Annotated in this window: 59 protein-coding genes, 4 pseudogenes and 1 other annotated feature (1 of these 64 cut by a window edge); of the genes and pseudogenes, 17 read left to right on the forward strand and 46 right to left on the reverse strand. The window is 39.5% G+C overall.

Annotation, left to right across the window (positions count from 1 at the left end; genetic code table 11):
* On the forward strand, positions 1-430 hold the end of the coding sequence (locus ACDZ29_RS05590; RefSeq protein ID WP_375090275.1) for a hypothetical protein. It extends 971 nt beyond the left edge of the window; 430 of the gene's 1,401 nt are visible here — the last part of the coding sequence; the start codon falls outside the window, past its left edge; the stop codon is at positions 428-430.
* Positions 431-863: 433 nt separating this feature from the next.
* Here the strand turns inward: ACDZ29_RS05590 and ACDZ29_RS05595 are convergent, their stop codons facing one another.
* Together ACDZ29_RS05595 and ACDZ29_RS05600 are read right to left on the reverse strand one after the other, a co-directional pair.
* Positions 864-1,829: a quinone oxidoreductase gene (locus ACDZ29_RS05595; RefSeq protein ID WP_375090276.1), complete on the reverse strand. Its 966-nt coding sequence runs from the start codon at positions 1,827-1,829 to the stop codon at positions 864-866.
* A 122-nt stretch (positions 1,830-1,951) separates the two neighbouring features.
* Positions 1,952-2,098: a hypothetical protein gene (locus tag ACDZ29_RS05600; protein WP_141994063.1), complete on the reverse strand. Its 147-nt coding sequence runs from the start codon at positions 2,096-2,098 to the stop codon at positions 1,952-1,954.
* 157 nt (positions 2,099-2,255) lie between these two features.
* Here ACDZ29_RS05600 and ACDZ29_RS05605 point away from each other — a divergent pair, with 157 nt between their 5' ends.
* The gene (locus ACDZ29_RS05605) at positions 2,256-2,780 is read left to right on the forward strand and encodes a GNAT family N-acetyltransferase (RefSeq protein WP_375090278.1); all 525 of its coding nucleotides are present in this window, start codon (positions 2,256-2,258) and stop codon (positions 2,778-2,780) included.
* 270 nt (positions 2,781-3,050) lie between these two features.
* On the opposite strand, the gene ACDZ29_RS05610 is transcribed toward ACDZ29_RS05605, so the two are convergent.
* On the reverse strand, positions 3,051-3,878 hold the full coding sequence (locus ACDZ29_RS05610) for an STAS domain-containing protein (protein WP_289326452.1): 828 nt from the start codon (positions 3,876-3,878) through the stop codon (positions 3,051-3,053).
* A gap of 111 nt (positions 3,879-3,989) precedes the next feature.
* Positions 3,990-4,430, reverse strand: a complete 441-nt coding sequence (locus ACDZ29_RS05615; protein ID WP_289326453.1) for an Lrp/AsnC family transcriptional regulator — start codon at positions 4,428-4,430, stop codon at positions 3,990-3,992.
* A 152-nt stretch (positions 4,431-4,582) separates the two neighbouring features.
* Here ACDZ29_RS05615 and ACDZ29_RS05620 point away from each other — a divergent pair, with 152 nt between their 5' ends.
* Complete coding sequence (locus ACDZ29_RS05620; RefSeq protein WP_375090279.1) at positions 4,583-5,167, forward strand: DJ-1/PfpI family protein; 585 nt, start codon at positions 4,583-4,585, stop codon at positions 5,165-5,167.
* Between the two features lie 638 nt (positions 5,168-5,805).
* Here the strand turns inward: ACDZ29_RS05620 and ACDZ29_RS05625 are convergent.
* Positions 5,806-5,976 (reverse strand): hypothetical protein, encoded by a 171-nt coding sequence (locus ACDZ29_RS05625; protein ID WP_289326455.1) that lies wholly within the window; start codon positions 5,974-5,976, stop codon positions 5,806-5,808.
* 335 nt (positions 5,977-6,311) lie between these two features.
* On the opposite strand from ACDZ29_RS05625, the gene ACDZ29_RS05630 reads away from it, so the two are divergent.
* On the forward strand, positions 6,312-6,743 hold the full coding sequence (locus tag ACDZ29_RS05630; RefSeq protein ID WP_289326456.1) for a DUF1641 domain-containing protein: 432 nt from the start codon (positions 6,312-6,314) through the stop codon (positions 6,741-6,743).
* A gap of 39 nt (positions 6,744-6,782) precedes the next feature.
* A complete protein-coding gene (locus tag ACDZ29_RS05635) occupies positions 6,783-7,964 on the forward strand; it encodes an NAD(P)/FAD-dependent oxidoreductase (protein WP_289314912.1) in 1,182 nt (393 codons plus the stop codon).
* 158 nt (positions 7,965-8,122) lie between these two features.
* On the opposite strand, the gene hxlB is transcribed toward ACDZ29_RS05635, so the two are convergent.
* From hxlB to ACDZ29_RS05665, 6 genes are all read right to left on the reverse strand, one after another.
* Complete coding sequence (hxlB, locus tag ACDZ29_RS05640) at positions 8,123-8,674, reverse strand: 6-phospho-3-hexuloisomerase (RefSeq protein WP_375090281.1); 552 nt, start codon at positions 8,672-8,674, stop codon at positions 8,123-8,125.
* The gene (gene hxlA, locus ACDZ29_RS05645; RefSeq protein ID WP_375090282.1) at positions 8,671-9,303 is read right to left on the reverse strand and encodes a 3-hexulose-6-phosphate synthase; all 633 of its coding nucleotides are present in this window, start codon (positions 9,301-9,303) and stop codon (positions 8,671-8,673) included. Before hxlA ends, hxlB begins: the two co-directional genes overlap by 4 nt.
* Positions 9,300-10,583, reverse strand: a complete 1,284-nt coding sequence (locus tag ACDZ29_RS05650; RefSeq protein ID WP_289326459.1) for an MFS transporter — start codon at positions 10,581-10,583, stop codon at positions 9,300-9,302. Before ACDZ29_RS05650 ends, hxlA begins: the two co-directional genes overlap by 4 nt.
* Positions 10,565-11,536, reverse strand: a complete 972-nt coding sequence (locus ACDZ29_RS05655) for a sugar kinase (RefSeq protein ID WP_375090284.1) — start codon at positions 11,534-11,536, stop codon at positions 10,565-10,567. The genes ACDZ29_RS05650 and ACDZ29_RS05655 overlap by 19 nt, the downstream gene beginning before the upstream one ends.
* Positions 11,523-12,293 carry a sugar phosphate isomerase/epimerase family protein gene (locus ACDZ29_RS05660; RefSeq protein ID WP_375090285.1) on the reverse strand — a complete coding sequence of 257 codons (771 nt, stop codon included), beginning with the start codon at positions 12,291-12,293 and terminating at the stop codon, positions 11,523-11,525. Before ACDZ29_RS05660 ends, ACDZ29_RS05655 begins: the two co-directional genes overlap by 14 nt.
* A gap of 93 nt (positions 12,294-12,386) precedes the next feature.
* Positions 12,387-13,430: a LacI family DNA-binding transcriptional regulator gene (locus ACDZ29_RS05665; RefSeq protein WP_370016399.1), complete on the reverse strand. Its 1,044-nt coding sequence runs from the start codon at positions 13,428-13,430 to the stop codon at positions 12,387-12,389.
* A gap of 345 nt (positions 13,431-13,775) precedes the next feature.
* Here ACDZ29_RS05665 and ACDZ29_RS05670 point away from each other — a divergent pair.
* Positions 13,776-13,886: pseudogene (locus ACDZ29_RS05670) on the forward strand (SET domain-containing protein-lysine N-methyltransferase); the annotation flags it as partial.
* A gap of 78 nt (positions 13,887-13,964) precedes the next feature.
* On the opposite strand, the gene argS reads toward ACDZ29_RS05670, so the two are convergent.
* From argS to ACDZ29_RS05685, 3 genes are all read right to left on the reverse strand, one after another.
* Entirely contained in the window at positions 13,965-15,644 is a 1,680-nt protein-coding gene (argS, locus tag ACDZ29_RS05675) for an arginine--tRNA ligase (protein ID WP_375090287.1), read from the reverse strand.
* A 38-nt stretch (positions 15,645-15,682) separates the two neighbouring features.
* Positions 15,683-15,901: a binding site (T-box leader), on the reverse strand.
* A gap of 89 nt (positions 15,902-15,990) precedes the next feature.
* A complete protein-coding gene (locus ACDZ29_RS05680) occupies positions 15,991-16,536 on the reverse strand; it encodes a response regulator transcription factor (RefSeq protein WP_375090288.1) in 546 nt (181 codons plus the stop codon).
* 93 nt (positions 16,537-16,629) lie between these two features.
* Entirely contained in the window at positions 16,630-17,661 is a 1,032-nt protein-coding gene (locus ACDZ29_RS05685) for a fatty acid desaturase (RefSeq protein WP_375090290.1), read from the reverse strand.
* Positions 17,662-18,029: 368 nt separating this feature from the next.
* Between ACDZ29_RS05685 and ACDZ29_RS05690 the strand changes: the two genes are divergently transcribed.
* Positions 18,030-18,446, forward strand: a complete 417-nt coding sequence (locus ACDZ29_RS05690) for a hypothetical protein (protein WP_289314901.1) — start codon at positions 18,030-18,032, stop codon at positions 18,444-18,446.
* 57 nt (positions 18,447-18,503) lie between these two features.
* Here ACDZ29_RS05690 and ACDZ29_RS05695 read toward each other — a convergent pair.
* Together ACDZ29_RS05695 and ACDZ29_RS05700 are read right to left on the reverse strand one after the other, a co-directional pair.
* A pseudogene (locus ACDZ29_RS05695) lies at positions 18,504-18,674 on the reverse strand (DinB family protein); the annotation flags it as partial.
* 409 nt (positions 18,675-19,083) lie between these two features.
* Complete coding sequence (locus ACDZ29_RS05700) at positions 19,084-19,569, reverse strand: DUF2975 domain-containing protein (RefSeq protein WP_098372987.1); 486 nt, start codon at positions 19,567-19,569, stop codon at positions 19,084-19,086.
* A gap of 448 nt (positions 19,570-20,017) precedes the next feature.
* Between ACDZ29_RS05700 and ACDZ29_RS05705 the strand changes: the two genes are divergently transcribed.
* Positions 20,018-21,508, forward strand: coding sequence for a LysM peptidoglycan-binding domain-containing protein (locus ACDZ29_RS05705; RefSeq protein WP_375090293.1), 1,491 nt, complete (start codon positions 20,018-20,020; stop codon positions 21,506-21,508).
* Between the two features lie 31 nt (positions 21,509-21,539).
* Here ACDZ29_RS05705 and ACDZ29_RS05710 read toward each other — a convergent pair whose 3' ends face one another.
* On the reverse strand, positions 21,540-22,436 hold the full coding sequence (locus ACDZ29_RS05710; protein WP_375090295.1) for a DMT family transporter: 897 nt from the start codon (positions 22,434-22,436) through the stop codon (positions 21,540-21,542).
* 54 nt (positions 22,437-22,490) lie between these two features.
* On the reverse strand, positions 22,491-23,624 hold the full coding sequence (locus ACDZ29_RS05715) for an NADH-dependent flavin oxidoreductase (RefSeq protein ID WP_375090296.1): 1,134 nt from the start codon (positions 23,622-23,624) through the stop codon (positions 22,491-22,493).
* Between the two features lie 137 nt (positions 23,625-23,761).
* Here ACDZ29_RS05715 and ACDZ29_RS05720 point away from each other — a divergent pair, with 137 nt between their 5' ends.
* Complete coding sequence (locus ACDZ29_RS05720; RefSeq protein ID WP_375090297.1) at positions 23,762-24,628, forward strand: LysR family transcriptional regulator; 867 nt, start codon at positions 23,762-23,764, stop codon at positions 24,626-24,628.
* A 65-nt stretch (positions 24,629-24,693) separates the two neighbouring features.
* On the opposite strand, the gene ACDZ29_RS05725 is transcribed toward ACDZ29_RS05720, so the two are convergent.
* From ACDZ29_RS05725 to xylA, 5 genes are all read right to left on the reverse strand, one after another.
* Entirely contained in the window at positions 24,694-24,897 is a 204-nt protein-coding gene (locus tag ACDZ29_RS05725) for a zinc ribbon domain-containing protein (RefSeq protein ID WP_098373407.1), read from the reverse strand.
* 464 nt (positions 24,898-25,361) lie between these two features.
* Positions 25,362-25,925: a hypothetical protein gene (locus ACDZ29_RS05730; protein ID WP_375090298.1), complete on the reverse strand. Its 564-nt coding sequence runs from the start codon at positions 25,923-25,925 to the stop codon at positions 25,362-25,364.
* 122 nt (positions 25,926-26,047) lie between these two features.
* Complete coding sequence (locus tag ACDZ29_RS05735) at positions 26,048-26,200, reverse strand: hypothetical protein (protein WP_375090300.1); 153 nt, start codon at positions 26,198-26,200, stop codon at positions 26,048-26,050.
* A gap of 270 nt (positions 26,201-26,470) precedes the next feature.
* Complete coding sequence (xylB, locus tag ACDZ29_RS05740) at positions 26,471-27,970, reverse strand: xylulokinase (RefSeq protein WP_375090301.1); 1,500 nt, start codon at positions 27,968-27,970, stop codon at positions 26,471-26,473.
* Positions 27,971-27,994: 24 nt separating this feature from the next.
* Positions 27,995-29,320: a xylose isomerase gene (gene xylA, locus ACDZ29_RS05745; RefSeq protein WP_370016412.1), complete on the reverse strand. Its 1,326-nt coding sequence runs from the start codon at positions 29,318-29,320 to the stop codon at positions 27,995-27,997.
* A 239-nt stretch (positions 29,321-29,559) separates the two neighbouring features.
* Here xylA and ACDZ29_RS05750 point away from each other — a divergent pair, with 239 nt between their 5' ends.
* Positions 29,560-30,177 (forward strand): YesL family protein, encoded by a 618-nt coding sequence (locus ACDZ29_RS05750; RefSeq protein ID WP_289326477.1) that lies wholly within the window; start codon positions 29,560-29,562, stop codon positions 30,175-30,177.
* A gap of 62 nt (positions 30,178-30,239) precedes the next feature.
* On the opposite strand, the gene ACDZ29_RS05755 is transcribed toward ACDZ29_RS05750, so the two are convergent.
* From ACDZ29_RS05755 to ACDZ29_RS05765, 3 genes are all read right to left on the reverse strand, one after another.
* Positions 30,240-31,061 (reverse strand): carbohydrate ABC transporter permease, encoded by an 822-nt coding sequence (locus tag ACDZ29_RS05755; RefSeq protein ID WP_370016413.1) that lies wholly within the window; start codon positions 31,059-31,061, stop codon positions 30,240-30,242.
* 14 nt (positions 31,062-31,075) lie between these two features.
* Positions 31,076-31,954 (reverse strand): carbohydrate ABC transporter permease, encoded by an 879-nt coding sequence (locus tag ACDZ29_RS05760; protein WP_375090303.1) that lies wholly within the window; start codon positions 31,952-31,954, stop codon positions 31,076-31,078.
* 115 nt (positions 31,955-32,069) lie between these two features.
* A complete protein-coding gene (locus ACDZ29_RS05765) occupies positions 32,070-33,368 on the reverse strand; it encodes an extracellular solute-binding protein (RefSeq protein ID WP_375090304.1) in 1,299 nt (432 codons plus the stop codon).
* A 120-nt stretch (positions 33,369-33,488) separates the two neighbouring features.
* Here ACDZ29_RS05765 and ACDZ29_RS05770 point away from each other — a divergent pair, with 120 nt between their 5' ends.
* Entirely contained in the window at positions 33,489-34,727 is a 1,239-nt protein-coding gene (locus ACDZ29_RS05770; RefSeq protein WP_375090306.1) for an ROK family protein, read from the forward strand.
* 238 nt (positions 34,728-34,965) lie between these two features.
* A complete protein-coding gene (locus ACDZ29_RS05775; protein ID WP_375090308.1) occupies positions 34,966-36,579 on the forward strand; it encodes a glycoside hydrolase family 43 protein in 1,614 nt (537 codons plus the stop codon).
* 358 nt (positions 36,580-36,937) lie between these two features.
* Here ACDZ29_RS05775 and ACDZ29_RS05780 read toward each other — a convergent pair whose 3' ends face one another.
* The 5 genes and pseudogenes from ACDZ29_RS05780 to ACDZ29_RS05800 form a co-directional block, all read right to left on the reverse strand.
* A complete protein-coding gene (locus ACDZ29_RS05780; protein ID WP_375090310.1) occupies positions 36,938-37,894 on the reverse strand; it encodes an ABC transporter permease in 957 nt (318 codons plus the stop codon).
* Positions 37,894-38,826 carry an ABC transporter ATP-binding protein gene (locus tag ACDZ29_RS05785; protein WP_370016418.1) on the reverse strand — a complete coding sequence of 311 codons (933 nt, stop codon included), beginning with the start codon at positions 38,824-38,826 and terminating at the stop codon, positions 37,894-37,896. Before ACDZ29_RS05785 ends, ACDZ29_RS05780 begins: the two co-directional genes overlap by 1 nt.
* A gap of 306 nt (positions 38,827-39,132) precedes the next feature.
* Positions 39,133-39,303 carry a hypothetical protein gene (locus ACDZ29_RS05790; protein WP_370016419.1) on the reverse strand — a complete coding sequence of 57 codons (171 nt, stop codon included), beginning with the start codon at positions 39,301-39,303 and terminating at the stop codon, positions 39,133-39,135.
* Positions 39,304-39,681: 378 nt separating this feature from the next.
* On the reverse strand, positions 39,682-40,200 hold the full coding sequence (locus ACDZ29_RS05795) for a GNAT family N-acetyltransferase (RefSeq protein ID WP_375090311.1): 519 nt from the start codon (positions 40,198-40,200) through the stop codon (positions 39,682-39,684).
* Between the two features lie 143 nt (positions 40,201-40,343).
* Positions 40,344-40,993: pseudogene (locus tag ACDZ29_RS05800) on the reverse strand (HAD family hydrolase).
* 303 nt (positions 40,994-41,296) lie between these two features.
* On the opposite strand from ACDZ29_RS05800, the gene ACDZ29_RS05805 reads away from it, so the two are divergent.
* Positions 41,297-42,094 (forward strand): peptidoglycan-binding protein, encoded by a 798-nt coding sequence (locus ACDZ29_RS05805; RefSeq protein WP_289326487.1) that lies wholly within the window; start codon positions 41,297-41,299, stop codon positions 42,092-42,094.
* 121 nt (positions 42,095-42,215) lie between these two features.
* Here ACDZ29_RS05805 and ACDZ29_RS05810 read toward each other — a convergent pair whose 3' ends face one another.
* From ACDZ29_RS05810 to ACDZ29_RS05820, 3 genes are all read right to left on the reverse strand, one after another.
* Complete coding sequence (locus tag ACDZ29_RS05810; RefSeq protein WP_289326488.1) at positions 42,216-42,749, reverse strand: GNAT family N-acetyltransferase; 534 nt, start codon at positions 42,747-42,749, stop codon at positions 42,216-42,218.
* Positions 42,737-43,174 (reverse strand): bleomycin resistance protein, encoded by a 438-nt coding sequence (locus tag ACDZ29_RS05815; RefSeq protein WP_375090314.1) that lies wholly within the window; start codon positions 43,172-43,174, stop codon positions 42,737-42,739. Before ACDZ29_RS05815 ends, ACDZ29_RS05810 begins: the two co-directional genes overlap by 13 nt.
* Before the next feature lie 71 nt (positions 43,175-43,245).
* Complete coding sequence (locus ACDZ29_RS05820) at positions 43,246-44,250, reverse strand: phosphotransferase enzyme family protein (protein ID WP_375090316.1); 1,005 nt, start codon at positions 44,248-44,250, stop codon at positions 43,246-43,248.
* Positions 44,251-44,933: 683 nt separating this feature from the next.
* Here ACDZ29_RS05820 and ACDZ29_RS05825 point away from each other — a divergent pair.
* Together ACDZ29_RS05825 and ACDZ29_RS05830 are read left to right on the forward strand one after the other, a co-directional pair.
* On the forward strand, positions 44,934-45,341 hold the full coding sequence (locus ACDZ29_RS05825; protein ID WP_375090318.1) for a DUF86 domain-containing protein: 408 nt from the start codon (positions 44,934-44,936) through the stop codon (positions 45,339-45,341).
* Between the two features lie 109 nt (positions 45,342-45,450).
* Positions 45,451-46,155, forward strand: coding sequence for a diphthine--ammonia ligase (locus ACDZ29_RS05830; protein ID WP_375090319.1), 705 nt, complete (start codon positions 45,451-45,453; stop codon positions 46,153-46,155).
* A 120-nt stretch (positions 46,156-46,275) separates the two neighbouring features.
* On the opposite strand, the gene ACDZ29_RS05835 is transcribed toward ACDZ29_RS05830, so the two are convergent.
* The 9 genes and pseudogenes from ACDZ29_RS05835 to ACDZ29_RS05875 form a co-directional block, all read right to left on the reverse strand.
* Complete coding sequence (locus ACDZ29_RS05835) at positions 46,276-46,509, reverse strand: hypothetical protein (protein ID WP_375090321.1); 234 nt, start codon at positions 46,507-46,509, stop codon at positions 46,276-46,278.
* Between the two features lie 65 nt (positions 46,510-46,574).
* The gene (locus ACDZ29_RS05840) at positions 46,575-46,841 is read right to left on the reverse strand and encodes a hypothetical protein (RefSeq protein ID WP_370016425.1); all 267 of its coding nucleotides are present in this window, start codon (positions 46,839-46,841) and stop codon (positions 46,575-46,577) included.
* 383 nt (positions 46,842-47,224) lie between these two features.
* A pseudogene (locus ACDZ29_RS05845) lies at positions 47,225-47,308 on the reverse strand (hypothetical protein); the annotation flags it as partial.
* A gap of 201 nt (positions 47,309-47,509) precedes the next feature.
* Positions 47,510-47,947, reverse strand: coding sequence for a GNAT family N-acetyltransferase (locus ACDZ29_RS05850; protein WP_370016427.1), 438 nt, complete (start codon positions 47,945-47,947; stop codon positions 47,510-47,512).
* Positions 47,948-48,051: 104 nt separating this feature from the next.
* A complete protein-coding gene (locus ACDZ29_RS05855; protein ID WP_370016428.1) occupies positions 48,052-48,471 on the reverse strand; it encodes a VOC family protein in 420 nt (139 codons plus the stop codon).
* A gap of 41 nt (positions 48,472-48,512) precedes the next feature.
* Entirely contained in the window at positions 48,513-49,424 is a 912-nt protein-coding gene (locus tag ACDZ29_RS05860) for a DMT family transporter (RefSeq protein ID WP_375090324.1), read from the reverse strand.
* Between the two features lie 253 nt (positions 49,425-49,677).
* Positions 49,678-50,175, reverse strand: coding sequence for an SRPBCC domain-containing protein (locus tag ACDZ29_RS05865; protein WP_375090325.1), 498 nt, complete (start codon positions 50,173-50,175; stop codon positions 49,678-49,680).
* Positions 50,176-50,195: 20 nt separating this feature from the next.
* A complete protein-coding gene (locus tag ACDZ29_RS05870) occupies positions 50,196-50,537 on the reverse strand; it encodes an ArsR/SmtB family transcription factor (protein ID WP_375090327.1) in 342 nt (113 codons plus the stop codon).
* A gap of 113 nt (positions 50,538-50,650) precedes the next feature.
* Positions 50,651-50,962, reverse strand: a complete 312-nt coding sequence (locus tag ACDZ29_RS05875; protein WP_375090328.1) for a hypothetical protein — start codon at positions 50,960-50,962, stop codon at positions 50,651-50,653.
* Between the two features lie 1,349 nt (positions 50,963-52,311).
* On the opposite strand from ACDZ29_RS05875, the gene ACDZ29_RS05880 reads away from it, so the two are divergent.
* Complete coding sequence (locus tag ACDZ29_RS05880) at positions 52,312-53,550, forward strand: IS110 family transposase (RefSeq protein ID WP_289324650.1); 1,239 nt, start codon at positions 52,312-52,314, stop codon at positions 53,548-53,550.
* Positions 53,551-53,738: 188 nt separating this feature from the next.
* On the opposite strand, the gene ACDZ29_RS05885 is transcribed toward ACDZ29_RS05880, so the two are convergent.
* Entirely contained in the window at positions 53,739-54,281 is a 543-nt protein-coding gene (locus ACDZ29_RS05885; protein ID WP_375090329.1) for a hypothetical protein, read from the reverse strand.
* A 308-nt stretch (positions 54,282-54,589) separates the two neighbouring features.
* Here ACDZ29_RS05885 and ACDZ29_RS05890 point away from each other — a divergent pair, with 308 nt between their 5' ends.
* The gene (locus ACDZ29_RS05890) at positions 54,590-55,645 is read left to right on the forward strand and encodes a potassium channel family protein (RefSeq protein WP_375090330.1); all 1,056 of its coding nucleotides are present in this window, start codon (positions 54,590-54,592) and stop codon (positions 55,643-55,645) included.
* Positions 55,646-55,801: 156 nt separating this feature from the next.
* Here ACDZ29_RS05890 and ACDZ29_RS05895 read toward each other — a convergent pair whose 3' ends face one another.
* Together ACDZ29_RS05895 and ACDZ29_RS05900 are read right to left on the reverse strand one after the other, a co-directional pair.
* Positions 55,802-56,311, reverse strand: a complete 510-nt coding sequence (locus tag ACDZ29_RS05895) for a DUF6584 family protein (protein WP_375090332.1) — start codon at positions 56,309-56,311, stop codon at positions 55,802-55,804.
* A 92-nt stretch (positions 56,312-56,403) separates the two neighbouring features.
* Positions 56,404-57,195, reverse strand: a complete 792-nt coding sequence (locus tag ACDZ29_RS05900) for an aminoglycoside phosphotransferase family protein (RefSeq protein WP_375090333.1) — start codon at positions 57,193-57,195, stop codon at positions 56,404-56,406.
* Between the last annotated feature and the right edge of the window lie 476 nt (positions 57,196-57,671).

Raw genomic sequence — 57,671 nt, forward strand, 5'->3', positions numbered from 1 at the left:
TGTTCATTTTCATAGGGACATCTCCGAGAAAGCTCTAGGCCGGGAAGTGAATGATTTGGAAATGGCTGACCATATCGAACCCATTCTCCATAAATACCATCAGGCGGAATTCATCCGCAATGTACTGAACAGCTGGTGCGAGGCATGGCTCATTTCCCGTGTGAAGACAGTGACCGAAGAACTGAGAGCAGAAGGAAAAAAGAAAAGTACGCATGATGATAAGCAGATTGCTGCCGAATATATGACACGCATTAGAAACGATACATATGGACAGTTGGACAGGCTGTTGACCTTGATCCTTAAATTCGGCAACCATGCAGTGGCCCCGTCTGCCCGGAATTCTCCCCTCACAAAGAAAAAGGAAATCCTCCAATCCTATTTCGCAATCCAAAAGGAGCGTCTGGATGTTCTCTCTATTTCCACTTGCTAACATTCACACAGAGCTTTAAGTTTCGTGTGGTTCCCCATGCCTTTTCATATAGATTGTTCAAGAGAACGAATCCGTTCTCTTTTTTTTGCGGTCTTTGGGGTATGTGGATAACGAATGTCGAATGTGAATTTCAGAATGACGATTGTGGTTTGGGGATGGCCCACTGTGGATTTCCCCTTTGAATTCGTGGGTTGCATATGAATCATGTGGATAAGAGAACTTGGTCAGCAGGTTGTTGTGACAGCAGACCCTACCCCCTGTAAGGGCAAGGGCATTTATAAATGAGTTATCCAAGGGTCTAAGAAAAAGGTCTATATAAAGGAACTGAAAAAGATTCTGATCATCAGTATGAACAAGGAGTTGAATGTGGCGGGCCCATTTAAGAAAGGAATGAAAAAAGGCCCCCATTTGAATGGATGACCCTCATACGTTTTTACGGTATTAATAATATCTTCCCCGTACTTTTCCGGCTTTCAAGAAGTCTATGTGCATCCGCCCCATTTTCCAACGAAAAAAGAGTCGGTTTATCAATGAGGATTTTCCCTGACATGATCCATTCAAACAACTCTGCGGTCCTTCTTTTCCGTTCTTCATGGGTAGTCAAGACGTTCCAGAGGTCTCCACCTATCAATGCTTTGGATGTATCCATCAACATTCTCGGATCGATTTTCTCTGGATCTCCGCCCGCCATTCCAAAGAAAACGACCGTTCCACCAGTCTTGGTCGCCTCGAAACTATCCAGCAAAGTTTGTCCTACTGATTCATAAACGACATTAACGCCTTTCCCGCCGGTCACATCCTTAATGGAATTCACCCAGTCGGATCCGTAAAGGAAAACATGATCGGCACCCGCTTGTTTGGCAACAGACGCTTTATCAATTGATGAAGTCAAGCCAATGACCTGACCGCCCTTCATCCTGATCATCTGTGTCAGTAATTGACCGACTCCGCCAGCAGCTGCATGGACCAGAATGGTTTCCCCTTCTTTTACTGGATAACTGTCATGAGTTAAATATTGCGCAGTCAATCCTTGAAGTAAAACGGAAGCGGCCGTTTCAAAGGAAATGCCCTCAGGCAGCGGTAGCAGTTTATCCGCTGGAACTGAAACCAGCTCCGCATTGGCATGGGGAACATCAGCAAATCCGACACGATCACCTGCTTTCACATGATGAACATCTTCCCCGACATATTCGATGACCCCCGCCCCTTCATAACCTAGAATAAATGGAGGATCACCCACCAAGTGATAATTCCCTTTCCTTCTATATACATCAGCAAAATTCAATCCGATTGCTTTCATTCGAACGATCACGGTTGATTTTGAATGTTCAGGTTCTGCAATTCCCCTTACAGACAGGACTTCCGGTCCGCCGAAATTATCAAAGACAAGTGCTTTCATCATCCTAACTCCCTTCAATGGTTCTTTACATTCTTAAAGATATAGGATGAACCCCTTGATGGCAAGGAACACAAATAACCGCCCTGCCCTTAAAGGCTAGAGCGGTCACTAAGTTTGACCCATCAATCGGTATTGGAACCAGGGCCGTTCTTTCGTTTATTCGCAGAATATTCCTTACCGTGTGCTTCATGTTCTGCAATGATGTCCGCTTTCGGAATATGGTTATTCTTTTTCGGTGAACCGGTACGGTTGCGATGTTTTTTTCCCATGATGCATCTCCCCTTCATAATGCTATTTATTACGTTTTCTAATGTTAGCTTGTCCGATTATCACCGAAAATACCTGCAAAATAAGCACTTCATAATAAAGGAAAAACCATCGCTGAGACCGAATAGATAGAAAACTGATATATGTGGAGGGAATAATATGTTTCCTGTATTGAACACGGAAAGGTTACGATTAAGGGAAATTCGTGAAAGTGATGCGGAAGCCCTTTTCCAATGTTTATCAAAAGATGAAGTCACCTGCTTTTATGGTCAGGATTCATTGGAAACTGTCGGGCAGGCGCAGGATATTGTGGCAACTTTTGCGAAAAACTATCTTGAAAAACGAGCGATTCGATGGGGAATTGAACGCATTGATACGCAAGAATTGATTGGTACAATCGGTTTTCATGCCCACAGTCCCAAATACAGGCGGGTGGAAATCGGTTATGAAATCCATCCTGCACATTGGCGCAAAGGATTTGCTTCAGAGGCTCTTAAAGAAATTATCGCTTACGGCTTCAACAACCTTGATTTAACACGCATCGGTGCGGTTGTCTTTCTGGAAAACCAGCCATCCAGTGATCTATTGGTTAAGCTGGGCTTCATCCAGGAAGGAATATTAAGGAGTTATATATATCAAAATGGTGTCCCTCATGATACATATGTCTATTCACTGCTGAAGTGAAACGATAACCCTCTTTGGAGGGTTCCATTGAAGAAATTTGCGACACTCATGCAGAATAACTGGCTAGTAGAGACACCACAGGCGCAAAAAGCGTCGAGGGCCGACCGCCCGCGGAAGGCGAGTGCCTGGAGTGAAATCAACGTTCACTTGCTTCGAAGCCCCATTCCATTTACTTATTCGAGTCGAAAAAAACAGCAAATAGATTTCCTTAATATACCAAATTACCCACAAGAAAAAGTCACCAAAACATGGCGACTTCCACTTCACGATTTAGGTGACTACAAGATAGTCTTTCAAGGCCTGCTGCAGCGTCCCCTTTGTCTCTGCTCTACTTTCGATTTGAACCCCTGAACGGATCATTTTGGTAACCACTTCAGGGCGTAAACCAGTCACTACAGCTTTACACCCCATCATTGCCGTTCCATCGAGGATTTTCAATAAATCATTAATGATTTCAACCTCCATTTCGATGATACCGGATAGATCCAAGATTAAGGTATGTATCCGTAGTTTACCTATCTCCAGCAATACCTTTTCCTCGATTATCCGTATACGTGAATCATCGATTGTCCCAATTAAAGGAAGGACGCAGGTGGTGGAAGTGATTGGAATGATCGGGACGGATAGATTTTCCACCAAGTTTTGCTGGGCCAGAATCAATTTGTCTTTGTAATCGGAGTAACTGACGAAAAAGGATTTAAGAAATACATCAACCTTTTCATTCACTTTTTTCTCTAATTCAAAAAAGGTTTTGGATTCACTAAACACTACTTTTGCACTTTCGTACTTATAAAGAAAGGTCCAAAGCGTTCGGCGGATGGCCTGAATCCATTCCAGCTTGAATGAAAGCGTCAAGGAGTGGGTTGCCCACGTAACTCCCTCTTGTTCGGCAAAGGCAATCATATCCACTTCATTCTGTTCCACTATATAACGGATGAGTTTATGGGCATTATTCAAAAGGTCGACATTTCCAATCAGAAGGATTTCTTCGATCTTATCCCTGACATTGACAGCTTCCGATAAAAGATATTCTTCAAATTCACTTTTATTCTGCAAAAGGAATTCCATTATTTTTTCTTCCTCATAAACAAAACTCATTCGTCTCCACTCCCTTTTTGTAACTTTCAACTGTGACTTTTGTTACTAATTACTTTCTATATTGGTGAAGTTTTTTCCTGCTAAAATATTAGAGATATGGCAGGCATATAATTAAAGCTGGGTTACATCCTCGCCTGAAAAGACATTATTCGTTGCTGAAGAAAAAATCAGATGGGTGGAAGATTTCCCGTATTTGATGGCTTCATCGACGAATTCTTCCAGTGTTTCCATGGAAAATGTACTTATTTTAATAAGATAACTGTATTGTCCGGCTAACCGGTGGCACTCCAGAACGTCTGGATGACTTAAGCTAAAATTATAAAAGTCTTTACATCGATCCGTTTCGAATAAAATGAAAGCTGTAATGCTCCTATCAAGTTTTTCAAGGGATATTTCCGTTTTATATCCTTTTATCACTCCGCTTTCCTCCAATTTATTAACACGTTCTTTAGTTGCTGGAGCTGTCAAGGAAACTTCATGTGCCAGTTCCTTCATTGACATGCGTCCATTATTCTCCAGAAGGGAAAGTATCTTTTTATCCGTTCTATCCAACTCAATCGCCCTCACTTTTCATTATTAATAAAAATCATCTAAATACATTATAAAATAAATAGAAATGTATTGAATACGTAATTAATCGTATGTAATGGGGAATTTCATTTTTATATAATTAATACAAATATAAGGTTAAGGGGGATGCTGCTATGAAAAAAGTATTGATGCTGCTTTCCAATGGATTCGAAGCAGTTGAAGCAAGTGTTTTTACAGATGTATTGGGATGGAATAAATTGGAGGGTGATGGTACCACTGATCTGGTTACGGTGGGACTTCATGAACAATTGAAATGCACATGGAATTTCATCGTGCAGCCCGAATTGACCATCAATCAAGTAAATCTTGATGACTTCGATGCTTTGGCCATTCCTGGAGGCTTTGAAGAAGCCGGTTTCTATGATGATGCATATGATCAGAGGTTTCTTGATGTTATAAAGTATTTTCACAATAAGAACAAAATCATAGCAACGATTTGTGTAGGTTCTCTCCCATTAGGAAAAAGCGGGATATTGAATGGAAGAAAAGCCACTACGTACAACCATCCAACTAGTAAAAGACAGGGTCAGCTAAAAGATTTTGGTGCGATTGTCGTTAATGAACCGATTGTCGTCACTGATAATATCATTACATCCTACAATCCTTCAACAGCATTCGATGTTGCCTTCACGCTCTTGGAAATGCTCACTTCCGAAGAGAATTGTAAACATGTGAAGGAATTGATGGGTTTCCATTAAGAATGGTTCTTATCCTAATGAATAAGAAAATCCAGCGGTTGGCTGACACTCATTCACACGGTTCTATTTGAAAAGACTGTAGGCGTAGGAGAAAGGGGGCGGAAAACGTATCTTTCGTCAAATAATTCCGAACCAATGACCAAAAGCAACACCTTCAACTCCTCGGGTATATCTAACTATTGTAACAAAGTTGATTGGAGAGGAAGGCGCGAGACTCCTGCGGGGAAAGCGCGTCTAGGGGAGTCCCCGCAGGCGCAAGCCGAGGAGGCTCCCGGACCGCCCGCGGAAAGCGAGTGCCTGGAGCGGAAATCAACGTCCAAATTGTATACAGTCTGAGGGTTCCGAAGGCCAAAAACGGAACAAGATGAATGATGAAATAAAAAAACCAGTCATATCAATAAGAAATAATTGATATAACTGGTTTTTGATTTAGGTCTGCCATCGCCTTAAAATGGACTCGGTGATTTAAAAGATTAATCTATATATAACTGTCGAATCTAATGGACTTCGCCAGCCAGCGAAGCTAAGAGTTAACTTTTAGAATATCCGAACAGCTGCATAGTGAGGATTGAGGAGTTTTTTTACAAAAATGAGCAACACTAAGTAAGCATAACTGGTTCGCTATGCTTACGAAATTATTATTTATCAGATGTTTCCGATGTGCCTTCCTCACTGTTTTTGAGGTAAACTTCAGAAATTCCATTCATGCCTTCCAATAGTTGCGCTTTCGTATATTCCATATTGCCAACCAGTTTATTATGCTTCTTATCATTATTCTCTTCTACAAGTTTAGATTCTGAATCAGTCACAATATTCACCTCCATCATTTAGGATGGCAGATAAAGAAGGAAATATGTATGACAGGCGACGACGATAGACATTTTACAAAATGGTCCATTTTAGTGAAAAATTTCAGGCCATACATAAGACCTTCCATTTGGTTAGATCCTTTAAATATGAAGGAAAAGCTTATTTTATGGATATTTTTAAAAAATCAGCTGTTTTCATGAAGCTAAAGGGATATACTAAAGGATAGCTTTTATTTAATTTTTAAAAGTATTTTTTTCGTGTTGCACTTTGTGCAATATTTTACAAGTTTTTCTAATTTTTTTAACAAAATGCTTATTGTAAAGGAGAATTGGATATGTCAGAAACGATTACCCAATCACAGACTGAACAACTTAATGACCGCCAAAAACAATTAGATGTACTGGACCAATTATTAAAGCCTGAGGTTCAGGAATCCTTGAACACTTTAGTTGAGCAGTTACCAAAGCTGACTGAGATAGTGAATATTTTAACAAAGTCTTATGATTTTGCTCAATCAGTAGCGACTGATGATGTTTTGAAAAAGGATACGGTCAGCGCCATTTCGGAGATCGCAGGACCTGTGGTCGATTCAGTGAAAGGGCTTGCGGCCACTTCCATCGAAGCTAAGGATCGCGCTGAAGTGAATAATGATGTGATCGGTCTTTTTGGTCTGTTAAGAATGATGAAAGACCCGCAAGCGCAAAAGCTTTTCCGTTTCGCCCAAGCTTTTCTTGAAGTCTCTTCAGAACGTAAAAACCAAAAATAATTTGATAAACTTTCAATCAGTAAGGACGGGGGATTAACTATGTCAAAACAAATCGTCATCTTAGGTGCAGGTTATGCTGGATTACTATCTGCCTTATCCGTACGTGAATATTACAAGAAGGATGAAGTGCAGGTTACAGTGGTGAACCAATTTCCAACGCACCAAATCATCACCGAATTGCACCGTCTTGCAGGCGGATCCATTTCTGAACAAGCTGTTTCCATTCCTTTGGAAAAGCTTTTTAAAGGAAAAGATATCGACCTTGCCATTTCCAAAGTGGAGTCTTTCTCAGTCGATAAAAAAGAAGTGAAGCTTTCCAATGGCTCCACTTTATCTTATGATGCCCTGGTTGTTGCTTTGGGAAGCCAAACAGGATTCTTCGGCATTCCGGGACTTGAGGAAAACAGCATGGTCTTGAAATCCGTAAATGATGCAAACAAGATTTACAAACATATCGAAGATCGCATCCGCGAATATGCACAAACGAATAATGAAGCGGACGCAACAATCGTGATCGGCGGCGGCGGCTTGACGGGCGTCGAGTTAATCGGTGAAATCGTGGATCATTTCCCTAAAATCGCCAAAAAGTTCGGAGTGGACTTCAAGGACTTGAAAATCAAGCTTGTGGAAGCTGGTCCAAAAATCCTACCGGTCCTGCCTGATCACTTAATCGAACGTGCCATGACAAGCTTGGAAGCACGCGGCGTTGAATTCTTGACAGGTCTGCCTGTTACGGGTGTTAAAGGAAACCAAATCGAATTGAAAGATGGACAAACGATCGTTGCCAATACGCTTGTTTGGACAGGCGGAGTCGCAGCCCTTCCTATCGTAGGCGAATCAGGCCTTGAAGTGGATCGCGGCAAAGCGGCCGTCAATGAGTATTTGCAATCCAAATCCCATAATGATGTATTCGTCGTCGGGGACAGTGCCCTTGCTTTCCCTCCAGAAGGCGGACGTCCTTACGCTCCTACTGCACAAAATGCTTGGCAAATGGGTGAGCTTGTTGGATACAACCTTTATGCAGCGTTTGAAGGCAAGAAACTTGAAGAATTTTCACCTGTAAACTCAGGTACACTTGCGAGCCTTGGCCGTAAGGATGCGGTGGCAACCGTTGGAGCCAATAACACTTCCCTAAAAGGTCTGCCGGCTACATTGATGAAAGAAGCAAGTAATATTCGCTATCTATCACACATCAAAGCCCTATTCAGCTTGGCTTATTAATTTATAATAGCCGTTGACATGCATTTACATGTCCGCGGTACATGCCCTTTATTCCCGCTCATTGGGAGTAAAGGGCATTTTTATTTCACTAGGATTAACTTTTTATTGATGGCCTACAGAAAAGGCGGGCCCCCTACTTGAAGGGGGCCCACCTTATTTCACTCTACATTACTATGTTTGGAATAAGTGAGCTCGTGGCTTATGGACTGGGTTAATGAATAGTCCAAGCATACTGCATCACATAAAACATGTACGCATTGATCAAACAATGAGCTTAACGGCTGGACGCTTTTCGTTTCATGGTCCAAGCGATTTTTCGTTGCAGCTGGAATCAACAAGACCTCATGCGAGACATTCGCTAAATCGGATTGATCATTCGTCGTGATGGAAAACACCTTGCATCCCATTTCCCTGCCTTTTGCCGCAACCGAAATCACACTTTTCGTCGAGCCGCTACCGCTAATGGCTATGATTAGATCGCCTTTTGCAATAGAAGGCGTAATCGTTTCGCCGACTGCATAAACGTTTACGCCGAGATGCATCAATCGCATCGCAAAGGCTTTAGCCATGAAGCCCGACCTTCCTTCACCTACGATAAAAATCCTGTTTTCCGACTGTAACTGCTTTAGGAGCTCATCCGTTTCCGTTCCGTCCATTTTGTGAAATACACCGTTCACTTCTTCTAAAATAACCGCAATTTCTTTTTTCAAACTTTCTTCACACCTTTCTCCCCATTCATCGTTTCCTTAAATAGACGTGCAGCTTCTGCTGGATTTTTTGCTTGTGTAATCGCCGAGCCAATTATCAAGACATCCACACCCCGCCTGATCATTACAGGCAAGGATGAAAGTGTGATCCCTCCTGCAGCCGCGCTCATGGATCCAGCGTGATTTCTCATATGGATCATGGCATGATCAGCTATCTCCTGGCTATCCTTGCTTACATGCTCACAGAAAATCGCCTGATTGTAAATCCGTAACTGTTCAAGCCGGGAATCGGATACATTCAATAAATCAATCATGATCTGCCCATTGTATTCAAGTGCCTTTTCCAGACATTTTTGGATGGTTACATCTGATGCAGCCCCCATTACCGTAGCTACATCGGCCCCGCCTTGAAAGCAAAGATCCATTTCGTAAGCCGCATTGTCCATCGTCTTCATGTCTGCAACAATCTTTTTATCGGGAAAGTGTTTTCTCATTTCTTTGATGCTATTCGTTCCGAACTCTTTGATCAGGGAAGTCCCCACTTCGATCCAATCAATCGAAGATTCCACGGTTCGTGCCATTTCAATGGCTTCCCCCATATTCATGCGATCCAACGCCAGCTGAATTTTCAAGACGAAACCACCTCCATTTGCTTGACTGATGTAACCGCTGGCTTTTTAACCATCAATGTCAGTAACGCTGAAATCAATAAAGATCCCGCCATGAAAATATAGGATGCTCCAGGCCCGCCAGTCAATCCGTTTAAATATCCGACGAAATAGGCACCTACAAATGAGCCAAGCGCCCCCATGCTGTTAATCAGGGCCATTGCTCCGCCAGCGACATTCCTTGGAAGTATTTCAGGAATGATGGCAAAGAACGGTCCATACGGGGCATACATCGCACCGCCAGCAATGACCAACAGTGCATAAGAAAGCCAGAAATTCGATGTGCCGATCATGAAGGATCCGAAGAATGCGATGGCCCCCACTAGCAGCGATGTCCAAACGAACGTTTTTCGATTCAATGTTTTATCCGAATAATAGGATAGTGTCAACATTGAAATGACCGCTAATAAGTAAGGTCCGGATGAAAGCCAGCCCGTTGCTACTATATCCATATTGGACGCCTGTTTAATAATGGACGGCAGCCACATGACGAACCCATAAACCCCAATGCTCCACATGAAGTATTGGACGCTGAGCACGATGACCTGCTTCGACTTAAAAGCTTCCTTATAATTTTTAACGGGTTTTAATGCGGCCTGTTCTTTCTGGAGGACCATTTCCATATCTTTCTTTTCTTGATCGGTAAGCCACTTGGCATCTTTTGGACGATCATTGACGACCTTATACCAGATGAACGCCCACAGGACAGCCGGAAGTCCTTCAATGATGAACAGCCATCTCCAGTCGAATGCTTTCAATAGGTAGCCTGAAAGGATCGACATCCACAATACAGTAACAGGATTCCCCAGGATCAAAAAGGTGTTGGCCCTGGAACGTTCTTCTTTTAAGAACCAGTGGCTAAGGAAAACGAGCATCGCAGGCATAACAGCGCTTTCAACGACACCCAGAAGGAAGCGAATCGGATAGAGCCATTCCACACTTGTCGCCATACCCGTCAATGTGGCCAGTCCTCCCCAAAGAATCAAGCTCCAGAAAATCAGAATTTTGGCACTTTTCTTTTCCGCGTAATGCGCGCCTGGAATTTGAAAGAAGAAATAACCAAGGAAAAACAACGCGGCCAGAAAGGAAGATACCCCGGCTGTGATATTGAGGTCTTCCCCCATCCCTCCCGCTACACCAAACCCATAATTGGCACGGTCGAGATAGGCGAGGCTGTATGTGATGAACACTAAGGGGATCAATCTCATCCACCTTTTTCGCGAAGCTACCTGTAATTGAGACATGATTGAACCACTCCTTTTTTCATAAAGTGTTCTAGCTCTGCCATATTAGGAAGCCCTTCGTGATCTCCAGAAGACATCACGGCTTTGGCCCCTATCGCATTTCCCCGTACAACTGCTTCTTGATACGTTGCCCCTTCCAATAAAGCGCTTATTACCCCGACTGCAAACCCGTCTCCTGCCCCTACGGTATCTACGACCTTCGTTACAGCAAAACCCGGTACCTCTTTCCTTTCATTCTGGGTCGCAAAGTAGGCGCCTTCTTCCCCAAGTTTAATCACCACAAACTTCACACCGAGTTCGAGATAGTAACTGGCGATATCCTCTTTGTTGCTGTATCCTGTAAGAATTTCACCCTCCTTCATTCCGGGAAGCAGCCAATCCGCCTCTTCCGCAAACCGATTGACGATGTTGATCATCTCCCTTTCATTCGGCCAGAGTGATGGACGCAGGTTTGGATCGAAGGATACGGTTACACCCTTTTGTTTCAGATGATTCAAGACTTCCCACGACAACTCTCTGAAGCTGCTGGAAATCGCAGGAGGTATCCCCGTTAAATGCAGATGCTGAGTTAAAGGGAGCTTCTCCAGGGGAAAATCCTCCAGGGAAATCTTACTGGCGCTTGAATTCTTCCTAAAGTATTCAACGACCGGATCCCCTTGTTCGACTTTCGATTTTAGCTGGAACCCAGTTGGATTGAACGCATCCACTAAAACATTGGAGACATCCACGCCTTCATTTGTTAGCGTTTTCAAAATCATTCGCCCGAACGAATCGTCCCCCACCTTGCTCATCCATGCAGTTTTGATCCCTAACCTTGACAGACCAATCGCTACATTGGTTTCCGCCCCCGCCACATAACGTTTATAACTAAAGCAGTCTTCAAGTTTTCCTGGCTCATCAGCTATGAACATCGCCATTGCCTCTCCCATCGTCAATACCTTAAGCTCGCTCATGGCTAACCTCCCGTTCTGATTTCATGTGTGAAATATAGGTTTCTATATTTTCCAGGGTTATCGGGAATTCAATCGCTCTCGGACAGGCATCACTGAACCTTTCCAATAACTCTATCACCTCAGGCTGCAGCGGCAATGATACCGGCTCGGTCACCCATTCCTCTTTCCCCCGCTTCACTTTTTTCAGATGAATATAGTCTACATATCTCGCTAAATCTTTTGCAGCATTCATTGGAACCTCGTCTGTATACAGCCAGTTCCCCGTATCAAACGTCAATCTAATCGAGATATCAAACTTTTCGGAGCGGTTCAGGAAATGGGCGATCCGGTTTACATTTCCGCCGTCTAGCGTTTGATCGTTCTCGATGGTAATTTTTAATCCGCCGTTTTGCAGATTTTCCGTCAAGACCTCTTTCACTTGAGCCATATCGGTTTCCGAGAAGTGGTAGTTTCCTAGAGGCATCTTTAACAATTCCGCTCCCAGTTCATCCGATTCCCTTGCCAGTCGCTTAAAACCTTGTTCATTGATTTGATAGTTAGGTCCGATCAGGAATTCCGGAGCGGAATAATAAATGTCCAAGTTAAGCTCCTTGCATAAGGCACCCAATTCTTCCAACGTATCATCCTGGCCCAATAGCTCTCTTCTGATTTCGATTCCATCAGCTCCAGCAGCCGCCACTGCTTTTATGATTTCAAGATGTCCGAGCGTTTGAAGCAATTCCTGCGGTAGTGAATTCATGCATACAAAGACTTTCATAATGCTTCCTCCTCCTAATGAACGCTTTAACAAACTAAAATGGTATCGGTACCATTTTGGGTGAAGAATAAAAGTCTTCCATGCTTAGAAGACTTACTTCTGTATAAAAGGCGTCGTTTGTCTGACATTCAACTTCGCTTGATATGCCATTGTTTGGGCTGGAGACACCTGCCCATCAATGCGGCGCAGGATCATTTCCATAGCAGCGACCCCGATTTGGTATGTGGGCTGTTCAATCGTTGTAATACCCGAATAAACAATGGTACTCCAATCCGGATTATCAAATCCCATTATTGCTAAATCTCTAGGTACCGCCAATTTCTTTTCTTGTAATAGTAAAATTAATTTTAATAGCACGACGCTATTTGCCGTCAATATAACTCTTGATACGCCTTTTGAGTCATCTAAAAAATGCTGGAGCTTGGACTCGACATCATGTAAATCGTCGACATTTACCTCATAAACATCTTCTGAACTCGGATGACTGTGGCTCATCAGCGTTTGCTGAAACGATAGCCGCCGTTCATACCTGGTACTGACCTTGCTTGCAGGTTCGCTGAAAAACGCAATCCGTTCATAATTTTGGCCGACGAGATAATTGACCGCTTGGGAAGTAGCCTGAAAATTATCCAATCCTACCGTATCGATTTCAAGATCTGGCACTTTCCGATCCAAAAGGATGATCGGTGTCTTTTGGGCTTGCATCTGTTTTAACATGTCGTGATTTCCGCCAGTCGTATGAATGATAAGACCGTCAATGCGATGGGATAGAAGCATATCAAAATATCCTCTTTCCTTCTCCGGATTATTATCCGAATTGCAAATCATCAGATTATATCCATTCTGGCTGCATATATCTTCAGCCCCCCGAAGGATGGCCGTCGTATATGGATTGTTGATGTCCGCCACGATGATTCCAATCAAATAACTCTTATTACTTTTAAGCCCTCTGGCCATCGTGTTTGGGCGGTAATCCATTTTGTTGATCGCAAACTCGATTTTCTTGCGGGTTTTGTCAGAGAGTTCATCATATCTCCCCCCTAAATACCGGGAAACGGAGGTTTTTGAAACTCCTGCTTCTCTAGCGACATCGTAAATTGTAACTTTTGAATTTTCTCGTTTAACCATTTCATTCATCCATTCGCGAATTTTGGAACCGGTTCCATTTTTATAAATATTAACACATTCCCAATGAATGTCAATCCATTTTATTCATATTTTCCCACATCAAATTTAATAGCAGAGCCTGCTTTTGAAAAAAGAGCTTCTTCTTCCGGTCCGTTCATCCATCAATCACTCTCTCTTGCAGGTTCCTGAATCAATACCGTAAGTACTACAAAACACTCTTGGTTGAAACATTGAAAACTACATTTACCGTGCAGCATCTGGAAAACAAAGTAGTATCACTGCACCAGGGTTGCCTTAGGAAATGAATCACTATTCAATCATTCTTATACTCCGAATGCGCCGTTCGATCATAATTCAGAAGATTTAACGATAGACTTTTTTGCACATAAAGATATAAAGGCTGGCGAGGAAATCACGATCGAAATTGATGATAAATCACCCTTATGGTTTTATGTCATCGAGTAGGAGTTTTTGCCATTTCATTTAAAAAGAATCCATTTTGATCAATCTTTCGTCAAAATGGATTCTTTATTCGTTTTAACGTTACATTTTAGTCGGCGCTGAAATTCCCAATAAACTTAGCGCATCCTTTAATACCGTCGCTACGGAAAAAGCGAACGAGAGCTTCATTTGTTTCCATTCATCTTCAACCAAGATTTTCGTATGTGCATAATACTTATTGAATGCGCGTGATAACTGCAAGCTGAATTTCGCGATTTGTGATGGGTCGGCTTGTTCAAATGATTTTTGGACAATGATCGGATATTGCTCCAGCAGCTGGAGTACTGACCAAGCATATTCTCCTAAAGCTTCAAAATGGATGGCCTGCTCTTTATATTCACCTTTCTCAAGCAATGATGAAATTCGCGCAAATGTGTACTGTACATACGGACCCGTTTCTCCCTCAAAATTCATCATTTGCTCTAATGAAAAATCAATATCGTTCATGCGGTGATTTTTTAAATCATTAAAGATTACCGCTCCGACACCAACCTGTTTCGCAACCAGTTCTTTCTGTTCAAGTGCCTGATTTTTTTCTTCGATATTGCGCTTTGCAGTTTCGATTGCCTCTGCCAATACATCCGCAAGCAGCACGACTTTCCCTTTACGTGTCGACATTTTCTTACCGTCTTTTAACATCATGCCAAATGCTACGTGCTGTAAGTCATTTGACCAATCGTACCCCATTTTCCCAATCACGTTAAAGAGTTGTTTAAAATGCAGGGATTGTTCGTTTCCTACAACGTAAAATGTTTTCTTCGCATCATACTGCTTTTTACGATACAGTGCTGCTGCTAAATCACGCGTCGCATAAAGTGTCGCACCGTCCGTTTTCGTAATCAAGCAAGGCGGCATATCTTCCAATTCCACGACATAAGCACCTTCGGAAAGGGTAAGTAAGCCTTTTTCATTCAATTCCTCGACAACAACATCCATCTTGTCATTGTAAAACGCTTCGCCAGCATAGGTATCAAAACGGATGCCCAATAAATCATAAATCGTATCGAATTCTTTTAAAGACGCATCCCTGAACCATTTCCATAGTGCCAGTGCCTCCTCGTCTCCATCTTCAAGCGACTTGAAGCTAGCGCGTGCTTGGTCATTCAACGATTCATCCGTTTCAGCCATAGCATGGAACTTCACATAGATTTTCAATAATTCTTGAATCGGGGAAGCTTCGATTGCCTCTTTGTCTCCCCACAGCTTATACGCGACAATCAATTTGCCGAATTGCGTGCCCCAATCCCCTAAATGATTAATACGCACGGCATTGTAGCCATTTTTTTCAGCAATGTTAGCCAGTGCATTCCCTATGACCGTTGAGCGTAAGTGCCCCATGGAAAAAGGCTTGGCAATATTCGGGGATGAATAATCAATCACGACATTTTCCTGTACAGGCTGCTTCGAACCATACTGCTCCTTCTCACTTAATATGGTTTGCAGCACATTTTCCGTCACCATCTTTTGATTGACGAAGATATTCAGATAGCCACCCACTACGTTCACTTCGTGGATCAATTGACCGTTTAATTGCTCAGCTATTTCAGACGCAATAACTTGAGGTGATTTTCTAAATTTTTTTGCAAGTGTAAAGCACGGAAAGGCGACATCACCTAACTCAATTAATTTAGGCTTTTCCATTAATTTTTCTATTTCACTTGCCTGCAATTCATTGTTTAAAGCAGTTGAAATTAATGCTGCAATTGTTTTATTCATCGTCATTTCCCCTCCTAAAAAAACAAAAAAGCCCCCGTCTCTAAATAAGAGACGAGAGCATAGATTCCCGTGGTACCACTCTAGTTGCCACAAATCGTGACCACTTTCCATTGTTAACGAGGTGACTCCCCGATGTTCCCTACTAAACGTTTCAAGAAATTTCTCCAAAGTGCGCTTCATTCATCCGTCCTGCATTAGGCTCACACCGTCCCTAACTCGCTTTCCATTTCAAAATGAACTACTCTCTTTATCACAGAATTTTCAATATTATGATTTAATCCATCGTACACAATTTAAAAATACGTGTCAACACAGGATTTCAGATCCAACCGGTTATTAAGCCTCAATATGACTAACCAGCCGGTAACTTCATTTTATCCTTTATGGTTGAAAAATATTTCCTTACGGTACCAATTGGGTTTCTTTGCTGATTAGATGGTTCATTTGTGGTTTGACCATCGGCTAACAGGCCTAACACTCCCATTTCCCGGGTATTATTGTTGGAAGACTCATCTGTAAGTTCGGGGGAGTATATACGCTCGCCATCCATTATTCTGCGAATCGAGCAGGCTAACTCTTCGCTCGGGCCATCCTTCAATAAATAACCACTTACATTAGCTTTTAACGCAAGTTGAAAATAACCAGTCCTTCGAAATGTCGTTAATATAATCACTTTGCATTCAAATGAATTTAAAGCTTCTGCTGCCTCAAGTCCGCTCATTACAGGCATCTCCATATCCATGATACAAACATCAGGCTGTAATTGGTTCACAAGAGTGATCGCTTCTTCTCCATTACTGGCTTGCCCGACAATTTCTATATCTTCTTCAAGATTGAGTAGAGAACTTATTGCCTCTAACAGCATTTGCTGATTCTCTGCAATGACAATTCGAATCATTTTAAGTTCTCTCCTTTATCGAGTCGCTTATATGAAGCAAAGACTCCCCCTAATCCAAGGATTATTAAGGGAGTCTGGAATGATTCATGAACGTTACAGTTCAGATTTCACTTGAGCGGAAACGCTTTTTTTCGTTAAATATTTTATGTCTTTGAAGCCAACAAAATTCTTGTTTTTCTCATCCCATAAACGGAAACGGAGTGAGCTCAAGCTTGTCGCAAGAGTAATCGTTGGAACGTTCTCTAATGGCTGCGTATTATTGTGCGCCATTTCCAATTTATAGTTAGGTACCCTTGGACTTAAATGGTGAACATGATGGTAACCGATATTACCAGTAAGGAACTGCATCAGTTTTGGAAGCTTATAAAAAGAACTTCCTTCCACTGCTGCCAATACATATTCCCACTCCTCATTTTCTTCAAAATAAGAGTCCTCAAATGTATGCTGGACGTAAAACAGCCAAATGCCCACTGAACCAGAAATCATGAAAATGGAACCTTGTACTAAAAGAAACGTCTGCCAACCTACTGCCAGGCAAAGTAATGCCACTAAAACAACGATTATTGCATTCGTCAAATAAGTATTCATTTTTTCCTTCTTTCTAGCACCTTTACGGTTAAATCTATTCTTAAGAAGGAAAACATAAATTGGACCTATTCCAAACATAACCAATGGATTGCGATAAAAACGATAGGCAAAACGAAGCTTAAGCGGTGCAGCCAAATATTCATCCACCGTAAGGGTCCAAATGTCTCCTGTACCCCGCTTATCTAAATTACCGCTTGTTGCGTGATGCACAGAATGCTCATGCCCCCATTGATCAAAAGGGAATAAAGTCAAAACACCCATGATTGTCCCGACTATTCTATTCGCACGGCGGCTTTTGAAAAATGAATGATGCGTACAATCATGAAAAATAATGAAAATTCTTGTCAGGAAACCAGCAGCCAACACAGCTGGAATTAAAGTTAACCAATAAGAAACGGAAAGGCTTATATATGCTAGGTACCATAAAATGATGAACGGTCCCAATGTATTGACGATCTGCCATATACTTTCCTTTGTCGTTGATTGTTCAAAAGGAGCAATTTGTTTTCTCAAGTTTTTAGTGTTTTGTATAGTCATTAATCAATTGCACTTCCTTTTATTTGTCGTTATTTCATATTATAAAGAAATCAACCTTAAATTATTAGTACCAGGTGTCATGACTAGAAGATGACAAATGTCATGTACAAGTTTTTTTTAGCCTGCACATAAATGAAAAACCTTACCCAAAAACCAAAACGAGAATAGGCCAACCAGTGACAACTGGTTAACCTGTTCATAAGTATAGCATTTCTATATCGTTCTCCAATAAGGCTTGGCAACATTTTTTGACAATACAACAGTAAGTAAAATGATTTTAGAGAGATGTTTATTATCGACAAATGCTACTTATGATAGGCTTAGACTATAAGGATTTACCAGGTGAAAAACTGTAAAGGAGGATTTAAATGGATAAGGAAATCGAAAAAATAATTGTAAAATCATTTTTCACCAAAAGGCTCCAAGATAGAGTTCTGTTCGAATTGTCTTCAAACAAGAAACGCAAAGATGCCTTAAGTCGACTTTGTCATACTTACAGAACAACTCTTCGTGAAGAATATATCATTGAGATCCCAAAACCTAATTCAGATCCAGTAGATATAGCAAAGTTACTGAAACAGAATGGTGCTGAAGACTCTTGTTATGTAATATCCTGGGATAAAGATATTGATGGTAAGGAGCTCCCCTTATTAACCGCCTTAGAAAAAGCCGTTGGGATGGGAATGCCGTCAATCATATCCTGTATCCCAAATAAACTCGCTTATTTTGAAGCTGAACAAGAAGTCCTTCCATCTCCAAGATTTTTACTTAAAAGAAAACAATAAATATTTGCATACACAAATAGTCCTTTTTCTAGATGAAAAATCAACATTAACCTTTAGTTACTCCCCTTTTAAAAATAAATAAAGACCGTAATCCGTTGAAATTGAAGCGTAACCCATTTGGCGTAACATGGCTGTGATATTGCCACGATGGTATGTTCCATGATTCACGACATGTGGCCCCAATTCGGCTACACATGTTTTCATTAGGCCGCCAGATGGGTTCTCAATTACGCTAAATGTAGGTCCTAATAGACAAGTCTATATGGGATATAGAGTGATATATGCTGTCGAAACAGGCGAAAACCACACAGTCAATATCTACAATGGGGATATCATTTCTAAGAAAAAAGATAAAGTCAATAAAATTAAGCACGGCGAATACACAAACTAGTCGACTATTAAACCATCAATCTAAAAAAAAGATTAGCTCATGGCTAATCTTTTTTATTTAGGCTATGTTAAATTCTAATGTTGATATTTGACCATAAGAAAACCGCCTTGGTGAAAAGGCCGTTCATTGAGCTATCGTCCCCGTAGTTAAATAAATTAGTTGTGTCTGTTTTTATTGAGTGTCTTCGTCGCTTTTGTACTCCAAAAATTACCTGGCTGACAATCCAAAGTCTTACATATCCGTTAATCATTCATTTTTTGACTTTATATCTGGGGCATTTTTTAATGGCTTTTGAAGTGCGTCCACAATGGCTGCGATGATACTTGTTGCTAAAATACCCATTAGACATAATGATGTAGGACCCGCTGCATCATCACTACCTGTAACTTTAGCAAGCACCCTTAAGCTTACTATTCCTAACAAAATGAGGAAAATGACTGTAAAAGCACATTTCTTTATAATCTTCAAAGATTTAAGGGATAATTCAGAGAAAGCATTGTTCTTTTCGATGTAGGTTAATAGTTTATATGCTTGATACAACGCAACAGAAAACGCAATACAGAATCCGTATGCACATACTAAAAAGGGGATTAGGAAGTAAGCCGTATCTGGATGTACCCTTGCATCTCTAACGGCTATCTCAGGCAACCAGATACACAAAGCAAGCACTGCAATTCCAGCCAGAAAAATAATTACCTTTAAGAAAGTGGTTGAACCTCGTTTAACATTCATTTAAAACACCTCACTTATTTAATGACAACATGATTTTAGCATATCATTTATCGTTTTACAATAAATTTATATTGTTTTTATTTATATTGTTATTGAAATATCCTTCTAATTTTGACAAAAATAAAAAGCACTTCTCATTACAAAGAAATGCTCTTACTTTAAAATGTTAAATTTACAACTTGTTCAACAAAACTGCCCGTTAGCTTAACAAGAATAAGCAGAGAGCCGAAGTTTGGTATTCGTGTCGGTCACAGTAAATAGGCACGATTTGACCAACATAACAGCAGAATCGTAATCCTTTTTAGATTCCCCATTTCCTTCTATATAGGGCCTTTCCACAATGTACCTCTATTTTAAAGCTATTTACCATAGTAAACTAGTAAAGTTAAAATTGACGTAATTTAAGGGGAATAAAATAATAGTGAAAAAATTCTTTGGATGTCTTATTATGTTAAGCCTTCTTTGTATATGTCTCTGTCCTGCCAGTGGTGAAGCATCAAGTAAAACCCTTGACATAGGTTCCGTTAAGGAAGGCAATACGAAGGTTTTCAGTTCTCCTAAACTAGGTTCCACTATATTACAGACCTTAAAAAAGGGCGAGGAATTTCCCGTCATTTCTTCTGTCGCCGGGGATTCTGCGAAGCCTATTATACATACAGTAAAGACTGGAAACACCTTATGGAAAGTAGCAAATCAATATGGAGTTTCAGTAAGTGCGTTACAGAAAGAAAACAAGTTAACCTCTTCCGAAATTACTGTTGGCCAAAAATTGAAGATTCCTCAAAAATATAAGATCCATACGGTTGGATCAGGCGATACATTGTGGAAGATTTCTTCTACATATAAGGTAGCCACAAGTGATTTGACTAAATTGAATAACTTACGTACAACTTCCCTTAAAGTTGGCCAAAAATTGAAGATTCCGGAATATTACTACCAGGTTCAATTGCTTGGAGGTAAAAAGGGATGGATAAAGAAATCCCATCTTCAAAAAAAAGCGCAAAACCGCATCGTCATGGGCTGGAAACATAATGGATCGAAAGAAAACTACACCCAACAACTTAAACACCCCAATTTAAATGTAGTATCTCCCCGTTCCTATACGCTGACGAATACCGGTAATTTCGTTTCCGTTTCTGTAGATACAAAATACGTTCAATACGCTCATAAACAAGGAAAACAAGTTTGGCAACTTATCGGTAATAAATTCGATCCTGTTTTAACTGGTTCTATACTAGGCAATACAAAAAAACGTCAGAAACTAGTTTCAGCTTTACGTGATTCACTTGTTCAAACTAAAAGTGATGGATTAAATGTAGATTTTGAAAACATTGATCCAAAAAATAAGAAAGACTTTGTACTTTTCATAGGTGAATTAAAAAAGGCCCTAAAACCCCATGGCATCAAACTATCTGTGGATGTCACCCGAGAAAATGACGATCCTTTTTGGTCAAAAAGTTTAGATAGGAAAGCACTTGGCAAAATAGCGGACTACATAATCATAATGGGTTATGACGAGCATTGGGGAGGTAGCCCAGTAGCCGGGTCCGTTTCCTCGTTACCTTGGATCAAAGAAGGAACTAAGCTTTTAATGAAAGAAGTACCAGCTCATAAGATTATATTGGCTGTCCCATTTTATACGAGAGAATGGGTAACCGATTTATCGACCAATAAAGTGAAAAGTCATGACCGTACCATGGCTGAGGTCAACAAAATCATTTCATCTCATGGACTTAAAAAGGTATGGGATAAAAAGACCTCACAAAATTATGTGGAGTATACTTCCAAAGGGAAAAAGCATCAAATATGGATAGAAGATAAAAAATCGATGACCCTTCGTCTTGACTTGGTAAAACAAAATCATCTAGGCGGTGTAGCTGCTTGGTACATTGGAGCAGAAACTCCTGACATTTGGGATGTATATCATTTTAATAAATAGGTTAATAGAAAAATCATAAAGGAAAAAGGCCTCACATTGTGTGCGGCCTTTTCTGCATGACATCATTTTCAGTCGGTCTTGTCGTCTTAAGTGAATAGACCACCCCAATGAATATTAGTGAAATGCCCAAGATTTGAATCCTGTCAGGTTGAAATCCTGAAAGCAGAATATCCAAAAGGATGGCAACTGCCGGATCGACAAAAATCATGAAGGATACTACATTTGTGGGCAAATGACGGATACTATTAAAAAACAGAAGATACACGACGCCTGTATGGATGATGCCGGTAAGTATCGTATAAAACCATTCGGAAGAATGCAGGGTTGTGTAGATTGAAAAATTAACAAAAGGAATCAGTAATAGAAATCCAATGAACATTTGCAGAAAAGTGGTCGCATATACACTCGTCTTTGTAATGCTCTTTCCTAAAAGCATGGTTGCCGCATAGAAAAATGCAGCTATGATTCCATACATGATACCTTCCCATTCAGGAGATGATGATCGAAATCCATCTGTTCCCATAATGAATAATGTGCCAATGAAACATAATGAAATGGCCAGGATGGAGAATAAAGTCATTTTCTCCCTAAATATGAAGCTCCCTATGATGAGTACGATGATCGGGGCTAAATGATAGAGCGAAATGGCAATTGTCACGGATATCAGTTCAAATGATTTAAAGAGGAATATCCAGTTTAACAAGTTGGCCACGGCGCAGAATATGATGAGCATCACCTCTCTACCGTTCCATTTTTCGTTCTTGAAATTCCCTGTAATCATCCAGGCTGCACATAAGAATATGGCAGCACAAATGCAGCGAACAAATACCAACTCCAGTGCTGGGAGTCCTGATAGTTCTGAAAAGAAACCGACAGAACCAAAGATTGTCATTGCTAAAGACAGTTGAATAAGTGCTATTTTATTCATTTAATTTCTCCTTATATAATCACCTATTATTTTACATTAATGTAACTAATACTATCACTTCTCGGGCATTCCGTCACGAGTGATGATATTCTCCCACATTTGCTCTGGAATCATCAATTTACACCTGCTATCGCGCGGCAAGGTTGTCATGATTTGTTCTTCCTTACCTTCCTTTATTTTGGCGGCCCAGTCCGGTTCCATCAGCAATTCCCTCCCCAGCGCGAAAAGCGGTATATTTTTCTCAAGCACACCATTTGCTTCTTCTGGAGTATTAATCGATCCGAGTGATATGAAACTGGTTCTGCCAGCAATGATATCGCGGATGATTTCCGTCCTTGTTAACCCCATGTTCAAGCCGCTTCTAGGCATGGACCAGACATTTTTAACGGAAAGATGTAAATAGGAAAGCTCTTGGCTTGCCAATTTATCCACCAATGCAGCTGTGTCATCCATTTTCATTCCGCCTTCTTCCGGTTCTTCGGGGGAGAAGCGATAGCCTATAATGAAATCTTTGTCTGCGTATAGATCACGTATCCGTTTCACTTCCGCGATGACGGCAAGTGGAAAATGCATTCTATTCTCCAAATTCCCGCCCCATTGATCTCTCCGCCTGTTAGAGTGGGGTGAGAAAAACTGCTGAAGGAGATATCCATTCGCACCATGGATTTCCACACCGTCGAATCCTGAACGAATGGCATGGCGAGTGGCTCTTCCAAAGTCTTGAATAGTGGAGATGATCTCCGTGTGACTCATTGGCCTTGGAATGTATTCCCCGCCCATTTCTTTATAAACGCTTGCAATGATTCCACTCGGACTAACCATACGTTCTCCGCCTGTACAGCTTGGAAGGCTATCGCTTCCCCCATGATGAAGCTGGAGAATTGCTTTTGCACCTTTTGATTTGATTGTTTTTGAAAGCTGTGTGAGTCCAGCGATGCTTTGTTCATCATATACTTTCATTTGCCGGGGAAAGCTTGTAGCAACAGGGGATATGGTGGCCGCAGCAGTAATGAACATGGCAGGTCCATCTGCCCTTCTTTTATAGTAAGCTAGTTCCTGGTCAGAAACCAAGCCATCCTCTTGAGCAGAATAAGTGGTCATTGGCGCAACTACAATCCTGTTTTTAAGAATCGTTCCATTAGAAAGCGTGTACGGTGAAAAAATTTGGCTGTATTTCCGTTTCATCATTTTCCCATCACCCATTCGTATTTTATTTTTTCTAATTTTATTGTATTCTCGACCCTAACATAAGTAAAATGAATGTTTTTCATAACTTACATTAGAACTTCTCATGTATAATTCATTAGAAGAAAGGTGTGGGGCATTTGAATTTTTTTCAGTTGGAAGTCTTCTTACATGTTGTTGAACACGGAAGTTTCACGAAAGCGGGAGACCGGATCGGACTGACTCAATCAGGCGTGAGCCATAACATTACGGCCCTTGAAACGGAACTTGGTGTGACTTTATTAAAACGTGATCGAAAAGGAGTAACACTCACCACTGCTGGAGAACAGGTTATTCCACATATGCGGGCCATTGCTGCCAATCTTGCACATATCGAACAAAAGATTGCAGCTGTGAATGGAATGGAAATCGGGAAGATAACGATTGGCAGTTTTCCAAGCTTCACTGCCAGATTCATACCGATACTATTCTCTATCTTTAATGAAAAATACCCTACTATTGAATTGCTGATTCATGAAGGAGGATATGATGAAATCTTAAAATGGATAGAAGAAGGAACAGTGGACATCGGCTTTGCAGCAAAACCAGTTAAGAATGTGGAATTCATCCATCTGCTAACAGATCCTTTATCAGCCGTCGTATACGAAGGCCATCCACTTTCAGGGAAAACCGGAATCAATCTTGAGGACTTCGCTGATGAACCATTCATCATGCTGCGATCCGGCTGTGAAACACTCATCGAGGATAGATTCCTTGATGCCAAAATAAAACCAAACATTTCATACGACATTAAAGACAATCAAACGGTGCTCTCAATGGTGGCAGGAAAATTAGGCATCTCAATTATGCCCGACTTGGCTATACCTGAAAAACCGGAACGTATAAAAAGCCTGCCCTTGACTCCGGAAATTTCCCGGGAGATCGGATTGGTCATGAAATCATCCAAAGACCTTTCACCAGCAGCCAAGGAATTTTCAAACGTCGTTCAAGATTATTTCCGAAAGTAGAAAAACATAATGAAGAAAAAAAAGAATCCCCTTTCATGAAAAAGGGGATTCTTTTCGTGCAGTGATCATCCAAAGAATAGATCCAGCAGATTACTGCCTGCCGATGATTGCTTATTATAAAACTCCGAATAACCGCAATTCTTGCAATACACAACCGTAAATTGATTATTCTGGACATCGAACATTTTTGACAATCCTGTTCCAGTCATGGCTACGTCCTTCTTAGCAGCATCATTGCTTCCGCATTTCATGCATCCCTTTTCATTCATGATCCTTCATCTCCCAATTTATAAATAATAATGCCGATAAATACCGGAGCTTCCCAGCACCGTTCATAATTAAATATACGGATAACGTGATAAATGGTTTCGGAACTCATGCAAAATATGTAAATTACATTGAATACTGTTTTTATTGGCTGCCTTTTTTATTTTTAGATTTTATGGTAAGCAAAGCATTATACACACTAATTGCAAAATAATAGAGTAAAATCATATGCAGAGCATCACTTATAGGAACGGGGGTATCATCAAGCTTAAAAATGGCAAATAATGCATATACCCCAACAAATATGATTGGATAAATGATGTAATGGTAGCAGAAATTTTTAATGAACATATTCTTTATCGCATCGCTTTCTTATTTACTTAAACGGCCAAATTATTTAATATGGAACACTCTTATAAATCTTACTTTAAATTAGATTCTAATCATTCTTTTCGGTGAAAAAACATCAAATAACATCTGCATCATCTAATCGTATTTCTGCAACCTTTCCACCTTGAACACACCAAAATTCTAAAGTAATATGCCGTTTATGGTCAATGTAGCCGATAATGTCCGCTCCCTGTTCATAACTTTTATAATAATGATCTCCGTACTTCGAAAGAACTTCTGCTTTCTTACTCCCTAATTTAATCCCTTTGCTTGTTTGAAGGGAGCTTTCAAATAGAGCGTCGTCCGTACTTGAAATGATTAACCGCACAATTTTCCCTTTATCTTCGTCTGAATTTATAGAGGCCGTTTTTAACCCGCCTTTCCAATAATAATAATTATATGAATAGTTATTATCCTGATCGATGGGTTCTCCATATTCTTTTATAAATTCTGGACTCGATATGTTATCCATAACTTTATATCCCCCGATAGATTCATCAGACAAATCCGTTGATTTTGTCAATTTCTCAGAGAATGCCGAGTACACATAGAAACCTAATGTGGTTCCAATAATAATAAGTACAATTACTAACTTTCGTTTATAATGGGTTTTTCCCATCTCTAAATCTACTCCATCCATATCGGAAATAAAGTATTGGCAATACCGTTTTCCTTTTTGAACTTTAACCTAACTGAATTAGTCGATTCGCGCGTGAAGTCATTTTCGATTATCTTCCCTGTTGTAAAACTAAAAAGGAGGTACTAACTAGAAAACAGAACAGAACTGATTCCCATTATGAATCCTCCGCCTATCCCAATCGCTACTCCAAAAACCGTCCATTGTGATATGATCATACCTATTAAAAATAAAGAGAATCCTATAAGTCCAATTAACAGAACCTTTTTTTTATTCATTTTGCACCCCTATTACCCAATTGGAATATCCTTATATTATCTTATACGGATAAAATTGGTTAAGGTTTCATTCTGTACCAGATTCAATGATCCAATCGAAGTAAGAAGAGTATATCTAGTAGATTCAAATACCCTCCGTTTTTTCCCATGATAAAATCCCCTTCAAACAGAGGTGTAACACCACGATCGCTCGTGGTCTTTTTACACGTTCCATTTAAAGGGGACGGGAATTGAATATTTATATTATATTTCAATAAAGTTTATGAATCATCAATTGCGATATTCCAATAGTTTTTCATTCAAGTTCTTTGTTTGTGCATAGATTTCTTGGTAAATCAGGAATAAGGCTTCATACTTTTCAGCATTCTCTTTATTGGGCATGTACTGTTTCTCTTCTTTTATGAATTGGGCTGCACATTCCTTTAAAGAATCGAACCAGCCGCAGCCATAAGCCGCTAACATGGCCGCCCCCAAGCCTGGGCCTTGTTCACTTGATAGCCTGACAATTTTCGAATTGAATATGTCCGCTTGCATTTGCAGCCACGCTTCGTTTTTGGCACCTCCGCCAATCGAAATGATTGTATCGATATTTTTTCCGCTCCTGCGGAAGATATCAATGGATTCATTCAAGGAGAAAGTGATGCCTTCAAGGACGGCCCGTACAAAGTCTTTACGCTGATGGGAGCCATCGATTCCAATGAAGCTTCCGCGTATTGCCGCATCTGCATGCGGGGTCCTTTCGCCCACTAAGTATGGAGTGAATAAAAGTCCATTAGATCCGACGGGCACATCACCTACATCTGCCAATAACGTTTCAAATGATTCACCTTTGGCAAAAACTTCTTTAAACCAAGTGAGGCTGTAGCCTGCTGCCAAGGTTACTCCCATCGTGTAGAAGGCATCAGGTGCACCGTGATTAAAGTAGTGGACTTTTCCTTGAAAATCCCTGTCATCCCTTGCTTCATAGGACAATATCACTCCTGAAGTGCCGATGCTGCAGAGTGTTTTTCCGTCTTCTAAAATGCCAGCGCCAATGGCACCGCAAGCATTGTCTGCTCCGCCTGCAAATATACGGGTGGAAACGGTTAGCCCCGTGCGTTCTGCCACTTCGTCCGTTATCCTGCCCACTTCCGCATGTGATTCGACCAATGTCGGACATAGCCCGATATCAAGACCAAGCATCTCACAGATTTCTTTACTCCATTCCTTCTCGCTGACATTCAATAATAATGTGCCGGCTGCATCGGAGTATTCCATATGTAATTCCCCAGTCAGTTTATATCTCAGATAATCCTTTGGAAGGACGAATTTCGCTGCATTTTTAAATACTTCAGGCTCATGCTCTTTCACCCATAGGATTTTGGGTAAAGTGAATCCTTCTAATGCAGGGTTTTTCGTTATTTCCAACAGTCGTTCTTCCCCGACCGTGTCGTAAATGGTCTGACACTGATCGGTCGTCCGCGTATCATTCCAAAGGATGGCATCACGCAATACACGGTTTTCTTCATCCAGCAGGACAAGTCCATGCATTTGCCCGGAAAAACTGATCCCTTCAATATCTTCCGGGTTTCCATCAAAGCTTTTCAGTAGCTCGGCAAGCCCGGCAACTGTCTGTTCCACCCACGTGTCAGGGTCCTGTTCACTGTAGCCTGTTTTCAGATGAATCAATGAATAGGATTTAGCTACTTCCTGCATGACCTCGCCATGTTGATTCACGAGTAAAATTTTTACCGCACTTGTCCCCAGATCGATACCGATTACGTATTTCATGGCAGCACCTCATTCTATTAAGCTTTATTCCCCTGCGTAAGCTCTTAACAAATATTGGTTGATCGTCCCTTTAACTTTCTCCAAGCGTCCTGATTGATTTTTGATTTCTTTCAATCCAAGCGCATATTCTTCCAGTTTACGAAGGTCTGTATTCCCTTCGACGATTTCCAACCCGATTCCTTCTGTATAGCTGCTATAGCGGTTTTCAATCACATCATCAAGGATTCTATCGTCGATCAACTTTTGGGCAACCTTCAGGCCGGCTGCAAAACTGTCCATTCCTGCAATGTGTGCATGGAATAGGTCTTCCAATTCAAATGAACCACGGCGGACTTTAGCATCAAAGTTCAAGCCACCACGGCCTAAACCGCCATTTTTAATGATTTCATACATTGCCAGGGTTGTAGAGTACAAGTCGGTTGGGAACTCATCCGTATCCCAGCCCAATAATGGATCTCCCTGATTGGCATCAACGGATCCAAGCATACCATTTATCCGTGCATAGCGAAGCTCGTGTTCGAATGTATGGCCGGCAAGAGTGGCATGGTTTGCTTCAATATTAAATTTGAAGTGATCTTGGAGACCATAATTCTGCAGGAATGCATGACCGGTCGCTACATCGAAATCGTATTGATGTGTTGTCGGCTCTTTCGGTTTTGGTTCAATCAGGAATTGTGCATCGAACCCGATTTCTTTCGCATAATCGACCGCCATATGGAAGAAACGCCCGAGGTTATCCAATTCAAGCTTCATATCGGTGTTAAGCAGCGTTTCATATCCTTCACGTCCGCCCCAGAATACATAGTTTTCCGCGCCTAGTTCCTTACCGATTTCCAATCCTTTTTTTACCTTCGCAGCAGAATAGGCGAAAACATCCGCATTATTTGAAGATGCTGCGCCATGAGTGAAACGGGGGTTCGTGAAGTTATTCGCCGTATTCCAAAGCAATTTCGTTTGACTATCTTTCATATAGTCTTTGATCATTGCGACGATTTCATCTAAGTTGTTATAGGTTTCTCTCAAATTACTTCCTTCAGGAGCAATATCGGCGTCGTGGAAACAGAAGAATGGTACACCTAGTTTTTCAAAGAATTCGAAGGCCGCTTCTACACGCGCTTTTGCCATATCCATTCCACTGAATTTGTCCCATGGACGGATCATCGTGCCTGCACCAAATGGATCTGACCCATCGGCAGTGAATGTATGCCAATATGCCACGGCATATCGCAGGTATTCCTTCATTGTCTTCCCGCCGATGACCTCCTCCGGATTGTAAAATTTAAATGCATATGGATTTGAAGAGGTGGCACCTTCATAATTTATTTTACTGATGTTGTTAAAATAGGACATTGTTTTTACCCCCTTATTATTTCATGAATGATATCCGGTAAATGTAACTGCTTACATTTCCATTATAGCAACACTAAGTTAGTTTGTACATTAGATAAACTAAGTTTATTAAAATACCCCCATTTTACTAGTTAATCATGTAAAATGAGTAATGTAGTCTTATTATTGGCGTGAATTAAGCCGCTCCCTCTCTAAGTTCACCCATCATGCAGCTCATTCCAAGGAGGAACGACACATTTATGGACAATGCCAGCCGGGTCATTTATAACATACTTGAATGGATCACTAAATTCGCTTACCTGCATATTCTGTGGATATTTTTCACTATTGCAGGCGGAGTCCTTTTCGGATTCTTTCCATCCACAACAGCCATGTTCGCGATCATCCGGGATTGGTTAAGAGGAAACACCGATATTCCCCTCTTTAAAACCTACTGGAAATTTTTCAAACGCGATTTCTTGAAAAGTAATGGACTGGGAATATTCATCACAGCCATTGCCGGCATCATCGGCATCGACCTCTACTATATCCAGAATCATATAAACGATGTTTTGACATGGACTTACATCCCGTTATTCGCCTTCATCTTAGTATTCACTATATTCATATTCTATCTATTTCCTGCCTTTGTTCATTATGACTTACCTGTGTTCAAGGTCATGAAGAATGCTTTTTTGATCATGTTGATCAATCCGCTCAACAGCTTTTTAATCCTGCTTTGCCTAGGCTTGCTTTTCATGGTGATGAGAACACTTCCGGCACTGGCCTTCATTTTCGGCGGAAGCACTTATGCCTTCATTACAATGTGGCTTTGTTTACATGCTTTCAATAAAGTCCAAGGAAAACAGAATAAATAAATAAAAAAATCACCCACCGTTTTATCGATTCGCTTCGGTGTGGTGATTTATTTTATCGCTCTTTATCCTTTCACGGCACTCGAAGAAATCCCTTCGACGACTTTATTGCTAAAGAAGACGAATGCAAGCAATATCGGTAGGATACTAATAATTAATGTAGCCCCGATTGCCCCCCAGTCCGTCATATATTGCCCGATGAAGTTTTGGATGCCCACTGTCAGCGTTTTATATTTATCTGAACTTATAAACGTATTGACGAATACGAATTCATTCCAATTATAAATCATATTGATAATGACGGTTGTGGACATGACCGGTAACGTCATCGGAAGAATGACCTGGAAGAACATCCGGTGGACCGAACATCCATCTATGATGGCTGCCTCTTCTATTTCAACCGGCAAAGTATAGTAGAACCCAAGCAGGATCATCATGGTGATGGGCAAGTTATAAGCCGTATACGTTATAACGATCGACCATGGATTATCAATCAGATTAATATTTAAGAACATGCTGAATAAGGGGATTATTGCGGAATGAATCGGGATCATCAGGCCAACCATGAACAATCCCAACACAAGCTTGCTTAATTTCCACCTCATCCGTGAAATGGCGAAAGTGGCCATGCTCGCTAATAAAACGGTAAGAATGATCGCTATGCCTGTAATCCAAATACTATTCCAGAAGTAAACGCCTATACCGCTTTCCCAAACCTTCGCATAATTTTCCCATCTTAATTCAGCTGGCCATGCAAACGGAGAACCTGAGAAGATTTCACGGTTATCCTTTAAGGAAAACAGGAATAGCCAAATGACCGGGAAGATTTGAAAAACAGCTACCAGCGTTAATAAGAGATAGAGAAAAAAGTAACCCACGCGCCCCATTATGTAACCCTCCCTTAGTATTGGATTTCTTCTTTTGTCGCTGTAACTTTACGGACGAAGACCGTCACGATCAGGGTGATGATCAATAACAAAAAGCCAACTGCACTGCCATAGCCGAAGTTATTGCTCGAGAAGGCCAGCTTATACATGTAGGATGCCATGACCTCACTAGAACCGTTCGGTCCGCCGCCAGTCATTACGTAAATCAGGTCAAAGTATTTCAAGGATCCGACCACAGCCAATACTATGGTCACCTTAACCACACCCATTATTAATGGCAATTTGATTTTGCAAGCGATTTGAAAACTGGTTGCCCCATCGATTTTTGCCGCTTCCACCAATGATTCAGGAATGTTTTTCAAAGCTGCATAATAAATCAAAATATAAAAACCGGCATATTGCCATAAGATCGGGATGAATATCGCATAGAGCACAATAGTTGGCTCCGCCAGCCATGCCGGGGGATTTTCGACCCCGATTGCCATAAGCAGACTATTCAACATTCCGTTCGTCGGGTTAAACACCTTAATCCAAAGCTGAGCTATCGCAACTGAAGACAAAAGCATCGGAATCAAATATATTTTCCTTAAAAGATCGGATCCTTTTATTTTTGAAGCTAACACAAGTGATATTGCTAAATAGATCACTAAACTGAGTGTAGAGAATATCGCCAGCAAAAAGGAATGCCAGGCACTATACCAAAATTTATCGTCTTTCAATGCTTCGGTGTAATTTTCCAGCCCAATGAATTCCATGGGGCCGATACCATCCCACTTCATCAATCCATAATATCCCGTTAAAAATAATGGGATGAATATGAGTACAGCGATTAATAAGAGTGCAGGAAGGACGTACAAGGCTATAATCCACTTATTGGACATTACTTTATTCATAACCATTCAACCCCATCGTTATAAAAAGTTGAAAAGGACCATCCATCATCAAGGATATGCCCTCCTCATGTTTTGACTAAGATTACATAAAGTGAAATCAATTTCTATCAATCATTCATTCTTTCGAAAGGGCCTCTTCATGTTCTTTTGCGAATTTTTTCGGTGTTACTTCCTTACCGAACAAAGCCTGGATCATATCCAAGTGGACTTGTGCTACATCTGAATTCATTTGAACGTCGGCAAATAATGTGATATTCGTTGCTGCATTCAATTCATTCAACACATCCACATACATTTGCGGTAGATCCAAAGACTCGGCATCCACTTTAGTTGCGGGAATCACGCCTGCTTTAGTCACGGATTTTTCTCCCCATTCTTTTACGAAGAATGATGTAAATGCCTTCGCTTCTTCTTTTACTTCCGAATCCTCTGCAACGAATAACCCAACACCAGGTCCGCCAACGAAACTGTTCATGTCCCCTTTCCCGTCGACTGTCGGAAATTTGAAATAGCCTACAGAATCTCTGAATTCTTGGGGAACCCCTTCATTTGTCGTGTAATTGGGCAAGTCCCAAGTAGCGATCAAATACATCGCTGCCTGTTCGTTCATGAACATGCTTTTAGCTTCCTCATCGGATAAACCGTTAAAGCCTTTCACGAAAGCATCCATATCCACAAGGTCCTGGACTTTTTTCGCTGCCGAAACCAATGCAGGGTCTTCAAAAGAGCCAGATCTATTGATTGCATTTGTCAATACGTCTGAACCACCCATGCGATCAGCCAAATACATATACCATAATGAACCTGTCCAACGGTCTTTATTTCCAAGTGCGATGGGTGCCACTTCCTTGTCGGATAGCGTTTTCACTACCTTTTCGAACTCTTCATACGTTTTAGGCACTTCAAGGCCATATTTTTCAAATATTGCTTTGTTATAGAATACATTCGCAACATTCAATTCCAAAGGGAGACCATAGGTTTTACCATCGATTGCGTAAGCCTCTGCAGTTCCTGATACGAAACGGTCTTTAAGATCCCCTTCCAATAAATCATCCAGCGGGGCAAACTTCTTGCCGTTGACATAAGGCTCCAAGAACCCTGCTGCCCAGGTCATCCCCACATCCGGTAATTCATCAGAAGTGGACAGTACTTTTAATTTATCTTTATATTGCTCATTACTTAGTACTTCCAGGTCGATTTTCACATCAGGATTTTCCTTTTCAAAATCCCCGATGATCTCTTTTACAATCTGATTATGCGTTTTAGAACTTCCTTCCGGCCATAAATGCATGAATTTAACCACTTTTTTGTCATCAGAACTTGCTTTTTCAGTACCCGATCCTGAACAACCTGAGATTAATAAAATAGATGATATAACGGCAAACAGTAATGTAAACGCTTTCTTTTTACCCATTCCTAACCCTCCCCAAGATATTAAAATATTGATTATTCTGTTTTTTAAGCTTATTAATAGATTATCAAACAACACATCGTTTGTCTAGTCGACAAACAAAGTTTGTAATCGTTTTATAAAATGCTACAATGTAATAAAGTCTTAAAAAACGAAGGTGAAAATCGATTGAATAAAACGTGGAATCAACATGTAGTCAAGGAAGGAAATAAATCATTAGTTCTGCAAACCATCAAGGATCGTTCGCCCATTTCAAGAGCTGATATTGCTGCCCACACCGGTTTGAACAAAGGGACCGTTTCTTCGCTCGTAAGTGAACTGCTGGAAGAGCAGTTCATCTATGAATCTGGACCAGGCGAATCAAGCGGTGGCAGGAGGCCAGTCATGCTGCTCTTTAATCAGGCAGCTGGATATTCCATTGGTATCGATTTAGGCGTCAATTATTTACTGGGGGTGCTAACAGATCTCGAGGGGAATATCTGTCACGAAAAAACTTTGAAATTCAATGAGCCATCATTCGAAGAACTTGAGATCAAACTGTACGAAACCATCGATCACCTCATCTCTTCCGCCCCGCAAAGTCCATACGGTATCGTAGGAATTGGAATAGGGGTTCCGGGAACGGTCAGCACAAACGGAAAAATCTTGCTTGCACCTAATCTCGGTTGGAAAAACATCGATTTACAATCATTGATGCAAACGAGATACAGTCTTCCTGTCATCGTTGAAAACGAAGCGAATGCTGGTGCTTATGGGGAGAAAAAATTTGGTGCCGGCAAGGATTTCAACAATATTGTCTATGTAAGTGTTGGAATCGGGATAGGCGTCGGCCTCATTCTTAATGATCAGCTCTACAGAGGAAATAATGGACTTTCAGGTGAATTGGGCCATATGACGATCGATATACACGGTGCGGAGTGCAGATGTGGAAATGTAGGGTGCTGGGAACTGTATGCATCGGAACAATCCTTAATGAAACAAGCCATTCGTTTAGGAATAGCCCCACCTGCAGACGAGGAGCTTTCCTTGGAAAGTTTATTGTCTCTTGCGGAAGATGGAGATTTGAAAACCATTCACTTATTTGAATATATCGGTGACTATTTAGGCGTGGGCATCAATAACATCATTAATATCTTCAATCCCCAGCAGGTCATCATAGGCAATCGGATGGCTTCTGCGAAACAATGGCTGACTGATCCATTAAACAAACGAATGGTCAATCAAACACAATGGTTTCACCAAAAAGATTTACGAATAAATTTTTCAGAGCTATCGACCCATTCAACAGCTTTAGGGGTAGCCGCATTTTCCGTCGAAAACTTTTTCAAGGATGATATTCCGAATATAGAGGCGATACTCTAAAGATCACAAACCCTTAAATTTGAATAGGAAACTGTCCTGCAAGGAATCGTAGTGAATGTTGCCCATCTTAGATATTCCACAGATATCACAGCTCCCTCCCAGGGATGGTTTCCTATTGAAAAAAGGACCATGCAAGAAAAAGAAAGCGCATACACTCTTTTGGATTGCCGCTCTGCTTATGTTATTCATTACATTGCTATTATTCATAAAAAATATCAATATACGAGGTGGATTACCCATGACAACGATTCAAAACCCCATTTTAACTGGATTCAATCCCGACCCATGCATTTGCCGCGCAGGGGAAGATTATTATATTGCTGTTTCAACGTTTGAATGGTTTCCCGGTGTAGGGATTTACCATTCAAAGGATTTAAAGAATTGGCGATTGGCATCAAGACCCCTGAATCGGCTGAGTCAATTGAATATGATGGGTAACCCGGATTCCGGGGGGATATGGGCACCCGCTTTATCTTTTAGTGACGGGAAATTCTGGCTTATCTATACCGATGTGAAGGTTACAGAAGGTCAATGGAAGGATTGTCACAATTACCTGGTTACTTGCGATACCATCGATGGGGAGTGGTCAGAACCCATTCACATGAACAGCTCAGGCTTTGATCCATCACTATTCCATGATGATGATGGCAGGAAGTATTTCGTTAACATGTATTGGGATCATCGCGTCGGCAATCATACTTTTTATGGAATCATGCTCCAGGAATATAGTGTTGACCAAAAGAAACTTATCGGAAAAGCCGAAATCATCTTCAAGGGAACGGATATCAAACTGACGGAAGCCCCGCATTTATATAAAATGAATGGCCATTACTACCTGTTAACAGCAGAAGGCGGGACAAAATATGATCATCAAGCCACTATCGCCCGTTCAGAAAATTTACGGGGACCCTATGAAGTGCATCCTGAGAATCCATTGATCACTTCCATGCCATATCCCAGAAATCCGCTGCAAAAATCTGGACATGCATCCATCATTCAAACACATACAAATGAATGGTTTCTAGTTCATTTAACAGGCCGCCCATTACCTCAGGACAATCAACCCCTATTGGATCCAAGAGGATTCTGCCCATTAGGAAGGGAAACGGCCATCCAACGCTTGGAATGGAAAAATGACTGGCCTTATGTGGTTGGAGGCAATCAACCGTCCAAAGAAATTGAAGGCCCGGACATCAAGGAAGTAAAGTGGGAAAAAGGATATGAGGAAAAGGATGATTTCAATTTCAAGACATTGAATCCACATTTCCAAACCTTACGTATCCCACTTGGTGAGGATATCGTTTCACTAAATGACAACCCGGGACATTTACGTATATATGGCAAAGAATCGCTAACATCAAAATTCACACAAGCCTTTGTCGCAAGACGCTGGCAGCACTTTACCTTCACAGCAGAAACCAAAGTAGCTTTCAGACCAGATACCTTCCAACAATCAGCAGGGTTAGTAAACTACTATAATACGCAAAATTGGACATCCCTTCAGATTTCCTGGCACGAGGAAAAGGGAAGAATCCTTGAGCTCGTGACCTGTGATAACTTTTCTTTCGATCTGCCGCTTAAGAATAAGGAAATTGTCATTCCGCACGATGTCGACTATGTTTACCTGCGAGTGGATGTGAAAACGGCGATTTACGAATACTCCTATTCATTCGATGGCGAAACCTGGACCCTGATTCCAATCGCATTCCAATCATACAAGCTCTCTGATGATTATATTCAAGGAGGAGGATTCTTTACTGGAGCCTTTGTGGGCATGCAGTGCCAGGATACATCCGGTCAAGGTCAGCACGCAGACTTCGATTACTTCATCTATAAAGAAAAACATGAGTGACTAAGGTTTTAGGGGAAGAGCCTGCCAAGGAACCCGACAAGCTTGGTAATTCTTTAAACGTGAAAACCCTGATTTTTTCGATTAAATGAACGACTGTCTCTTCGTAGACTACAGACTGAGTTATACCAGAGGTTCTTGGGATGGGGAATAACCACTTCTTCCCTCCCTGATCTCAAGATAATAAACACGTTATATATAGCAAATACAGGTAATGGCTTCTACAATGCCATTGATGTTGAGTTGGTTCGAGCAATGCATACAAATCTTCCATTTATATTTCACTCTCGGCAAAATTCATGGCTTCAATAAGAAAAAACCGAAATCAGCCACTGATTTCGGTTTTTCCAGTAAGGATTATTTAATTAGTGATATCTTTCTTCTGGAAGAAGAAGAAAGTTAGCGCTAAAAAGATTAGATAATAGATGCCCAGTACCCCCATTGAAAATCCAAGGGTAGCCCCATCAAACATTTCTATGGTTCCGGAAATATAGCCCCTTAAATCAAGATGGGGGAATAAGACGAATTTTAACCACTCGTATTTACCGATGAATGATTGAATGACCATATTTAACGTCGAAGAAGCGAATAGGATGAAAATGGATATACCTACTGCAAGTGCTTGGTTTTTAAATAATGTGCTTAGCATGAAAGCGATGGTCGTGATGACTAAGAATCCTGGTATCCAGTAAACGATCATGTCTACGAAATATTCGCCGACTACAACCGGACTGAATTCACCGAAAGATGCGGGATCCATGATTTTGTCTGAATACGAGCCATTTCCAAAGAATATGATTCCGATTAGATAACTGAATATAAGTAGGCTCGCAAGTAATAACGCTGCAAATAACAGGGAAGTAATATATTTGGAAAGAAGAATCTTCCACCGTTTATAAGGCCTGATCAACAGTTGTTTTATGGTGCCATCCGAAAATTCCGAGGAAACGAGCGAGCTGCAAACAATGACAACGAATAAAGTGACAAATGATGTTAATGATGTCGTCCATTCCGCCATATAGGTCCAATTCGTGTTTAAGTCAGGGTTTATATTATCAGCCAACTGTTGCTTATTGAGATCAATTTCTTCCATGATCATGGCTTTTTCCTCGTCACTGATATCCTTAGCTTCCAATGCCTTTTGCTGTTCTTGGATATCTGACTTTAACTCTTGCTTCCAATCTTTACTCGTTTCTTCGGGACTTAGTTTATAATCGATGACTGCAGCCCCTAATGCTGCCAATAAAAGAAAAGCGATGAATATATAAGTTGAAACTTTTGAAAAGATTTTCATCCATTCATTTTTTACTAAGGACATCATACAGACTCCCTCATTTCCTGCTCAGTGATTTCAAAGAATTTATCTTCCAGTGATTTTCTAGTAATGCCAATTTCATAGACATCCAGTTGATTTCCATTAAAACTCCTATTTATATCGGCCGTTTGTTCACGAGTGGCCGATACGGAGATTGTCTTCGCATCATATTTTAAGATCGTAATATCGACAAACTGTTCTTGAAGGATTTTTTTAGCTAGCTCCCCATCACTCACAGTGAATGAAACTTCATTGATCGTTTCGGTTTTTTCATCTAATATATGTTCTTTCGTATGTATCAGTTTTCCCTTTTCGATAACGGCAAAACTATCACACATCAATTGCATTTCCGATAGTAAATGGGATGAAATCAATATCCCGACGCCTTCACTTGCCAGTACTTTCAAATAATCACGAAACTCGCGAATCCCTTGTGGATCCAAGCCATTCGTCGGTTCATCAAAAATCAATAACGACGGTTTATGTAAAATGGCCTGTGCCACGCCAAGGCGCTGACGCATCCCTAATGAATAGGTTTTAACCTTCTTATCGATGGCATGATCCAGTTTGACAAGCTTTATGACCTCTTCTATTCTCTCATTGGATATCTCATTGGATGACATTCGGGCATAATGCAGGATATTCTTTCTGCCTGTCATGTACTTATAAAACTCCGGGTTTTCAACAATGGCCCCCAATTGATTCATCGCACCTTCGAAATCTCTATCGAGGTCACTGCCATTGATCATGACAGTACCGCCCGTACGATTGATAAGACCTGTGATCATACGGATGATAGTGGTCTTACCAGCCCCGTTCGGACCAAGCAAACCAAATATTTCATTACTTTTTATTTCAAAGCTAACATTGTCTACAATGGTTGCTTTTCCAATTTTTTTAGTTAAGGATTGAACCTTAAGAACCGATTCAGACATATAATACCTTCCTTTTTTTATATTTTCCAAAATAACACAAATTCAACATTACCATATTATGCATATTATTACTATACTGATATTTTTCCATCTGGATATGGAGCAGCCCATTGGGATTTGATGGACCACAGTTATTTTCAATATCAGCCACAATCAATAGATTTTTTCATCGTTACCATCGATGGAATCCAAGGTGATGGCAGCCTCTCCGACATACCCTTTTTCAAGATACCCAATGATCGTTTCCGTATGCCGCTTCCCTTTTTAATCCTTATAGTGCAATATCATCGAACTCTCGTTAAAGTCTTACTTCTGCGTTACATTCAGCTTAAGCTCTTTGCCAGCCTGTATAGAGGAATATAATCCTGATATATTTTCCACTGCTTGATTTTTGACCTTAATGTCAAATCCTTTTTGCTTAAACATCCCGCCCCCAGAGTTCCCATTATCAATAACACTGCCATCACTTTTTTCCATCGAAATAGCCACAACTCCTATGTATCGTTACCTTTTAATACGTTTCCGAAAGAATAAGGTTTCAGGATTATTTTATCTAATAAGGAAAATTCATGGAAAATCATAAAAAAAGCAAAAAATAGATAAAGAATATAGAAATGGCAAGACCCAAGGCAAAAAGAAAGATTCTTCTAATAAAAGAAGGAAAAAGCCTATATATCATCATTACAATTACATCGATGAAATTCGTTGGTATTCCTGATCCGAACTCTTTGATCTCTTTCTTTTTGCCAAATACGGCGAACCACATTACAAAAAGACCACATAAAATAAAAATGATGGAAAAAATCTTAAACCCCATTATATGTCACCCGTTTCCTCATAGGTTAAACGATATTGTTATATTCTTATCTTAACTGGGTTTGTGGATTCAAGTTTCAAAATGAATTCTTCAACCTCTTTACCCCTTGCATGGGAATACCCTTTGTCCTCACCGAATCTCTCAAATCCGCATTTTTCCAGCACCCGGATGGATGCTAGATTATCCTTGGCCGACCGGGCATAAAGAGGACGAACATTTATTTTCAGCAAAAAATTGACCAGTGCCTCTGTAGCAATTCCTTTACCCCAATATTGCTTCCCAATCCAATAACTCACTTCCGGGTTACCAAACTGTTCAAACTTGAGAATGCTGCCCGCAACACATCCTTTGCAGATTATCGTCATTTTTTGAATATCCCGGTTCGATACGATATTCTTCCAGCGGGTCAGAAAAGCCACTTTGTCTGTTGGATCTTTAGATGTGAAAGCAGCCATATAATTTGCGGACGTATCCAATTGCTGCTCGAAAAAGATAGGAAGATCACTTTCCTTTACCTCCCGCAGCCGGACTCCTTCGTCATTGATATGCAATCCCATAAATTCACCCTCCCCTTCAAAAAAATCTTCATAGAATATAACATTTATTAAAAATCATTGGACGGTAAAAAAGAAAAACCGAAGACTCTGCCATCTTCGGCGTGGTTTCATTCCTTTATCATACTATACTTACCGCCGAACGCTTATTGCTCAATATGTTTTATAACGTCAGATAAGCTCTTATCCACCATGGATCGGAGGCGTAAATGATGGTTTTCAAAAGCTAAAGCTTCCGTCACGGGATTGGTACGATTACACACTTTAATCCAGCAGTCAGGGCCGCTTGAAGCCCATTTAACGAATCTTCAAATGCTACGGCTTCTGTGGGCTGAATATCCAGGACTTCTATTGCCTTTAAATACAAATCAGGAGCTGGTTTTACTTTATCCACATCATCCCCTGTGATTATTACTTCAAAATAGTTTAACAGTCCAAGTTCCCCCAAATGATGCGTGACCCACTCTTTTGTTGAACTTGAAGCGAGGGCGATTTTATATCCATTTTTTTTTGCTTCTTCTAAATAATCCTTTACACCTTCACGTGCCTGTGATATTTTCATCTTTACTTCATGGACGCTTTTTGCTCTGGATTCAATTTCTTCAATATTACAACTTTCCCCCAGCTGATCTTTGAAGTACTGATTAAGTTCAGTATTATCCGTTCCGATGCATGTAACGAAATGTTCGAGAGGCAAATCAGATTTATAAAAAGACATCGTTTCCTTATAAGCCTCATACCAAGCCGTTTCTGTATCTAAAATTAAACCATCAAAGTCGAAAATAACTGCTTTAATCAAAATAATTTCCTCCTCTAACCGTGAAATGGAATTTCTATTAACATAAACGTACATGAATGAATCCCCTTGTTCAACCAAACGGTTCTTTTCGTTCCATGGGAAGCCTGATTATTTTTCATAGAATCCAGAATCCGTTAATTACTAAGGACATGGTAACCCGTTCTCCGCCTCATTTCTTTTCTTTATGTTACATGTTTTAACAATTCCTTAGTGCCTTTGCGGTGTTTTTCCTTAACTGCGTCTAAAAGAGTGATAGTTTAACGAATGGTTTAATTGCAGGAAACAACGAGGAGGATAAACATGAAGAAAATTTTATTAACGATCCTAACGGCTTCTGTATTCATTCTAGGAGTTTGCATGCCAACTAAAGGCGAAGCCGCTGCTTTGGATCGCACACTTTCATTTGGAATAAGTAATGGCGATGTAAAAGAACTACAAGAATTATTACTGACAAAAGGGGTTTTTCCCTATCATGAAGCAACAGGTTACTACGGACCGATTACAAAGGAATCCGTAAAGCAATTTCAGGAAAAATCAGGGCTGAAAGCCGATGGAATAGCAGGAACACAAACGAATCAGAAAATACAGACCCTGAAAAGCGGGGATATGGGAAAACCTGTAGCTGAACTGCAAAGGCTATTGAAAGCCTGGAATGTTTACACATCAACGATCGACGGCATTTATGGAACAGGTACAAAGCAAGCAGTTATGAACTTTCAAAAGCAAAAGGGATTATCAGCTGATGGAATAGCCGGTGCACGGACTTTCAGTAAATTAGATGAAAAAGCAGTTTCAGCAAGTTCAGCCGTTAAAGAACTGACGGTTACAAGTACAGCTTATACAGCGAGCTGCGAAGGGTGCTCAGGCACAACAAGAATGGGCGTCGATTTAAAAAAATATGATGATGCCAAACTGATAGCAGTCGACCCGAATGTGATTCCACTAGGATCAATCGTTGAAGTCGAAGGCTACGGACAAGCCATCGCTGCAGATACGGGCGGAGCGATCAAAGGAAACAGAATCGATGTATTCATCGCAAAAGAAGCGGATGCTTTAACATGGGGAAGAAAGCAAGTGAAGGTTAAAGTAATTAAATGATGCATGACGGAAACGTCATTTTTATATAAAAAGATACATAACAAACAGAAAGAGCATGTATGGATTCAATACATGCTCTTCCTGTATCCTGCTGAGCTATGGATTTCAAGCAGCCGACTTATCAAACCAACTTGTACATGATAATGTCATCGACGTATTCACTTTCGCTCATCTTAAATTCCTTTATTTTTCGTCCTTCTTCAACAAACCCCATACTTTTGTACAAGGCTATTGCCCGATGATTTGTCGAAAAAACTCCTAAACTCACCTTTTCTATTAACGGATTGGCTTCTGCCCAGTCCAATAATGCTTGAACAAGCTCTTTTCCGATTCCCATCCCCCTGTAATTTTTTCTGATCATCAATCCAAATGAGCCCTTGTGAGACATTCTCTTTCTATTTTCCGATTCAAATCCAATCCATCCAATCACTTCACCATTTATTTCGGCCACGATGATGGTTTCCCGTTCATTTTCCAATGACCTTTGTATCCAATCTCTTTGTTGTTCTATTGTTTTATTAAACTCGTTTGATACTGCAATGAAATACTCCCCTTCGGAAATAACGGAACTCTGTAACTCCAAAACAGCTTCCGCATCTTCCAATTCACCAGTCCGAATCATATACGAAAGACTATCATTTTTCATTTCTGACATTCCAATCCCCCTTGACTGCTCCCGCTCGGATTCAATGACTGTGAAAACCTTAGTAAATAGCCATCTGGATCTTTAACTAAAATCTCTTTTTTTACAAAAACACCTTTATCGCTTTCATAATGATTTTCCATCATTTCTCTAAATAAGTTTATTCCATTTCTTTTTAAAGCAGCCGCCAATTTTTCAACATCATCAATATCAATCTGAAAATTAATCCCTCTGCCTAATGGATAGATTAATTCTCCTGTATCCCAGCTCCCATTTATTTCTTCTAGCATCATTTGCGCTTCGCCTAAAGAAAGAAAAGCAAATTTATCATTAACACGCTCATATTCTAAATGGAACCCCAAAATATCCATATAAAACTTTTTCGATTCGCATATATCCGATACTGATAATTCAGGTACTAGTGCATTGAATTTCATATTTGGTCTAAAGTCTCCTTGTCTAACTTTCTTATACAGCCATTATCAATGTAACTTTTCATTACGAACCCTCAATGAATCACGTTCGCATCGAAGTGAACAATAGGACGGCTTTCCATAATTCTGCGTTCGATTTTTTGAACGGTTTTGTATAATTGACTATCCCCACTATTCAAATCGTACTTTTTATGAAAAAAATTATATAACGTCAGGTCCCTTAATTTTAAAAATAGCGGGATCGCTTCGTAATCTGCCCGTTCCAGTTTATTTTCCGTCTCATAACCTTTTATAAATTCCCTCATGAATTTTGCAGCATAATCATCGAGTTCTTTTACACCTTCACGTTCCAAGCTCCATATCAGATAATACAGGGGTATGGCCAAATCGCTGGCAAACCAGTGATAAGAACAGTCATCAAAGTCAAACACATGAATCTTCCCCTCATGAAAATGGAAATTGCCGTTATGTATATCAGAATGAATCAATCCAAAATTATCTTGATGAACTGGAAGCGCATTTAATTTCTTCATGATTAATTCTTGTTGGTGCTTCACTTGCTCTGGAACATCAGATTGATAGAGTTCGGCATTCAATAATTCTTCTTCATGCCAATCCAGCCTTTTATATTCCGTTTCAGGCTTGTAACTTTTTGTTTTTTTATGTAGTTGCCCTATTGTTCTTCCCCATTCAAAAAATAAATGTTCGTCGAAATTTTCATCGGTGACTTTCATCCTTACACCAGGAGCCTTTTCAAACAGGCAGCAATAAAAATCCGTGCCATCCAGACCCTTTACAATTTCAACTAAATTATTTCCTGTCGAAGAGATGACTTTCGGAATTTCACTTCCATTATTCTGTAAATGCTCAATCCACTTCAACTCAGCAAGCACTTGCCCTTTTGTACGATGTGATTGGTGTGTCATTCTTAAGATGTATGGCGTTCCATTCCGGTAAACCTCAAATACATAGTTCTCTGCATCTCCAAGTTTTACTGGACTCCCTGAACTCACTTGAAAAAAGTGCCCAGCCATTTCTACCAATTCATTAGAAAAAATCCGCTCTACCGACGCTTCCATACTCTTCACTCCCATTAATGATGTTGCTAACTTAGTTAATAAAAAAACGAATTATACTATGCTTTATACGATATCAAGATGCCTTTTCCCTTTATTTGTATATCATTCTTCTTTAATAAAACTTTATGATAACCAGGATAAAGATATGTTTATAGGGATGAAGCAATTACGGACTCCCACCAGTTATCACTCTATCCCCAAAGTTTAACGCATCACTTGGTTCATAAAGAAACCTATATAAATGAAACCATATTTTTCATAGGATCCTTTGTGGTCAGTACAAAGGAAAACTAATGTTTGGTATACTATTCGTATAATCATTAGGGAGCATATCTTATGAAAACAGAAATGTTTCAAAGTATCCAAGAGTTCCTAATCGGCAAAATTGATCCTTCATTTATAATCGTGTTTAGCTCAAACGCGAAGAATACTACACATCGAGATAGTGACATCGATGTGGCGTCCTTACAGTACCTATGAGCTTTTTTATTGGCCCAGGAACGGCAGATATCCTTGAAATAGATGTTGATCTTTCAGGCACAGATTCACACGACTGGTACTGTGATATATTCAAAGGATGACCCCTTCTTAAAAACCAACAAATGACTGTTCTTAGCATGTAAGCTAAATTGGATAAGGAACGTGAAAACATCTTAAAAAAATAGGGGAAAGTGGGACCATATATGAAGAATGATGTGATTTTAAACAAAATCAATGCAATAGAACGTTGCATGAACCGCGTTAAGGTGGTATATGCGAATAATCCAGAAAACCTAAAGGACTTTACCAAACAAGATTCCATCATCCTTAATATACAACGTGCTTGCGAATCCTCGATCGACTTGGCCATGCATATTGTAGCTGATCAAAGACTCGGGTTGCCTCAGTCAAGCAGGGATGCTTTTGATATGTTGCAGGAACACTCGGTAATTGATGAAGATACAGCAAAGCGCTTAAAAGCTATGGTTGGATTTAGAAATATTGCCGTGCATGATTACCAAACCATTAATTTAGATATTTTAAAACAAATCGTAGTGAATCATCTCAGTGATTTCACTGTTTTTACAAAACAAGTCCTGAATTTCAAGTAAAGAGGTTTTCCTGAAATTTGGGACTAGAAACCTCATATATAAAATAGGAAATTGGCTAATAACAGGGGCATCTTGAAAAAAGTCATTAGAATAAAGGGGAAAGATATAGATGGCGGAATTAATCGACTGGAAACATGGTGCTCACGGGCATAAATTTATAGCTTCTTTTAGCGGAGGAAAAGATAGTGTCCTAGCTCTGTATAAAGCAATGAAGGTTGGAGAAGCGGTTGGACTGATCGTCATGCTGGAGGAAGAAGGGAAACGTTCCAGATCCCATGGAATGCCTCCTGAGCTCATACGTGCCCAAGCGAATTCCATAGGTTTGCCCGTATATACTGCAGCTGCAAGTTGGACAGATTATGAAAAAGTATTTATGCGCCTTTTAGAAAAAGCTAAAAATCAAGGAGCGGAAGTTTTAGTAACTGGAGACTTGGATATGCCTGCTCATGGCTGTTGGCATGAAAAGGTTACAAAAAATGCGGGATTAAAGCTTGGGATGCCTTTATGGGAAATGAACCATCGTGAAGCTGTCGAAGAGTTCATGAATCTAGGATTTGTAACGATCATTGTAACTGTTAATTTATCATTGGGAATGCGAGAGGACGACTTAGGGCGAACGTTGACCCATGAATACGTGAAGGATCTTGAAGCCCGTGGTATCGACCCTTGCGGAGAAGGTGGAGAGTTCCATACCACGGTAATAGATGGGCCCATTTTTAAGCATCCCATTCCAGTTCGTAAATGTGAGATCATTAAGGATGGAGAATATGCCTTTTTGCCTTTGGAGCTAGATCAGATGGCAGATATAGTATAAAATCACATAAAAAAGATAGTGAGGGTATCCCTCACTATCTTTTTCCGTTAATTTACATAATTTCAGCGGAAAGGCTAGTAAGAGTTGTCCCATATAAAAAACGCCCAATAGGGCGCCTAATCATGATTCCTTCTCTTCTTCATCATTTGCTATTTTATTGAACTTCAAGATGGATTCTTGGATTACTGGATTGTTGAATTCTTCCTGAATGGCTGATTGTACAAATGAATCCGCTTCATTCGTTTCGTCCCAAGCATTAGCTCTGTACTCTGGATCATTATTCGAATGCTCCCTGGTATCTTCTGAACCTTGCCGACGATTTGATTGACCGTTTTGTTTCTCATTATTCGACAACTATTTTCACCTCTTCACACATTAGAGTTCGTAAAGCCCAAAAATGAAAAAAGTTTTAATTGCCTCTAAAGTTCCTCTTCCTTCATTGAAATCGGTGAACCAGTTGAAGTATGTTGATTAACCCAGTCAAGCGACACTTTTGAAACGGCAGGCCACTCAGGGATTTGGTTTTTATGCTGTTCCACCCAGCTCATGCAATATTGGGGATCTATATTGCTTTCTTCGGATTTTGCCAAGAATGACTGAATTGTAGTTTCCGTACAGTTTTCCCATGATCCACATGTATCCTGCCAAATATTTTCCATTTTCATTTGTATATTTTCGTCAGGCATCGGGGTTCCTCCTTTAGTTAAAATTTTCTTTAAGAGTCTTAACTAAGTATGTCCAAGGCTAAAAAAATCATTACAAAATTTTTCCGAATTAATGTTAAGTACGACTACAGCACCCGTTTTCATAAAGTTTCAGGCTTTTACTCGTGAGTTTCGAGCTTTACTCGTGAGTTTCGAGCTTTTACTCGTGAGTTTCGAGCTTTACTCGTGAGTTTCGAGCTTTACTCGTGAGTTTTGAGCTTTTTCTCGTGAGTTTCGAGCTTTTACTCGTGAGTTTCAGGCTTTTACTCGTGAGTTTCGAGCTTTTTCTCGTGAGTTTCGAGCTTTACTCGTGAGTTTCGAGCTTTACTCGTGAGTTTCGAGCTTTACTCGTGAGTTTCAGGCTTTTACTCGTGAGTTTCGAGCTTTACTCGTGAGTTTCGAGCTTTACTCGTGAGTTTCGAGCTTTTACTCGTGAGTTTTGAGCTTTTACTCGTGAGTTTCGAGCTTTTACTCGTAAGTTTCGAGCATTTACTCGTAAGTTTGGTCGATACATGAGTTTGCGGCTTTTATGCAAGGAATGAAATTACTGTTCCCGTGGCAAACACCTTCAAAAACGACCGTTGCCCCGATAGTCACATAAAAAAAAAGCTGATTACTCAGCTCTTGTACTTGATTACTGCTATTTTTAATCACAATGTTTTCCTGAATGAATAGCACCATTTATCATAATCAAATTTCTCTTCATAAAAACGGTGCGCATCATTTCGCTGAATTCCAGATTCCAATGCCACATATGCAGCTCCATTTTCTTTTGCCCAGTTATGTATATAACTTAATAATTTCTCTCCATATCCAAATGAACGGTGCGCAGTATCTGTTACCAGATCATAAATAAACACGTGACGTTTATTATAAAAGTTAACTCTCCAACTTAAACCAGCCAAGGATACAATCCGGTCATCCTTATATAAAGCATACAAACGATACCCATCTTTCCTCATTTCTTCTAGTGACTCCAGATATGTCTTTTGAGTTAAGTCAGTACGTAACTGATTCATAATTGGAAAGGCTGCTAACCATTGTTCTTTCTCTGTTAATTCTTGTATTGTTTCTACCGTTGAATTCACATTAACACCCCTGAAAATTTTATTAACATTACATTCAACTTTGAACACCGTAATTCCTCCATCAGATTGCAAGGGGCGCGTCCCATCTGTACACTTTTATTATTTTAATTTCCTATGCCGGGCGAATTCATTAATACAATTCTCCAACCATCCGGGTCTTCAATGGTAACACCTGACTTTTCCCAATATGGATTCTCTGGAGAAACTGGATCATACCCCATAGCTTTCAATCTATTTGCGATTTCTTCAATGGTCTTACGTTCAGGAATATAAAAGACAAGCAGATTATCCTTTGATGGGGCAGGACAAGGACTGCCATCTTTATGTTGAGTGAACTCTAAATGATAGTCGGAATCAGGTAGCCCGATCATGATACCGTCATATCCCTCGTGCCCTTCAAAGGAACCAATTTTTTTCAAACCTAATCCTTCACAATAGAAGTTGACAACCTTTTTTAGTTGATCAGTAGGACGTGCAACTCGGATTTGCGCTACTTTCATTTCTTTTGGCCATTTACTTTCCATTGTCCCATCCCTCTCTGTATATCGAATTACTGCGGAAACCCTTATTTAAGTATCGATTTTTCTTCCTTCAAGTTTATCTTACCAATACGCGTGCCTAACCCTAAGGCAATAGCAGCACCTAAACAACTGAAAAGACAGCCAGCAGCCAAGAAAATGGATGGATCTGATTCACCAATCATCACTGAAGCTATACCTCCAATTGCCGGAAAAAGGGCAACCATGTATCCACTTTTCGCCCCACCTATTTTCTCTACAAGCTTTAGGTAGAATAGCCAAGCTCCAAAGGAAGCGAATATAGTTAAATAGAACAAAGCAGATAAATATGTAATAGATGTTGGCAGACTGACTGCCTGTCCTTTAATGAACACAATTGCCCCTAAAAGAATTCCCCCTGCCGCAAATCCAAGTACATTAGCATAGATTGGATTTACTTTATTCTTAGCATTTCTAGCTGAGCTAGCATCGCCCAATGCAGTAAGGATCGTACCAAGAACAGCTATCATGATACCTTTTATATCATTAAAACCATGAATGTCATTCAAACTTGGGTAAATAACGATACAAACAGCCAGCACTCCAATTACCCCGCCAATTAAGATACGGGGATGTAATTGTTCTTTCAAAAAAATACGGAGGGCAATGGGTGTTAAAATGACTTTCAATGAAAATATCAATGTAACCATTGCCGCTGAACTTAAGATAGTGGCGTAATAGAGGCATAAATAACTTAAGGCAAAATTACATATACCAAACACAATAATAAATGGAACATCCTTTTTCATTGGTTTTCCTTTAGGTCTAAGAATGCACAATAGAATGAAAAATAGGATAGCCGTCAAACTTAAACGATACGTTAAAGATAATTCTAAACTCACAGGCGTACCTTGAATCTTTACGGCAATAAAATTAAGCCCCCATACCAATAAACAAAATAAATACATAAAGTTAGTCATATAAAGCGATATGGCCCACTTTCTTAGATTATTTCACCCATTATTCCTAAAGTTTTTTTATCGCCTATTAACGGAATCACCCAGAATAATGGAATAATAAAGAAATATTACCAGCTATGAGGGAATTGTCAATCTAAACGACTTTTCAAGAAAAGATGCGACCATTAATGCTGAATTAAAAAAGCACTCCAGTTAATTTGGAGTGCCTTCAAATTGAGTTCATTGAATCAACTTTGGATTATGCTAACGACTATTAGCCTTTATAGCTAACTTGTCCAGTTTCAACCAATTCCTTCAGTCCCATGAACATTAAATTCCAGCCATGTTCAGATCCATCATGATATTCTCCAAGAGCTTTTTCAATATCCGCTTCTGTCCAATTTTCTTCATGAGGAACGTTGATGTTTTGTGAAAAGGTCATTTCACAGCCCTGTTGAAGTTCCTTCAGCTCAACTGTAATGGTATCTTCCGATTCACTAAACTGCGGCATTTTAAAAGTGAACACTAATTTGTTTGGAGAGTCTATTTCAAGATACTCCCCTATCGCCCGATAATCTTTTCCATCGCGATGATCAATAATTTCCCAAGTGCCTCCCACTTGAGGATCATTTTGTGCCACCTTATTTGTCCCCTCCAATGTAAAAAACCATTTTCTCATCATCTCAGGGTTCAACCATGCATCAAAAACTCTTTCAGGTACTACATCAAAATTTCTTGTCATCTTTAAAGTGGTTGTTGAATGTTTTTGCATTTACAGACCCCTTACGTAATTTAATGTTCTTTCTTTTTTGCTTTCAATAACTCATTCTCAAGAAGATCAAAACGATTACTCCAAAATTCCTCATATAAATGCAGCCATTCTGTAGCTTGTGATAATGATCCGGTATTCAATCGACAGATGTGAGTTCTTCCATCGACAATCTTATCGACTATATTTGCCCGCTCCAAGACCTTTATATGCTTTGAAATAGCAGCCAAAGACATTTCAAATGGTTTCGCTAGTTCAGAAACCGTCCTTTCTTTCAGAGCCATCATCTGAACCATTTCTCTTCTTGTTGAATCAGCTAAAGCATGAAAAATTTCATTTAAATTATCCTCATTTTGCTTAACCATATAGTTAATATAACAGTTTTTCGCCCTTAACATTCAACCATTTGGTTAAATATGAATGTATGCACTACATCAAATAAAAAACCCTTCGTGAAAAATGAAGGGTTTTTACCTTTTTACATACTTTTTAGTTCTTCTTTTGAGACAGCACACCAACCATGTGCTTCAAGTTTCCCTATGTAGGTTTCTATTTTGATTTCCTGAATTTCTAACGCAAGTGGGTGCAGCGAAACAAAACATTCATTCGAAGCATAATTAATCGAAACTTTTACAACTTCATATCCATTATGAAACCCTGGATCGAATCCCGGATCATCGATTATATCCCCTCTGACAGGACGAATATCAGATTCGAATGTTTTCATCATCGATATACTCTTTTCTTGTTCTTTTACAGACGATATGAAAATCAGTAAATTTATTTTCATTGCAGTCTCCTTTTCTCTAACCTTAGCACCTCTATCTTTATAAAAAAAGATCCCTCATAATAATGAATCGCACTGATAAGATTACATTCCCATTTTCCTTCAATCAATATGCCCCGATAGTTCCTAGGAAAAAGCTACCGAAACTCTCATACTTCCGTCATGGGCTAACACACTGCCTATTTTATAATAAAATACAAAACCATTATGATTATAAATACCATAATATAAGTCAACCATCCTACTTTATTTGATACCGATTTCTGAAGGCATTCGATCTTTGATAAAATAAAAAAGACACAATAAATCACAGCAAATATACATAACCCTATAAGCCAAAAGGAGATTCCTATTTTTTTAAGAAAATAAGGAAGAAAAGTTAGTATAATTACAAATGAAATGCCCCTAGCTACATTTTCCCATTTTTTCAATCTATCCACCACCGTTATTTTTGCAAATTTTGTCAACATTCCTATAATGAACGATTTATTTTGGTACTGGATTCCCCCCTGTTGATTATCTTAAAATATCAACCCATTTATGAATTCTAATAATTTATAAGCGAAAATAATTAATAATTGATACAGGGCAATGGGGATTAGTGTAACGAATGGGAAGTACTTTATCCTATTTTTTTCTTTCCTTTTCAAAGCTATAATCGTACAAACAATAGAAGCACCATACAGACTCAAACTACTAATTAGAAATATATTATCTAACCTGCCATTCATCGTTTCGATTGTAGCAAATAAAATAACGGAGCCATAATTCCAACGATGGCTGCCGTAAAACTAAATATATCTTTCTTCATTTCAAACTCCATCCTCTAACATTTAATTTCCCCCATAAGAATACAACTAAATTTAATAAACTATACCATAACGCAAACGGGTCTTCTTCGCCCCGAGCTTAAGAAAAAGGCTGCCTTAGCAACCTTCCTTATTGTTTAAGTATATTTGTTAACAAACTCCCTATATATCTCTATTTATTAATAACAATCGATAATTTATAATTTGCATGCTCGTTTAAGTTTTCCAAAAATCGATTCAAACTAAATATTACATCATAATAAACCAATTCCTTATAGAACTAACCTGCCCCGTTCGTATTATTAGGTCAGCCAGATATTTCTGGTTGACCAATTTTTATATAGTTTTATTATAACGGTAGCCGGGGAAGAACGTACCTGCCCGTGGGGCTTAAGATCCCGTCAACTAAACAGTTCGCCCCCTACTTGCTTAAACATGATTTGGCTGGTTGGGACCAAGATCTCGTATAACAAGCGAAGCTATGATACTGCAAGAAGGATTAGGGGTTACCGGCAAATATTATGTTTTTGGAGGAGATAAAAAATGAATCCAGTGGTTGGTCTGGATGTAGCTAAAGGTGAAAGTCAGGTTCAAGCATTCTTGGAAAAGAAGAAGCCTTATCAAGGCAGTTTCAAAGTTACACATACCATTGAAGGATTAGAAACGCTATTTCAGTTTCTGAGAAAAATAGAAAATAAAACAGGAATCAAACCTCCGATTGTATTGGAATCCACGGGGCATTATCATACGCCAGTTGTACAGTATTTTGAGGAGAGAGGCTACTTATTAATTGTCGTTAACCCACTCATTTCTTATCGTGCGAAGAGCTCAAGTTTACGCAAAGTAAAGACAGATATAATCGATGCACGTCACCTCTGCGAGCTGTACTATAAAGAGGATTTAGAGCCTTATAAAAAACGAGGGATACAACTCTTAAATCTTCGTAATCTTTCAAGACAACACGAAAATATAACAGGTATCTATGTACAAACAAAACTACAGTTCCAGGCTGTTCTTGATCAAGTATTTCCTGAATATAGAGGGGTTTTTGGAGATTTGTATTCGGTTGTTTCTTTGCTTACTCTATTAGAATTCCCTACTTCTGAAGACATATTAGCAGTCGGTGAAGAAACTGTAGCAAATAGGATTAATGAACTTTGTCCAAGTCGTTCTAAAAAGTGGGCGAATACACAGGCAGAGAAACTTACGGCTGCCTCAGCTCGAAACCCTTTTCAGAGAACCTTATATCAGAGTCACATTTTAAGCCTTGAAATGTATATAAAAATGCTTCTAGAATACCAAAAGCACCTATCCAAATTTGAAGACGAGATAGATGCTTTGGCAAAAGAAATTGAAGAATATAAGATTATCCAATCCATCCCTGGAATCGGTGAAAAAATCGCTGCAACGATTATTTCTGAAATTGGAGAGATTGAACGGTTTAATCACCCTAAAAAACTAGTGGCATTTGCCGGAATTGATCCAAGTATCTTTGAATCAGGTAAATTTAAAGGCACAGTAAATCGGATTACCAAAAGAGGTTCTGGCAGACTAAGACACGCCTTGTATATGGCTGTTAAATGTGCCATTCGTGATTGTCGCAAGAAGAAAACGACAGATGAAATCATCCCTCGTAACAAGCGATTACGAGAGTTTTATGATAAGAAACGTGAAGAAGGAAAGCCCTTTAAAGTAGCTGTGATAGCATGTGCCAATAAACTCTTACATTGGATTTATGCACTTTTAAAAAGCAACTCACCTTTCCAAGATAGGCTAGTTTGAAAGTATAACTAAACCACCCAGAACTTTCCAAACACAGAAACTTGGAAGGTTATTTGGTATGCACAAATTTAGTATAGCATGAAATATTTTAAGGTTTTATTGAAAAATATTGACAAACTATTGGCTGGTTTAGTTGCATAATAAAAAGCTGCCTTAAAGGCAGCTTCGATTTTTAGCTAAAGCACCTGTTAGTTCATTATGGTTTTTACCTTTTTCCTTAGTTTTTCAATTTCTTCTATTATTAATTTTGGATATTCTTTAGGGGTTGTGTTCTTTGTATTTTTTTCAAACACCTTGTTATCATTCAATGTATTCCAAAAGTGTGTTGCTCCATCTAAAATGGCCTCTAAGAATTCTTTTTTAGGTAACCTAGCTTGTGCAAACACCTCAACAGGTTCCCAATCCCCAACAATGGAAAATTCCAATAAATTGCTGTTTATCGAGATTAACTTCATAAGATATGGATCGATACCATATGTTACTTCAACGTTCTCACCGTCTAAATATTTCTCTATTCCAACTATATAATCACTCCATAAATCTAACCCACTAGGAATATCATTTCCTACAACAATTTGATCATTATATTGAATCTTTATATGCATTTGAATATGCTCCGGAGTGAATTTTCGATGTTCAAAAATTCCTCTTAATTTTAAAGAATCATCCAAGGATATATAACTCTCTTCACCTGCACTGGTTTTAACTAGAAATGTACTTATTTTAAACATCATTAATCTCCAATCTTTAAGCCCTTTAGTCCATAAGAAAAAGAGCTTCCAAAGCAACTCCCTTATTGATGTAAAGCACGTATTAGTTCAACAAGGATTATAACAAAAAGGCGTTAATCCTCGTTGATCAACGCACAATAAGTGAAAGACTTTTTTATTTCCCCCTTTATTAAAAAGCACTCCTCAATTTTGAATATGCTGTTCTTGCTCCCAACTTGGGTAAAATACTTTTACGCTTACGTTTAATTAATTGTTAAATTGGGGAAATATAAATCTAATCGATGACTCGAAAACTAGGATGGATATTGATGAGAATTACGGCTAAAAAAATAATGTATTACTTTATTAAATTAAGAGGTAGAATCTTTTTACCATTTGCCATTTTATACATATTAGTTGCTGCGTATGTTGCTTTTTCTATAGAGCCACAGACGTTCGAATCTTATTTAACCTCCGTTTACTGGGTACTTACAACGCTTGCTACGGTTGGTTTTGGAGACTATGCACCGGTCACCGATCTTGGAAAAGCATTTACCATTGGTCTTTACATCACGGGTATTGGGCTTGTTAGTCTTTTTATTGGAAAAATCATTAAATCTGTATATCTTATCGAAAAAATTAAAGTTGGTGGAAAAATGAAATATACAGGTAAAAATCAGATCATTCTGATTGGCTGGAGTGATAAGTCAAAATCCGCCATCCAAGAAATTTTAAAATCTGATGAAATCATTGATATTGTAATCATTGATAACTTGGAAAAAGCTCCTATGATGGAAGAGCGTCTGTTTTATGTTCGTGGGGATGCTACCGATGAAGAAACATTACTCCGTGCAAACCTGCCTAGAGCAAAAGGCGTTATCATTTTTGCTGACCAAATAACACAAGATAATTATGCTACAAAGGATCCGTTACTTGTCGATGGAAAGACATTATTAATTGCCACTGCCATAACATCCATTGAAGAAAAAACGAATACATCTATTCATGTCACCGCCGAGGTAATCAATCAAAAGCATATTCGTTTATTCGAGCGTGTAAAAGTGGATGAGTTTATTCCTACACAAGAGATGATCTCCCACGCAGCAGTAAGATCATTATTTTCTCATGGAGTCACCCACATGTATTCTGAACTTATGAGCACAAAGTATAAAGAAACCATGTATGAGATTTCTAAACAAGATGAATGGAGAACCTATCGTGATGCGTTTATAGATCTTCTTGACAAAGGAGCCACACTGGTAGCAGATCGTGGTAATCTTACCATTAACCAAAAATTAGATGAACGAATTCCTGATGATGCACAGCTTTTCGTTATTTGCGATAAAGAGACCATTTCCGAAATAAATTCAAATACATTACGTTGAAAGCCGAAATCTTTAGGGATGCTATAATAGCATCCTTTATTGATTTTTCTTATTAAACTAAAAGGCTGCCGCAGCAACCCCTGGTAATGAAGTAAAGCACCTGTTATCTGAAGAACAACAACTATAAATACCTCGCTTGAATAAAGACTCTAGGGATCAAAAAAACCAGCTAAAGAGAGTGTAAATTCCGATTAATGTAAAGAAAATGATTAATATTAATATCGTGATACACCCAATAGTAAATAACTTATCCTCCAATGTCTCATCAGGTTCTTCCGTCAATTTCTCTTTAACTTTATTTTGTATAGGAGAAATTTCCTGATCTTGCAGTCTTTTTATAATTTCACTATCTCCTTTAAATTTTAGAACCCTTGCTATTCTAATCGGATCGTTACCCATAGATTTTTCGAACTGAATACATGCATCTACCATTTCAGGTGTCTTATCCTTTTCTAGATACCAATATCGACCGGCCATCGAGGGATATTTTAATGCAAAATAGATATCCCCTAACTTTTTACGGAGTTCTAATTCATCTGGATAGGTGAAAATTAACCCGTGTATTCTATCTCTTGCTTTTCCTAAATCATTATTTTTAATGTCCTCTTCTATCTTCTTTATGGTTTTAACAGGTATTTTTTCTATAAATACTCCTCCTTCATCCATTAGCCTGACCCTATAGTTCCTGAAGAAAAAGATTGCTGTAGCAACCTTGCTTATTGAAATAAAGCACTCGTTAGTTCAACAAAAACCTTAACTCAAATCCACTCTTTTCCATATTCACGAATGAATTTAATATCGTTTTGATAATGTTCAAGATGCCCTTCATCTATCATCTTTTGAAAAGCAATGTCACCTTCACTGGCTTTTCTTGTAATTGTTTTACATAGCCCTTCCAATCGCAGCAATACCATTTCCAAAAAACCTTCTTCTACTCCCTCACCGTAAGAATCAAAAAACAATTTAACTCTTTGTTTTATACGGTTAGCGTGCTGTAATGATTTATAATAAACTTTCTCACCTGTTTCAGAAAGATAAAATCTACTTAAGGGGACGCAAGTATAAAGAGTATAAGCTATGTCCCAAAGTCTTGGACCAGGTCCAGCAACATCAAAATCAATAATACCTACTGGTCTTTTATGATTAAAAATAATGTTGTATCTGGCAAAGTCATTATGGCATAATACCTCCACTTTGTGTGGAGTATTATCTATCGGTTTCCAATCATCTGATAATGGAAAATCACTCACAGCATCATGATAAAGACAGAGCATCTTCGCTATTTCCCTTAAAGCATCATCAGACCACATGTATTCTTTTAAAGGATCATTACCAGCTTCTCCTTCAATAAAGGATAATATCTCTCTTCCTTTTTCATCAATACCTAAAAACTTTGGTGCATAACTGAAACCTTCGTTCTCCAAATGCTTTAATAGCTTATGAATTTTGGTACTGTCTGGCTTTAATTCTCGTCGCACAGTATCTCCTGATCGATAAACGTTAGAAACATTCCCCCCTGTTAGCATTTCTTCGTTTTCATGGTTTGACATCTAAATATCCCCCCCTAATCTACTTTCTATAAACCGTAAAACAAATCCTGTTTGTTCAACTAACCTGCCCCTTTAGTGCCATAAGAAAAAGGCTGCCTCAGCAACCTTCTAAGCCTAAATTTTCATTGGTTCATGCTTTTTCTACTATTATGTGACTCTTCAAACATCTTTAGAAATAAAAACCTAAACAAAAGTAAACCAAACAGTAATGAGTATAATACGTGGAATAGTACATAAATGAAATTTGCACTATAAAAATAGTATTCAAATGAGAGTATATCCGTACTTAATGACATTATTAAGGCACCTAATAGTTCAATTCTAGTTGTTGATTCTTTTAAAGAGAAATCGACTTTATGTATGTTAAATATCTTTTTAAAATCAGAACCGGTTTTAGTACCTTTATAAAGACCTACTAATCCAGCAGCAATTATAAAGGGAACAATTGACTCTATTTTATACATAAATACTAAGAC

It is taken from the genome of Peribacillus sp. RS7 (genome assembly GCF_041956845.1).
Lineage (GTDB): Bacteria > Bacillota > Bacilli > Bacillales > DSM-1321 > Peribacillus.

Excerpts from the sequence above, each read along its gene's own strand:
- ACDZ29_RS05595 (WP_375090276.1), bottom strand. The coding sequence starts at position 1,829 with ATGAAAGCACTTGTCTTTGATAATTTCGGCGGACCGGAAGTCCTGTCT.
- ACDZ29_RS05600 (WP_141994063.1), bottom strand. The coding sequence starts at position 2,098 with ATGGGAAAAAAACATCGCAACCGTACCGGTTCACCGAAAAAGAATAAC.
- ACDZ29_RS05605 (WP_375090278.1), top strand. The coding sequence starts at position 2,256 with ATGTTTCCTGTATTGAACACGGAAAGGTTACGATTAAGGGAAATTCGT.
- ACDZ29_RS05610 (WP_289326452.1), bottom strand. The coding sequence starts at position 3,878 with ATGAGTTTTGTTTATGAGGAAGAAAAAATAATGGAATTCCTTTTGCAG.
- ACDZ29_RS05620 (WP_375090279.1), top strand. The coding sequence starts at position 4,583 with ATGAAAAAAGTATTGATGCTGCTTTCCAATGGATTCGAAGCAGTTGAA.
- ACDZ29_RS05630 (WP_289326456.1), top strand. The coding sequence starts at position 6,312 with ATGTCAGAAACGATTACCCAATCACAGACTGAACAACTTAATGACCGC.
- ACDZ29_RS05635 (WP_289314912.1), top strand. The coding sequence starts at position 6,783 with ATGTCAAAACAAATCGTCATCTTAGGTGCAGGTTATGCTGGATTACTA.
- ACDZ29_RS05650 (WP_289326459.1), bottom strand. The coding sequence starts at position 10,583 with ATGTCTCAATTACAGGTAGCTTCGCGAAAAAGGTGGATGAGATTGATC.
- ACDZ29_RS05655 (WP_375090284.1), bottom strand. The coding sequence starts at position 11,536 with ATGAGCGAGCTTAAGGTATTGACGATGGGAGAGGCAATGGCGATGTTC.
- ACDZ29_RS05660 (WP_375090285.1), bottom strand. The coding sequence starts at position 12,293 with ATGAAAGTCTTTGTATGCATGAATTCACTACCGCAGGAATTGCTTCAA.
- ACDZ29_RS05665 (WP_370016399.1), bottom strand. The coding sequence starts at position 13,430 with ATGAATGAAATGGTTAAACGAGAAAATTCAAAAGTTACAATTTACGAT.
- argS (WP_375090287.1), bottom strand. The coding sequence starts at position 15,644 with ATGACGATGAATAAAACAATTGCAGCATTAATTTCAACTGCTTTAAAC.
- ACDZ29_RS05680 (WP_375090288.1), bottom strand. The coding sequence starts at position 16,536 with ATGATTCGAATTGTCATTGCAGAGAATCAGCAAATGCTGTTAGAGGCA.
- ACDZ29_RS05685 (WP_375090290.1), bottom strand. The coding sequence starts at position 17,661 with ATGACTATACAAAACACTAAAAACTTGAGAAAACAAATTGCTCCTTTT.
- ACDZ29_RS05690 (WP_289314901.1), top strand. The coding sequence starts at position 18,030 with ATGGATAAGGAAATCGAAAAAATAATTGTAAAATCATTTTTCACCAAA.
- ACDZ29_RS05700 (WP_098372987.1), bottom strand. The coding sequence starts at position 19,569 with ATGAATGTTAAACGAGGTTCAACCACTTTCTTAAAGGTAATTATTTTT.
- ACDZ29_RS05705 (WP_375090293.1), top strand. The coding sequence starts at position 20,018 with ATGTTAAGCCTTCTTTGTATATGTCTCTGTCCTGCCAGTGGTGAAGCA.
- ACDZ29_RS05710 (WP_375090295.1), bottom strand. The coding sequence starts at position 22,436 with ATGAATAAAATAGCACTTATTCAACTGTCTTTAGCAATGACAATCTTT.
- ACDZ29_RS05715 (WP_375090296.1), bottom strand. The coding sequence starts at position 23,624 with ATGATGAAACGGAAATACAGCCAAATTTTTTCACCGTACACGCTTTCT.
- ACDZ29_RS05725 (WP_098373407.1), bottom strand. The coding sequence starts at position 24,897 with ATGAATGAAAAGGGATGCATGAAATGCGGAAGCAATGATGCTGCTAAG.
- ACDZ29_RS05730 (WP_375090298.1), bottom strand. The coding sequence starts at position 25,925 with ATGGATGGAGTAGATTTAGAGATGGGAAAAACCCATTATAAACGAAAG.
- ACDZ29_RS05735 (WP_375090300.1), bottom strand. The coding sequence starts at position 26,200 with ATGAATAAAAAAAAGGTTCTGTTAATTGGACTTATAGGATTCTCTTTA.
- xylB (WP_375090301.1), bottom strand. The coding sequence starts at position 27,970 with ATGAAATACGTAATCGGTATCGATCTGGGGACAAGTGCGGTAAAAATT.
- xylA (WP_370016412.1), bottom strand. The coding sequence starts at position 29,320 with ATGTCCTATTTTAACAACATCAGTAAAATAAATTATGAAGGTGCCACC.
- ACDZ29_RS05750 (WP_289326477.1), top strand. The coding sequence starts at position 29,560 with ATGGACAATGCCAGCCGGGTCATTTATAACATACTTGAATGGATCACT.
- ACDZ29_RS05755 (WP_370016413.1), bottom strand. The coding sequence starts at position 31,061 with ATGGGGCGCGTGGGTTACTTTTTTCTCTATCTCTTATTAACGCTGGTA.
- ACDZ29_RS05760 (WP_375090303.1), bottom strand. The coding sequence starts at position 31,954 with ATGAATAAAGTAATGTCCAATAAGTGGATTATAGCCTTGTACGTCCTT.
- ACDZ29_RS05765 (WP_375090304.1), bottom strand. The coding sequence starts at position 33,368 with ATGGGTAAAAAGAAAGCGTTTACATTACTGTTTGCCGTTATATCATCT.
- ACDZ29_RS05770 (WP_375090306.1), top strand. The coding sequence starts at position 33,489 with ATGCTACAATGTAATAAAGTCTTAAAAAACGAAGGTGAAAATCGATTG.
- ACDZ29_RS05775 (WP_375090308.1), top strand. The coding sequence starts at position 34,966 with ATGACAACGATTCAAAACCCCATTTTAACTGGATTCAATCCCGACCCA.
- ACDZ29_RS05780 (WP_375090310.1), bottom strand. The coding sequence starts at position 37,894 with ATGTCCTTAGTAAAAAATGAATGGATGAAAATCTTTTCAAAAGTTTCA.
- ACDZ29_RS05785 (WP_370016418.1), bottom strand. The coding sequence starts at position 38,826 with ATGTCTGAATCGGTTCTTAAGGTTCAATCCTTAACTAAAAAAATTGGA.
- ACDZ29_RS05790 (WP_370016419.1), bottom strand. The coding sequence starts at position 39,303 with ATGGAAAAAAGTGATGGCAGTGTTATTGATAATGGGAACTCTGGGGGC.
- ACDZ29_RS05795 (WP_375090311.1), bottom strand. The coding sequence starts at position 40,200 with ATGGGATTGCATATCAATGACGAAGGAGTCCGGCTGCGGGAGGTAAAG.
- ACDZ29_RS05805 (WP_289326487.1), top strand. The coding sequence starts at position 41,297 with ATGAAGAAAATTTTATTAACGATCCTAACGGCTTCTGTATTCATTCTA.
- ACDZ29_RS05810 (WP_289326488.1), bottom strand. The coding sequence starts at position 42,749 with ATGTCAGAAATGAAAAATGATAGTCTTTCGTATATGATTCGGACTGGT.
- ACDZ29_RS05815 (WP_375090314.1), bottom strand. The coding sequence starts at position 43,174 with ATGAAATTCAATGCACTAGTACCTGAATTATCAGTATCGGATATATGC.
- ACDZ29_RS05820 (WP_375090316.1), bottom strand. The coding sequence starts at position 44,250 with ATGGAAGCGTCGGTAGAGCGGATTTTTTCTAATGAATTGGTAGAAATG.
- ACDZ29_RS05825 (WP_375090318.1), top strand. The coding sequence starts at position 44,934 with ATGAAGAATGATGTGATTTTAAACAAAATCAATGCAATAGAACGTTGC.
- ACDZ29_RS05830 (WP_375090319.1), top strand. The coding sequence starts at position 45,451 with ATGGCGGAATTAATCGACTGGAAACATGGTGCTCACGGGCATAAATTT.
- ACDZ29_RS05840 (WP_370016425.1), bottom strand. The coding sequence starts at position 46,841 with ATGCCTGACGAAAATATACAAATGAAAATGGAAAATATTTGGCAGGAT.
- ACDZ29_RS05855 (WP_370016428.1), bottom strand. The coding sequence starts at position 48,471 with ATGGAAAGTAAATGGCCAAAAGAAATGAAAGTAGCGCAAATCCGAGTT.
- ACDZ29_RS05860 (WP_375090324.1), bottom strand. The coding sequence starts at position 49,424 with ATGACTAACTTTATGTATTTATTTTGTTTATTGGTATGGGGGCTTAAT.
- ACDZ29_RS05865 (WP_375090325.1), bottom strand. The coding sequence starts at position 50,175 with ATGCAAAAACATTCAACAACCACTTTAAAGATGACAAGAAATTTTGAT.
- ACDZ29_RS05870 (WP_375090327.1), bottom strand. The coding sequence starts at position 50,537 with ATGGTTAAGCAAAATGAGGATAATTTAAATGAAATTTTTCATGCTTTA.
- ACDZ29_RS05875 (WP_375090328.1), bottom strand. The coding sequence starts at position 50,962 with ATGAAAATAAATTTACTGATTTTCATATCGTCTGTAAAAGAACAAGAA.
- ACDZ29_RS05880 (WP_289324650.1), top strand. The coding sequence starts at position 52,312 with ATGAATCCAGTGGTTGGTCTGGATGTAGCTAAAGGTGAAAGTCAGGTT.
- ACDZ29_RS05885 (WP_375090329.1), bottom strand. The coding sequence starts at position 54,281 with ATGTTTAAAATAAGTACATTTCTAGTTAAAACCAGTGCAGGTGAAGAG.
- ACDZ29_RS05890 (WP_375090330.1), top strand. The coding sequence starts at position 54,590 with ATGAGAATTACGGCTAAAAAAATAATGTATTACTTTATTAAATTAAGA.
- ACDZ29_RS05895 (WP_375090332.1), bottom strand. The coding sequence starts at position 56,311 with ATGGATGAAGGAGGAGTATTTATAGAAAAAATACCTGTTAAAACCATA.
- ACDZ29_RS05900 (WP_375090333.1), bottom strand. The coding sequence starts at position 57,195 with ATGTCAAACCATGAAAACGAAGAAATGCTAACAGGGGGGAATGTTTCT.